The organism is Paracoccus haeundaensis, assembly GCF_006239215.1.
GTDB lineage: Bacteria > Pseudomonadota > Alphaproteobacteria > Rhodobacterales > Rhodobacteraceae > Paracoccus > Paracoccus marcusii.
On record NZ_VDDC01000007.1, the window covers coordinates 1 to 54,954 of the forward strand.

General features: G+C 69.4%; 56 protein-coding genes (1 of these 56 only partly in view). 30 read left to right on the forward strand and 26 right to left on the reverse strand.

The window, feature by feature from the left end:
- A partial coding sequence (locus FHD67_RS02890) for a Glu/Leu/Phe/Val family dehydrogenase (RefSeq protein ID WP_246071200.1) occupies positions 1–1,386 on the reverse strand: 1,386 nt, incomplete at its 3' end.
- Positions 1,387–1,616: 230 nt separating this feature from the next.
- Here FHD67_RS02890 and FHD67_RS20365 point away from each other — a divergent pair.
- The 4 genes from FHD67_RS20365 (at position 1,617) to FHD67_RS02910 (ending at position 3,548) form a co-directional block, all read left to right on the forward strand.
- Positions 1,617–2,255, forward strand: coding sequence for a TetR/AcrR family transcriptional regulator (locus FHD67_RS20365; protein ID WP_176695041.1), 639 nt, complete (start codon positions 1,617–1,619; stop codon positions 2,253–2,255).
- A 138-nt stretch (positions 2,256–2,393) separates the two neighbouring features.
- On the forward strand, positions 2,394–2,888 hold the full coding sequence (locus FHD67_RS02900) for a hypothetical protein (RefSeq protein WP_176695042.1): 495 nt from the start codon (positions 2,394–2,396) through the stop codon (positions 2,886–2,888).
- Between the two features lie 5 nt (positions 2,889–2,893).
- Complete coding sequence (locus FHD67_RS02905) at positions 2,894–3,175, forward strand: I78 family peptidase inhibitor (protein ID WP_045983098.1); 282 nt, start codon at positions 2,894–2,896, stop codon at positions 3,173–3,175.
- A gap of 46 nt (positions 3,176–3,221) precedes the next feature.
- Positions 3,222–3,548 carry a DUF2794 domain-containing protein gene (locus FHD67_RS02910; protein ID WP_045983091.1) on the forward strand — a complete coding sequence of 109 codons (327 nt, stop codon included), beginning with the start codon at positions 3,222–3,224 and terminating at the stop codon, positions 3,546–3,548.
- Here FHD67_RS02910 and hrpB read toward each other — a convergent pair.
- Positions 3,545–5,992: an ATP-dependent helicase HrpB gene (gene hrpB / locus FHD67_RS02915; RefSeq protein WP_139597765.1), complete on the reverse strand. Its 2,448-nt coding sequence runs from the start codon at positions 5,990–5,992 to the stop codon at positions 3,545–3,547. The two genes, FHD67_RS02910 and hrpB, sit on opposite strands and share 4 nt — an antisense overlap.
- A 116-nt stretch (positions 5,993–6,108) precedes the next feature.
- Here hrpB and FHD67_RS02920 point away from each other — a divergent pair, with 116 nt between their 5' ends.
- Positions 6,109–7,479: a YcjX family GTP-binding protein gene (locus tag FHD67_RS02920; protein WP_139597766.1), complete on the forward strand. Its 1,371-nt coding sequence runs from the start codon at positions 6,109–6,111 to the stop codon at positions 7,477–7,479.
- Positions 7,476–8,540 (forward strand): YcjF family protein, encoded by a 1,065-nt coding sequence (locus FHD67_RS02925; protein WP_139597767.1) that lies wholly within the window; start codon positions 7,476–7,478, stop codon positions 8,538–8,540. The genes FHD67_RS02920 and FHD67_RS02925 overlap by 4 nt, the downstream gene beginning before the upstream one ends.
- Here FHD67_RS02925 and FHD67_RS02930 read toward each other — a convergent pair.
- Positions 8,537–8,986: a GNAT family N-acetyltransferase gene (locus tag FHD67_RS02930; RefSeq protein ID WP_046000764.1), complete on the reverse strand. Its 450-nt coding sequence runs from the start codon at positions 8,984–8,986 to the stop codon at positions 8,537–8,539. The two genes, FHD67_RS02925 and FHD67_RS02930, sit on opposite strands and share 4 nt — an antisense overlap.
- On the reverse strand, positions 8,983–10,425 hold the full coding sequence (locus FHD67_RS02935; protein ID WP_046000763.1) for an MORN repeat-containing protein: 1,443 nt from the start codon (positions 10,423–10,425) through the stop codon (positions 8,983–8,985). Before FHD67_RS02935 ends, FHD67_RS02930 begins: the two co-directional genes overlap by 4 nt.
- Positions 10,426–10,549: 124 nt before the next feature.
- On the opposite strand from FHD67_RS02935, the gene FHD67_RS02940 reads away from it, so the two are divergent.
- Positions 10,550–12,208, forward strand: a complete 1,659-nt coding sequence (locus FHD67_RS02940) for an NAD+ synthase (protein WP_139597768.1) — start codon at positions 10,550–10,552, stop codon at positions 12,206–12,208.
- A 3-nt stretch (positions 12,209–12,211) separates the two neighbouring features.
- Here FHD67_RS02940 and FHD67_RS02945 read toward each other — a convergent pair whose 3' ends face one another.
- The gene (locus FHD67_RS02945) at positions 12,212–12,901 is read right to left on the reverse strand and encodes a hypothetical protein (protein ID WP_139597769.1); all 690 of its coding nucleotides are present in this window, start codon (positions 12,899–12,901) and stop codon (positions 12,212–12,214) included.
- 76 nt (positions 12,902–12,977) lie between these two features.
- Complete coding sequence (locus FHD67_RS02950; RefSeq protein WP_246071201.1) at positions 12,978–14,633, reverse strand: MFS transporter; 1,656 nt, start codon at positions 14,631–14,633, stop codon at positions 12,978–12,980.
- Positions 14,634–14,987: 354 nt separating this feature from the next.
- Here FHD67_RS02950 and FHD67_RS02955 point away from each other — a divergent pair, with 354 nt between their 5' ends.
- The 3 genes from FHD67_RS02955 to FHD67_RS02965 all read left to right on the forward strand — a co-directional run bounded on the left by FHD67_RS02955 (position 14,988) and on the right by FHD67_RS02965 (position 17,892).
- Positions 14,988–15,959: a L,D-transpeptidase gene (locus tag FHD67_RS02955; RefSeq protein WP_139597770.1), complete on the forward strand. Its 972-nt coding sequence runs from the start codon at positions 14,988–14,990 to the stop codon at positions 15,957–15,959.
- A gap of 129 nt (positions 15,960–16,088) precedes the next feature.
- Positions 16,089–16,910: a hypothetical protein gene (locus FHD67_RS02960; RefSeq protein ID WP_139597771.1), complete on the forward strand. Its 822-nt coding sequence runs from the start codon at positions 16,089–16,091 to the stop codon at positions 16,908–16,910.
- Between the two features lie 46 nt (positions 16,911–16,956).
- A complete protein-coding gene (locus FHD67_RS02965) occupies positions 16,957–17,892 on the forward strand; it encodes a lytic transglycosylase domain-containing protein (protein ID WP_246071203.1) in 936 nt (311 codons plus the stop codon).
- Here the strand turns inward: FHD67_RS02965 and FHD67_RS02970 are convergent, their stop codons facing one another.
- On the reverse strand, positions 17,893–20,091 hold the full coding sequence (locus FHD67_RS02970) for a primosomal protein N' (RefSeq protein ID WP_139597897.1): 2,199 nt from the start codon (positions 20,089–20,091) through the stop codon (positions 17,893–17,895). It abuts the gene before it with no gap.
- Positions 20,092–20,210: 119 nt separating this feature from the next.
- On the opposite strand from FHD67_RS02970, the gene fsa reads away from it, so the two are divergent.
- The 5 genes from fsa to FHD67_RS02995 are packed head-to-tail and all read left to right on the forward strand — an operon-like array spanning position 20,211 to position 23,973.
- Entirely contained in the window at positions 20,211–20,864 is a 654-nt protein-coding gene (gene fsa / locus FHD67_RS02975) for a fructose-6-phosphate aldolase (RefSeq protein ID WP_046000760.1), read from the forward strand.
- Between the two features lie 24 nt (positions 20,865–20,888).
- Positions 20,889–21,569, forward strand: coding sequence for a DUF484 family protein (locus FHD67_RS02980; RefSeq protein WP_139597772.1), 681 nt, complete (start codon positions 20,889–20,891; stop codon positions 21,567–21,569).
- Positions 21,566–22,477 carry a tyrosine recombinase XerC gene (locus FHD67_RS02985; RefSeq protein ID WP_046000759.1) on the forward strand — a complete coding sequence of 304 codons (912 nt, stop codon included), beginning with the start codon at positions 21,566–21,568 and terminating at the stop codon, positions 22,475–22,477. Before FHD67_RS02980 ends, FHD67_RS02985 begins: the two co-directional genes overlap by 4 nt.
- A gap of 51 nt (positions 22,478–22,528) precedes the next feature.
- Positions 22,529–23,104, forward strand: a complete 576-nt coding sequence (gene msrA / locus FHD67_RS02990) for a peptide-methionine (S)-S-oxide reductase MsrA (protein ID WP_052715262.1) — start codon at positions 22,529–22,531, stop codon at positions 23,102–23,104.
- Positions 23,104–23,973, forward strand: coding sequence for a 50S ribosomal protein L11 methyltransferase (locus FHD67_RS02995; protein ID WP_139597773.1), 870 nt, complete (start codon positions 23,104–23,106; stop codon positions 23,971–23,973). The genes msrA and FHD67_RS02995 overlap by 1 nt, the downstream gene beginning before the upstream one ends.
- Positions 23,974–24,057: 84 nt before the next feature.
- Here FHD67_RS02995 and FHD67_RS03000 read toward each other — a convergent pair whose 3' ends face one another.
- A complete protein-coding gene (locus tag FHD67_RS03000; RefSeq protein WP_042250734.1) occupies positions 24,058–24,252 on the reverse strand; it encodes a DUF1127 domain-containing protein in 195 nt (64 codons plus the stop codon).
- A 191-nt stretch (positions 24,253–24,443) separates the two neighbouring features.
- On the reverse strand, positions 24,444–25,163 hold the full coding sequence (locus FHD67_RS03005) for a 16S rRNA (uracil(1498)-N(3))-methyltransferase (RefSeq protein ID WP_139597774.1): 720 nt from the start codon (positions 25,161–25,163) through the stop codon (positions 24,444–24,446).
- A gap of 15 nt (positions 25,164–25,178) precedes the next feature.
- Here FHD67_RS03005 and ubiA point away from each other — a divergent pair, with 15 nt between their 5' ends.
- The 3 genes from ubiA to FHD67_RS03020 all read left to right on the forward strand — a co-directional run bounded on the left by ubiA (position 25,179) and on the right by FHD67_RS03020 (position 28,667).
- On the forward strand, positions 25,179–26,117 hold the full coding sequence (ubiA, locus tag FHD67_RS03010) for a 4-hydroxybenzoate octaprenyltransferase (RefSeq protein WP_164871390.1): 939 nt from the start codon (positions 25,179–25,181) through the stop codon (positions 26,115–26,117).
- Positions 26,118–26,178: 61 nt separating this feature from the next.
- Entirely contained in the window at positions 26,179–28,341 is a 2,163-nt protein-coding gene (locus FHD67_RS21045) for an OmpA family protein (protein WP_139597776.1), read from the forward strand.
- Positions 28,338–28,667, forward strand: coding sequence for a hypothetical protein (locus FHD67_RS03020; RefSeq protein ID WP_045980936.1), 330 nt, complete (start codon positions 28,338–28,340; stop codon positions 28,665–28,667). The genes FHD67_RS21045 and FHD67_RS03020 overlap by 4 nt, the downstream gene beginning before the upstream one ends.
- 18 nt (positions 28,668–28,685) lie before the next feature.
- On the opposite strand, the gene FHD67_RS03025 is transcribed toward FHD67_RS03020, so the two are convergent.
- The 3 genes from FHD67_RS03025 to smpB form a co-directional block, all read right to left on the reverse strand.
- The gene (locus FHD67_RS03025; protein ID WP_139597777.1) at positions 28,686–29,867 is read right to left on the reverse strand and encodes an amino acid aminotransferase; all 1,182 of its coding nucleotides are present in this window, start codon (positions 29,865–29,867) and stop codon (positions 28,686–28,688) included.
- Positions 29,867–30,718: a 3-mercaptopyruvate sulfurtransferase gene (gene sseA, locus FHD67_RS03030; RefSeq protein ID WP_139597778.1), complete on the reverse strand. Its 852-nt coding sequence runs from the start codon at positions 30,716–30,718 to the stop codon at positions 29,867–29,869. Before sseA ends, FHD67_RS03025 begins: the two co-directional genes overlap by 1 nt.
- Before the next feature lie 61 nt (positions 30,719–30,779).
- Positions 30,780–31,253 (reverse strand): SsrA-binding protein SmpB, encoded by a 474-nt coding sequence (smpB, locus tag FHD67_RS03035; RefSeq protein ID WP_045980939.1) that lies wholly within the window; start codon positions 31,251–31,253, stop codon positions 30,780–30,782.
- Positions 31,254–31,343: 90 nt separating this feature from the next.
- Here smpB and FHD67_RS03040 point away from each other — a divergent pair, with 90 nt between their 5' ends.
- From FHD67_RS03040 to FHD67_RS03060, 5 genes are all read left to right on the forward strand, one after another.
- Positions 31,344–31,781, forward strand: coding sequence for an ion channel (locus tag FHD67_RS03040; RefSeq protein WP_046000753.1), 438 nt, complete (start codon positions 31,344–31,346; stop codon positions 31,779–31,781).
- A 3-nt stretch (positions 31,782–31,784) separates the two neighbouring features.
- Entirely contained in the window at positions 31,785–33,443 is a 1,659-nt protein-coding gene (locus tag FHD67_RS03045) for a thiamine pyrophosphate-binding protein (RefSeq protein ID WP_046000752.1), read from the forward strand.
- Positions 33,440–34,429 (forward strand): P1 family peptidase, encoded by a 990-nt coding sequence (locus FHD67_RS03050; RefSeq protein ID WP_046000751.1) that lies wholly within the window; start codon positions 33,440–33,442, stop codon positions 34,427–34,429. The genes FHD67_RS03045 and FHD67_RS03050 overlap by 4 nt, the downstream gene beginning before the upstream one ends.
- 211 nt (positions 34,430–34,640) lie before the next feature.
- A complete protein-coding gene (locus FHD67_RS03055; RefSeq protein WP_046000879.1) occupies positions 34,641–36,110 on the forward strand; it encodes an NAD-dependent succinate-semialdehyde dehydrogenase in 1,470 nt (489 codons plus the stop codon).
- 99 nt (positions 36,111–36,209) lie between these two features.
- On the forward strand, positions 36,210–36,464 hold the full coding sequence (locus FHD67_RS03060) for a GlsB/YeaQ/YmgE family stress response membrane protein (protein ID WP_198143153.1): 255 nt from the start codon (positions 36,210–36,212) through the stop codon (positions 36,462–36,464).
- Positions 36,465–36,617: 153 nt separating this feature from the next.
- Here FHD67_RS03060 and FHD67_RS03065 read toward each other — a convergent pair whose 3' ends face one another.
- On the reverse strand, positions 36,618–37,379 hold the full coding sequence (locus FHD67_RS03065) for a DUF1013 domain-containing protein (protein ID WP_139597779.1): 762 nt from the start codon (positions 37,377–37,379) through the stop codon (positions 36,618–36,620).
- Positions 37,380–37,566: 187 nt separating this feature from the next.
- Here FHD67_RS03065 and FHD67_RS03070 point away from each other — a divergent pair, with 187 nt between their 5' ends.
- Positions 37,567–38,202, forward strand: coding sequence for a ribonuclease T2 family protein (locus FHD67_RS03070; RefSeq protein ID WP_139597780.1), 636 nt, complete (start codon positions 37,567–37,569; stop codon positions 38,200–38,202).
- Here the strand turns inward: FHD67_RS03070 and FHD67_RS03075 are convergent.
- The gene (locus tag FHD67_RS03075; protein ID WP_045980946.1) at positions 38,199–39,185 is read right to left on the reverse strand and encodes an NAD(P)H-quinone oxidoreductase; all 987 of its coding nucleotides are present in this window, start codon (positions 39,183–39,185) and stop codon (positions 38,199–38,201) included. The two genes, FHD67_RS03070 and FHD67_RS03075, sit on opposite strands and share 4 nt — an antisense overlap.
- Before the next feature lie 10 nt (positions 39,186–39,195).
- Positions 39,196–39,849 (reverse strand): COQ9 family protein, encoded by a 654-nt coding sequence (locus FHD67_RS03080; RefSeq protein WP_139597781.1) that lies wholly within the window; start codon positions 39,847–39,849, stop codon positions 39,196–39,198.
- A 92-nt stretch (positions 39,850–39,941) separates the two neighbouring features.
- On the opposite strand from FHD67_RS03080, the gene rpsU reads away from it, so the two are divergent.
- Positions 39,942–40,148, forward strand: coding sequence for a 30S ribosomal protein S21 (gene rpsU / locus FHD67_RS03085; protein WP_081994671.1), 207 nt, complete (start codon positions 39,942–39,944; stop codon positions 40,146–40,148).
- Between the two features lie 86 nt (positions 40,149–40,234).
- Here the strand turns inward: rpsU and FHD67_RS03090 are convergent, their stop codons facing one another.
- Positions 40,235–40,969, reverse strand: a complete 735-nt coding sequence (locus FHD67_RS03090; RefSeq protein ID WP_139597782.1) for a hypothetical protein — start codon at positions 40,967–40,969, stop codon at positions 40,235–40,237.
- A gap of 69 nt (positions 40,970–41,038) precedes the next feature.
- Positions 41,039–41,500 carry an Lrp/AsnC family transcriptional regulator gene (locus FHD67_RS03095; protein WP_046000877.1) on the reverse strand — a complete coding sequence of 154 codons (462 nt, stop codon included), beginning with the start codon at positions 41,498–41,500 and terminating at the stop codon, positions 41,039–41,041.
- A 134-nt stretch (positions 41,501–41,634) separates the two neighbouring features.
- Between FHD67_RS03095 and ald the strand changes: the two genes are divergently transcribed.
- On the forward strand, positions 41,635–42,753 hold the full coding sequence (gene ald, locus FHD67_RS03100) for an alanine dehydrogenase (RefSeq protein ID WP_139597783.1): 1,119 nt from the start codon (positions 41,635–41,637) through the stop codon (positions 42,751–42,753).
- A gap of 3 nt (positions 42,754–42,756) precedes the next feature.
- Here the strand turns inward: ald and mscL are convergent, their stop codons facing one another.
- The 3 genes from mscL to FHD67_RS03115 form a co-directional block, all read right to left on the reverse strand.
- Positions 42,757–43,200, reverse strand: coding sequence for a large conductance mechanosensitive channel protein MscL (gene mscL / locus FHD67_RS03105; protein WP_045980951.1), 444 nt, complete (start codon positions 43,198–43,200; stop codon positions 42,757–42,759).
- A gap of 115 nt (positions 43,201–43,315) precedes the next feature.
- Positions 43,316–43,939, reverse strand: coding sequence for a DsbA family protein (locus FHD67_RS03110; RefSeq protein ID WP_139597784.1), 624 nt, complete (start codon positions 43,937–43,939; stop codon positions 43,316–43,318).
- A 30-nt stretch (positions 43,940–43,969) separates the two neighbouring features.
- The gene (locus FHD67_RS03115; protein WP_045980953.1) at positions 43,970–44,494 is read right to left on the reverse strand and encodes a DUF721 domain-containing protein; all 525 of its coding nucleotides are present in this window, start codon (positions 44,492–44,494) and stop codon (positions 43,970–43,972) included.
- An 85-nt stretch (positions 44,495–44,579) separates the two neighbouring features.
- On the opposite strand from FHD67_RS03115, the gene mutY reads away from it, so the two are divergent.
- The 3 genes from mutY to FHD67_RS03130 all read left to right on the forward strand — a co-directional run bounded on the left by mutY (position 44,580) and on the right by FHD67_RS03130 (position 47,328).
- The gene (mutY, locus tag FHD67_RS03120; RefSeq protein WP_139597785.1) at positions 44,580–45,605 is read left to right on the forward strand and encodes an A/G-specific adenine glycosylase; all 1,026 of its coding nucleotides are present in this window, start codon (positions 44,580–44,582) and stop codon (positions 45,603–45,605) included.
- Between the two features lie 9 nt (positions 45,606–45,614).
- Entirely contained in the window at positions 45,615–46,745 is a 1,131-nt protein-coding gene (locus tag FHD67_RS03125) for an alkane 1-monooxygenase (protein WP_139597786.1), read from the forward strand.
- Between the two features lie 121 nt (positions 46,746–46,866).
- Positions 46,867–47,328: a BLUF domain-containing protein gene (locus FHD67_RS03130; protein ID WP_052714550.1), complete on the forward strand. Its 462-nt coding sequence runs from the start codon at positions 46,867–46,869 to the stop codon at positions 47,326–47,328.
- A gap of 90 nt (positions 47,329–47,418) precedes the next feature.
- On the opposite strand, the gene FHD67_RS03135 is transcribed toward FHD67_RS03130, so the two are convergent.
- From FHD67_RS03135 to FHD67_RS03155, 5 genes are all read right to left on the reverse strand, one after another.
- Positions 47,419–48,549 (reverse strand): site-specific DNA-methyltransferase, encoded by a 1,131-nt coding sequence (locus FHD67_RS03135; RefSeq protein WP_046000741.1) that lies wholly within the window; start codon positions 48,547–48,549, stop codon positions 47,419–47,421.
- 90 nt (positions 48,550–48,639) lie between these two features.
- Positions 48,640–49,269 (reverse strand): ribonuclease HII, encoded by a 630-nt coding sequence (locus tag FHD67_RS03140; protein ID WP_046000740.1) that lies wholly within the window; start codon positions 49,267–49,269, stop codon positions 48,640–48,642.
- Positions 49,266–49,745: an ureidoglycolate lyase gene (locus FHD67_RS03145; protein WP_046000739.1), complete on the reverse strand. Its 480-nt coding sequence runs from the start codon at positions 49,743–49,745 to the stop codon at positions 49,266–49,268. The genes FHD67_RS03140 and FHD67_RS03145 overlap by 4 nt, the downstream gene beginning before the upstream one ends.
- Before the next feature lie 9 nt (positions 49,746–49,754).
- A complete protein-coding gene (locus FHD67_RS03150) occupies positions 49,755–51,377 on the reverse strand; it encodes a glycosyl transferase family 90 (protein WP_139597787.1) in 1,623 nt (540 codons plus the stop codon).
- A gap of 1 nt (position 51,378) precedes the next feature.
- A complete protein-coding gene (locus FHD67_RS03155) occupies positions 51,379–52,575 on the reverse strand; it encodes an MFS transporter (RefSeq protein WP_046000737.1) in 1,197 nt (398 codons plus the stop codon).
- Between the two features lie 196 nt (positions 52,576–52,771).
- Here FHD67_RS03155 and FHD67_RS03160 point away from each other — a divergent pair, with 196 nt between their 5' ends.
- A complete protein-coding gene (locus tag FHD67_RS03160; protein WP_176695043.1) occupies positions 52,772–53,527 on the forward strand; it encodes a GntR family transcriptional regulator in 756 nt (251 codons plus the stop codon).
- Here FHD67_RS03160 and FHD67_RS03165 read toward each other — a convergent pair.
- A protein-coding gene (locus FHD67_RS03165) for a class I adenylate-forming enzyme family protein (protein WP_046000736.1) crosses the window boundary here: on the reverse strand, positions 53,524–54,954 show its 3' portion. It continues 63 nt past the right edge of the window; 1,431 of the gene's 1,494 nt are visible here — the last part of the coding sequence; the start codon falls outside the window, past its right edge; it ends in the stop codon at positions 53,524–53,526. The two genes, FHD67_RS03160 and FHD67_RS03165, sit on opposite strands and share 4 nt — an antisense overlap.

Consider the following 54,954-nt stretch of genomic DNA (forward strand, 5'->3'; position numbering starts at 1 on the left):
CGCCACCACATAGGCCGCGGTGCGCATGTCCTGGACCTTGGGATTGCTGATCCAGACCTCCTTCATTTTCTTGAAGCTCTCGCGCATCGTGTCGTCCAGGCCGGACCGCACCAGCTCCAGCTCGTCCGCGCCGGTCAGGAACGCCTCCTTGAAGCCCTTGGACAGGGTCCAGTTCAGGCCGGTATCGGCCGACAGACGCTCCAGCTCCTCGACGATCATGCGGGCGCGGGCCTCCTCGTGGCGGCGCTCCAGACGGCCCAGGCTGATCTGCGACAGGTTCTTGACCCATTCGAAATAGGACACGGTCACGCCGCCGGCATTGGCGTACATGTCGGGAATGATCACGATCCCCTTGCGGCGCAGGATCGCGTCCGCGTCGGCGGTCACGGGACCGTTCGCCGCCTCGATGATCAGCTTGCAGCTGATGCGTTCGGCGTTGTCGGCGTGGATCACGCTTTCTACCGCGGCGGGGATCAGGATGTCGCACTCCTGCTCCAGCATGGCCAGGCCGTTCTCGTGATAGTCGCCGCCGGCAAAGCCCTTGATGCCGCCGGTCGCGCGGATATGGCCGCGCAGCGCGTCGATGTTGATGCCCTGCGGGTTGGTGATGGCGCCGTCGCGCTCGATCACGCCGGTGATCAGGCACTTGTCCTCGACCGACAGGAACTGGGCGGCGTGATAGCCCACGTTGCCCAGGCCCTGCACGATCACGCGCTTGCCCGCCAGCACGCCGGTCAGCCCGGCCTGCTTCATCACGTCGTCATGGCGGAAGAACTCGCGCAGCGCGTATTGCACGCCACGGCCCGTCGCCTCGACGCGCCCGTCGATGCCGCCCGCGGTGCGCGGCTTGCCGGTGACGCAGGCCTTGGCGTTGATGTCGTCCGGATGCAGCCGCTTGTAGGCGTCGGCCATCCACGCCATCTCGCGCTCTCCGGTGCCCATGTCAGGCGCGGGCACGTTCTGGGACGGAGAGATCAGGTTGCGGCGCGACAGCTCGTAGGTGAAGCGGCGGGTGATGCGCTCCAGCTCATCCTCGTTCCAGGCGCGCGGGTCGATGCACAGCCCGCCCTTCGATCCGCCGAACGGCACCTCGACCAGCGCGCATTTGTAGGTCATCAGGGCTGCCAGCGCCTCGACCTCGTCCTGGTTCACATCCAGCGAATAGCGGATGCCGCCCTTCACGGGCTCCATGTGTTCGGAATGGACCGACCGATAGCCGGTAAAGGTGTGGATCTGGCCACGCAGCCGCACCCCGAACCGCACCGTATAGGTGGAATTGCAGACCCGGATCTTCTCCTCCAGCCCCGGCGCAAGGCTCATCAGGCCTGCGGCATGGGTGAACATGCGGTCCACTGAATCCCGGAACGAGGTCGTGTTGACGGACATTGCTGCTTCCTCCTGGTGACGGCGCAAGGTCGATATGGCCGCACGCTAGGCCAATCCGCCCGGTGCCGCCACAGCGGATCGTCGCCGACGGCGCCATGTTTGCGATAAAAACCAGCAGCTTTTGCACGACGCGCAGCCCTGCCGGGGTTTTCCTTTTCACACCATTTATTATGCTGATAGGGAAACCGCCTCTCTATCCGCGGTGTTTGGATGGAAACCAAGGAAGAAGAATGAAGACCGATATTACCCATGCACCGGCCCCCGGCATCACGCGGGGCCGCAAATTCGATCAGGTCCGTGACGGGGCTGCCGTCATCTTTCTGCGCGACGGCTATGCGGCCGCCAGCGTCGACGACATCGCCCGGTCCGCCCGGGTGTCCAAGGCGACGCTCTACAGCTATTTCCCCGACAAATCCCTGATGTTCCGCGAGGTGCTGCGCGCCACGATGGACAGCGCCTTCCGCCAGCAGCCCTTCGCGGCCGACCCCGCGTCCCAAGCCCGGACCGAGCTGCCGCGGGTATTGTCGGACCTGGCGACATGGGCGCTGTCGGAACCGCGGCTCAGCCTGCTGCGGGTGATGACCGCCGAATCGACGCGCTTTCCCGACGATGCGCGCGACTATGACGACGCCTTGGCCAACCGCGTCGCGGCCCCCCTGGCGCAGATCATCGACGGCTGGATCGCCGCGGGACAGATCCGCGACCATGACAGCGGTCAATCCGCCCGCCAGCTGGTCGCGTTGATCACCGGGCAGGTCCAGCAGCCAGCCCTGCTGACGGGCACCACGCTGCCCGATGCGCAGGTCGCGCGGATCGCCCGCGACGCGGCGGCGCTGTTCCTGTCGGCCTACGGCCTGCAGGCCGCCTGAGGGCGCGACGCGCCCAGGGGCTGTTGCATTCCTGCGATGATCGAAACGTGATCCATCACCCCGCTTCTCAAGGCCGGAGGCGCGGCCTATGCTGGCGGGAACAAGGTCCGGAAACAGGACCGGCAGGGGTGACAGGCGATGATCAGCAAGGACTGGACGATTCGGGCCGCGATGGCCGCCGGCATGGCGCTGGCGGTGCAGGGCTGCGCGTCGTCGCCGAACCGCATGCCGCCCGCGGGCGGCTATGCGGGGCCTGCCTATGCGGCCCAGCCCGGCTATGCGCCCGCGCCCTATGCCGCCGCGCCCGCGCCCTATGCGGCCCCCGCACCGGCCCCCTATCCGACGGCGCCCTATCCGGCCGCAGCCCCCTTCCCGGCGGCACCCGTGGTGGCGGACCTGCCTGTTGCGACGACCGGCATCACCGGGGTGACCGAACGCAAGCCCGACCTGTGCAAGGCCAGCAGCTACGCCTCCAGCGTGGGTCAGCCCGGCAGCACGATCCCGACGCTCGGCCTGCCCGGCGCCTATCGCGTGGTCGAGTATCGCGGGATCGAACCCCAGGACTATGACCCCGACCGGCTCGTCTTCCGCCTGGATGCGACCGGCACCATCACCAAGATCGATTGCGGATGACCCACATGCACAAGACCACGCTTGCCCTGATCCTTGCCGCGACGGCCCTTGCCGCCTGCGAACCCGCCTATGTCGAGCCGACCCCGCCCCCGGTCGTCGACGAATGCGGCGCCGCCGGCTATCAGGGCCTGATCGGCCAGCCCCGCACGGCCCTGTCGGCGATGAACTTTCCCCTGGGCACCCGCGTGATCGGCCCCGAGGACATGGTCACCGCCGATTTCCGCCCCGACCGGCTGAACATCGAATACGGCGTGAACGGTCGCATCACCAAGGTCAGCTGCTTCTGACCCGTTTGGCGTTGCGCAGGCCGCGGCGGGCTGTCACCATCCCGACATGATGAACGCGATCCCGCCCGATGCCGACCGCGTGGTGTTCGACCGCAGGGAACTGAACCTGATCCTGTCGACCTACGGCCGCTTCGTGGCCGCGGGTGAATGGCGCGATTACGGCATGTCCTTTCTGCGCGACGCGGCGGTGTTCAGCGTCTTTCGCCGCGCCGCCGAACACCCTCTCTACCGGATCGAAAAGCGTCCTCGGCTGCGTGCGGCCCAAGGCGCCTATGCCGTGATCGCGATGGACGGGCGCATCCTGAAACGCGGCCACGACCTGGCCCAGGTGCTGCGTGTGCTGGACGCCAAGCTGATCCGCCCCATCGACTAGGTGCCGCGCGGCTTGGCCCGCACCGTCGGATCGGCCGCGGTCGGGTCCTCGGGCCAGGGATGGCGCGGATAGCGGCCGCGCATGTCCTTTCTGACATCGGCATAGGAGCTGGCCCAGAACCCCGGCAGGTCCATCGTCACCTGCACCGGCTTGCCGCCCGGCGACAGCAGCGTGATCCGCAGCGGCCGCCCGCCCACCGCCGGATGGCGGGTGACGCCGAACAGCTCCTGCAGGCGCAACTCGATCGACGGGTCCGCGCCCCCGTAATCGATCGGCACGCGGCGACCCAGGGGGGTGGTGAACTGCCCCGGCGCCTCCTGGTCCAACCGCTGCTGGCCTGCCCATCCGATCCGCGCCTTCAGCGGCTCGACCAGGTCCAGCCCGCGCAGATCGGCCAGCGTCCGCACCCGGCCCAGCCAAGGCAGCAGCCAGTCGCCATCCGACAGCAGGTCGGCATCCGCCACAGAGCCAAGGTCCGGCACCAGCGCGATCCGCGCCCGCAGACGCGCCGCGGCCGGGGTCCAGGGCAGCCCGTCCAGGCGCAATCCCTCCAACGCGGCCGCGGCCATCGCCTCGGCCGGGGCGTCGGGCCAGGGCCGGTCCGACAGCACCAGCGCGCCCAGCCGCTCCTGCAGGCGGGCGACGACGCGACCCTCGCGGCGCGACCATTCGCACAGGGCCTGCTGGCCGATCCGGTCGCCATGCAGCGCGCGCAGATCAGCCTCGTCCAGTCGCGCGGCCAGCCTGATGCGCGCCTCGCGCTGATCCCCGTCCAGATCCAGCGCCACGATCATCCGTTGCGCCGCCAGGCTGTCCTCCGATGCCAGCACCGCACCCTTACCGCCCGACAGCACGAACCGCGCGTCGTCACCCTTGCGACGCAGCCCGATCCGGTCGGGATAGGCCAGCGAGGCCATGCCGCCCGCCGACAGGGCCGACAGGGGGGGTGCGGGGGGGACATCGTCCCCCCCGCCGTCGCGGGACGCAACCAGCCGCCGCAACCGCTTTGCCTCGGCCCTGATCCTCTCGATGCCCTGCCGGTTCACCTCGAATGCCGCACGTGCCCCCGGATCGCGGATTGCGCGCAGCCGATGCTCCAGATCGGCCCCCGCCCCGCGCAGCGGGTCGCGGTCCGACAGCAGCGCCGCCAGATCGGCGGCAGCCGGCCCCGCCAGCGCCAGCATATGCGCCAGACGCGGATGCAGCGGCAGCCGTGCCAGCACCCGGCCATGCGCCGTGATCCGCCCCTCCGCATCCAGCGCGCCCAGATCGGCAAGCAGCGCCCGCGCCTCGGTCAGTGCGGCGTCCGGCGGCGGCGTCAGGAACGCCAGATCGGCGGCCCCCGCCCCCCAGACGGCCAGTTCCAGCGCCAGCCCGGTCAGGTCGGCCACGGCGATCTCGGGTGGCGCGAAAGCCGGCAGCACCCCCTCCTCGGCCCGTGCCCACATGCGATAGCAGATGCCCGGTGCCACCCGCCCCGCCCGGCCGCGCCGCTGCTCGGCCTCGGCGCGGCTGACGCGCTCGGTCACCAGCCGCGACATGCCGCTGCCCGGATCGAACCGGGCCCGCCGCGCGCGCCCCGCATCCACCACGACCCGCACGCCGGGGATTGTCAGCGACGTCTCGGCAATGGCCGTGGCCAGAACGATCCGCCGCACGGCTCCCGGCGGGGCCAGCGCCGCGCGCTGCGCCGCCGCCGGCAGCGCGCCATACAGGGGCAGCACCTCGCAGCCCGTCCCCGACAGGGCCGCCGTCACGCGGCGGATCTCTCCCTCTCCGGGCAGAAATGCCAGGATCGTGCCGCCCGTCTCGCGCGTCTCGTCCTCGGCCCTTGCGATCAGACGCGCGGCATCGTCCGCCAACCGCCCGCCCGCGGGCAGGGGCCGGTCCAGCCAGCGCGTCTCGACCGGAAAGGCCCGCCCCTCGGACGTCACCACGGGTGCGTCGTCCAGCATCGCCGCCACCGGCCCCGCATCCAGCGTGGCCGACATCACCAGCACCGCCAGATCCTCGCGCAGGGCGCCCCGCGCCTCCCAGACCAGAGCCAGCCCCAGATCGGCGTTCAGGCTGCGCTCGTGGAACTCGTCGAAGATCACGCAGCCCACGCCCTCCAGCGCGGGATCGGTCTGGATCATCCGCGTCAGGATGCCCTCGGTCACCACCTCGATGCGGCTGCCCCGAACCGATTCCCCGCGCATCCGGTATCCGACCCGCCCGCCCACGGCCTCGCCCAGGGACTGCGCCAAGCGCTCGGCCGCGGCGCGCGCGGCCAGGCGGCGCGGCTCCAGCATCAGGATGCGGCCCGCGACCTGATCCATCAGCGCCAGCGGCACCCGCGTCGTCTTGCCCGCGCCGGGCGGGGCCACCAGCACCGCGCGGCCGTGGCTGCGGATCGCCGCGCACAGCGCAGGCAGGGCGTCGTCGATGGGCAGGGCATCCGTCATGCCCGCCTTCTAGCGCCGCCGGGGCACCGGGCACAATCGCGCCGCTACACATCGCGCCTCCGCGGACCTATCTTGCACCCGCGGCGTTGGGTGTCGCGAAACGAACAGGGGCAGACATGGGTATCCGCAGCGACGTGATGGAGGGGCTGGGCCTGTCCGATCCGGTGATCCGCATCGGCGTGACGGGCCTGTCGCGGGCCGGCAAGACGGTGTTCATCACCTCGCTGGTGGCGAACCTTCTGGAACGCGGGCGCATGTCGTCGCTGCGCGCCGCCGCCGACGGGCGGCTCAAGGCGGTGTGGTTGCAGCCCCAGCCCGACGACACCATCCCCCGCTTCGACTTCGAACGCCACCTGGCCGCGCTGACCGGCCCCGATCCGCACTGGCCCGACGGCACGCGTCACGTCAGCCAGCTGCGCCTGTCGCTGCGCCTGCAGGGCGGCGGCATGTTCGGGGGGCTGCGCGGCGCGCGCAACCTGCATGTGGACATCGTCGATTATCCCGGCGAATGGCTGCTGGACCTGCGCCTGATGGAACGCGACTTTGCGCAATGGTCGACCGAGGTGCTGGACCGCATCGCGGGCCGCCCCGGCGCCGACCGGTTCCTGACCGCGCTGCAGGCGCTGCCCCGCGATGAAGGCTTCACCGAACCGCAGGCCCAGCAGCTGGCCGACATCTATACCGCGCATCTGAACGCGGCGCGCGACGCGGGCTGGTCGGACTGCACACCCGGCCGGTTCCTGATCCCCGGAGAGCTGGCGGGATCGCCCGCCCTGACCTTTGCGCCCCTGCCGCCCGACCTGCAGGCCACGCGGCTTGGCCGAGAATTCCGCCGCCGGTTCGATGCCTACAAGTCGCGGGTGATCCGGCCCTTCTTTCGCGACCACTTTGCCCGCATCGACCGCCAGGTGGTGCTGGTCGACATCCTGGGCGCGATCCATCAGGGCCCCCAGGCGGTCGAGGACATGCGCCGCGCCATGGCCGACATCCTGTCGGCCTTCCGCCCCGGCCGCGCAGGCTGGCTGGGCCAGCTTCTGGGCACGCGGCGGGTCGAACGCATCCTGTTCGCCGCGACCAAGGCCGACCACCTGCACCACACCCAGCACAACCGCCTGACCGCGATCCTGTCCGCCATGCTGCGCGAGGCTCGCGACCGCGCCGATTTCCAGGGCGCCCGGACCGAGGCGATGGCCATCGCCGCCCTGCGCGCCACGACCGAGGACATGATCGCCCAGCCCGACGGCGACCTGCCCGCCGTGCGCGGATGCCTGCTGGACGGGCGGCAGGCCGCGTTCTTTCCGGGCGAACTGCCCACCGACCCCGCGGTGCTGCTGCATCCCGCGCGGCAGGGCGCACAGGCATGGCTGGATGCCGATTACGCGATCATGAACTTTGCCCCCGCCCCCCTGACCACGCGTCCGGGCGACGGGCCGCCCCACATCCGGCTGGACCGCGCGGCCGAATTCCTGATCGGAGACCGCCTGTGACAGACGCCCCCAAACGCCCGCGCGGCCCGGTCCTGATGCCTCTGGACGACGATACCGGCACCCGGCCGCGGCCCCCCCGCACGGAAACCCGCGCGGACGACGCCCCAAGCCCCGCCGATGCCCCTGCCATCGACATCAGCGACGCCCCGCTGCCCCAGCCGCGCACCATGCAGATGGTGGCCCGCCTGGTCGGGCGCCCGCCATCGCGGCTGACGCGGCTGTTCATCAATGCCGGGGCGGCGCTGTTCACCTTCCTTCTGGGCGTGATGGCGCTGGATTTCATCGACGGGCTGATGACCCGCTATCCGCTGCTGGGCTGGATTGCCGTCACGCTGTTCGCGGTCTTCACCATCGCGGCCTTGGGGATGGCGTTGCGGGAATGGCGGGCATGGCGGCGGATGGCCAGGATCGACGCGCTGCAGCGGCAGGCCGGCGCCGCCCTGGCCGCCGAAAGCCTGGATCAGGCCAAGGCGGTCGCCGACGGCCTGGTCGCCCTCTATGCCAAGCGCCCCGAGATGGAGTGGCAGCGTCAGCGCCTGGCCGACCGCCGGGCCGAGACCTTTGACGCCCAGGCCCTGCTGACCCTGACCGAGACGGAGTTGCTGGCCGGGCTGGACCAGCAGGCGCGCCGCGAGATCGAGGCCGCCGCCCGGACGGTCGCCGCGACGACCGCGCTGGTCCCGCTGGCCCTGGCCGACGTGGCGGCCGCCCTGGCCGCGAACCTGCGCATGATCCGCCGCATGGCCGAGATCTATGGCGGGCGCGCCGGTGCCGTCGGCGGCTGGCGCCTGGCGCGGACGGTGATGACGCATCTGATCGCCACCGGCGCGGTGGCGGCCGGGGACGACCTAATCCACACGATGGCGGGGGGCGGCATTTTGGCCAAGCTGTCGCGCCGTTTCGGCGAAGGGTTGGTGAACGGCGCGCTGACCGCCCGCGTGGGCATCGCCGCGATGGAGGTGTGCCGCCCGCTGCCGTTCCTGTCCCAGCCCCGGCCCAAGGTCGGAAACCTGGTCAGCCGCGCGCTGACCGGCCTGTTTTCGAACGACGACGCCCGCTAGTCCAGCGCCAGCTTGTATCCGACATGCGACGGGACGAAGCCCAGCCCGTCATAGAACCGGTGCGCATCCTTGCGCGACCGGTCCGTCGTCAGCTGCACCAGCGCGCAGCCCCGTGCCCGGCATTCCGCGATGGCCCAGTCCATCATCGCCCGGCCCAGGCCCGCGCCACGGTGGCTGCGGGCGACGCGCACCGCCTCGATCTGGCCACGCAGTGCGCCGCTGCGCGCCAGCCCCGGGATGAAGGTCAGTTGCAGGGTGCCGACCACCCGGTCCCCGTCCTGCGCCACGGCCAGCAGCTGCGCCGGATCGGCGTCGATCAGGTCGAAGGCCGCACGATACCGCGCGGCATCAGCCGGGTCCTCTCGCCCTGCGCCTAGCGGATCGTCGGCCAGCAGGGCAAGGATCGCGGGCAGGTCGGCCGCGGTGGCGCGGCGGAACGCGGTCACGGGGCCTCGGCCGGCAGGTCGGGCGCGTCTTCGGTGGGGGCCATGTCGGTCGATCCCTGGTCGGCCTCGATCAGGCGGTTGTCCTGCCATTCGCCCGACGCGATCTGGCCGGTGGCATAGCGCATGACGCCCTGCCCCTGGCGCTTGCCCGCGGCAAAGGTGCCCTCGTACCGGTCGCCGTTGCCATAGGTCGCGACGCCGGTGCCGTCGATCTCTCCCGCCTTCCAGCCGCCTTCATAGATGAACCCGTCGGGCGTGGTCAGGCGGCCCTGGCCCTCGCGCAGCCCGTCCACGAAGCTGCCGGTATAGACCGTGCCGTCGGGATAGGTGGCCTGCCCCTCGCCGTGGCGCTGGCCGTCCTTCCAGGCACCGGAATAGACATAGCCGTCGGGATAGGACATGCGCCCCTGCCCGTCGTTGCGCGCGTTGCGAAAGCCCCCCTCATAGACCATGCCGTTGGCATAGCTGGCCTTGCCCTCGCCCTCGATCACGCCCTCGGACCACTGGCCCTCATAGGTCGAGCCGTCGGCATAGGTGATCTTGCCGGTGCCGTCGGGCCGGTCGGCGCGCATCTGGCCCAGATAGACGGACCCGTCGGGATAGGTGATCTGGCCGCGGCCCTCCATGCGGCCTTCGGACCATTCGCCGACATAGACGTAGCCGTCCGCGCCGGTGAACGTGCCCTGGCCGTGGCGGCGGTCATCGGCGAAATCGCCGTCATAGACGTCGCCGTTGGCATAGGTCGCGACACCCTTGCCCTGCCGGCGCCCGCCCTGCATCTGGCCATCGTACCGATCGCCCGTCGGCTGGACCAGCACCCCCGACCCGGACATCTGGCCCGCTGCCCAGACCCCCTCGTAGGTCAGCCCGTCCGACATCACCAGCTTGCCCTGGCCCGCGCGCTGGCCGGCCAGCATCGCGCCCTCATAGGTGGCGCCGTCGGGATAGGTGATCTTGCCCTGCCCCTCCTTGACGCCGGCGTTCCAGTCGCCCTCGTAGCGATAGCCGTTGGCCTGGGTCAGCACGCCGCGCCCCTGATGCAGGCCGCTGACGAACTGACCCTCGTAGACGGACCCGTTGGCATAGCGGGCGACGCCCTGCCCGGTGATCTCTCCCTCGGCCCAGGCGCCTTCGTAGGTGCCGCCGTCGGCATAGGTGATCTTGCCCTGGCCATGCGGCTTGCCGCCCGCGAACTGGCCCTCATAGACGGACCCGTTGGGAAACGCGGCGCGGCCCTGGCCCATGATCTGGCCCTCGACCCAGTCCCCCTCGTAGCGATAGCCGTTGGGCAGGACATAGCTGCCCTGGCCGTGCTGCAGCCCGTTGCGGAAGGTGCCTTCGTAGACGCCGCCATCGTCGTACTGCTTGGTGATGACCTGGGCGGCCGCGGGGCCTGCCCAGATCGCCAATGCCAAGGCCGTTCCGATTGCCGCTTTCATCGCCTGTCGCCCCTTACGGTGTTTTGCCGCAGGTTTACCCCGGAAGGCACCCATGCGCAAAGGCCGACTTTTCCTTGGCCGGGCGATCCTCTATCCAAGGGGCCACACAACCGGGGTGCCCGTGATGACCGACCGTTTCCGCCTGACCATCGGGCAGCTGAACGCCACCGTGGGCGACCTGGACGGCAATGCCGCCCGCGCGCGCGATGCCTGGGAACAGGCGCGCGATGCAGGCGCCGACATGCTGGCCCTGCCAGAGATGTTCATCACCGGATACCAGACCCAGGACCTGGTGCTGAAGCCCGCCTTCACCGCCCAGGCCGAGGACGCGATCATGGCGCTTGGCATGTCGCTGACGGGCGGTCCCGCCATCGGCATCGGCGGGCCGTGGCGCGACGGCGGCCGTCTTTACAACGCATGGTGGGTGTTCCGGGACGGGGCGCTGGTGGCGCGCGTGCTGAAGCACCACCTGCCCTACAAGCAGCTGTTCGACGAATTGCGCCTGTTCGACAGCGGCCCGATCAGCGGCCCCTATCCGGTGGGCGCAGCCCGCATCGGCAGCCCGATCTGCGAGGACAGCTGGTACCCGGACGTGGCCGAAACCCTGGCCGAGACCGGGGCCGAGATCCTGGTCGTGCCGAACGGCAGCCCCTATCACCGCGACAAGCTGGACCTGCGCATGGGCCACATGGTCGGCCGCGTGGTCGAGACGGGCCTGCCCTTGGTCTATGTGAACATGGTCGGCGGACAGGACGACCAGCTTTATGACGGGGCCAGCTTCGTGCTGAACCCCGGCGGCCACAAGGTCGTGCAGCTGCCCGCCTTCCAGGAGGCGGTGGTGCATGTCGACTTTACCCATGGCCCCGATGGCTGGCGCGCCGAACCGGGCGTAATGGAGCCCCAGCCCGACGCGTGGGAACAGGATTACCACGCGATGATGCTGGGCCTGCGCGACTATCTGCGCAAGTCGGGGTTCCGCAAGGTGCTGCTGGGCATGTCGGGGGGCATCGACAGCGCGCTGGTCGCCACCATCGCCTGCGACGCGATCGGGCCGGAAAACGTGCGCTGCGTGATGCTGCCGTCGGAATACACGTCGCAGGCCAGCCTGGAGGACGCGGCCGATTGCGCGACGCGGCTTGGCGCGCGGCTGGACACCGTGCGCATCGACGGGGCGCGCGACGCGGTCGGCGGCGCACTGGCGCATCTGATGGAGGGCACGAGCCCAGACATCACCGAGGAGAACATCCAGTCCCGCCTGCGCGGCGTGATGCTGATGGCGCTGTCCAACAAGTTCAACGAGATGCTGCTGACCACCGGCAACAAGTCCGAGGTCGCGGTGGGCTATGCCACCATCTATGGCGACATGGCGGGCGGCTACAACCCGATCAAGGACCTCTACAAGACGCGGGTGTTCGAAACCTGCCGCTGGCGGAACGCCAACTATCGCGACTGGATGATGGGTGCGCCCGGAGAGGTGATCCCCCAGCGGATCATCACCAAGCCGCCGTCGGCCGAACTGCGCCCCGACCAGCGCGACGACGACAGCCTGCCGCCCTATGAGGTTCTGGACGCGATCCTGGACGGGCTGGTGGAACAGGATCTGTCGCTGGCCGATCTGGTCGCGCGGGGGTTCGATGCGGACACGGTGCGGCAGGTGGAAAAGCTGCTCTATGTCAGCGAATGGAAGCGATATCAGGCCGCACCGGGGCCGCGCATCTCGACCCGCGCCTTCTGGCTGGACCGCCGCTATCCGCTGGTGAACCGCTGGCGCGACCGGCTGTAGGTTTCAGAACTCCAGCCAGGTGCCCAGCCGGACGGCCTGTTCGGACGGGCCGGACAGGGGATTGACCATGCCCAGTTCCACCTTGACCGGGCCCGGCACGTCGAAGACCAGCGACGACATCAGCCGGGCGGAATATTCCTCGTCCTGGGGGTGCTCCAGCCACAGGCTGTTGATGACCATCAGCCCGTCACGCGGACGCAGGCCCAGGGTCACGTCGGTCTTGATCACCCGTTCGGCGGTCAGGAAGCTGGCGGCAAAGGACGGGCGCATGGGCGCGCGCGGGTCCGGCGCGCTGCCGGTCATCTTGGCCAGCACCTGCGCGGTGATCCAGCCCCGGTCGAAACCGCGCCCCCAGGACAGCGCGCCCTGGACCACCGGCAGGGCAAGGTCGTCCCGCCGGATCACCCCCGCGCCCGATTGCATGGCAAAGCGGTTCGGGCCCTGACCGTCGTCCAGCGCGCGTTGCAGCCACAGGACGGCACTGGTCTCCGCCTGATCGGCGCGGCCCAGTTCCATCCCCAGCGTGGTGCGCGGCGTCAGCCCGTATTCGGCATAGGCCGAGGCATAGCTGCTGTCCGCGCGATTGCGTTCCCCCGACAGCGACAGGAAGGTCCGCCCGGCCTCGCGAGGCCAGGGCCCGGCCTGCACCGCGGCGGGCAGCATCAGCGCCAGGAACAGGACAAGTCTGATCATCGGCCGGCCCTTTCGTGCCACGGGTCGCCCCAGATCTGGCACAACCCGCGCGTGCGGGCGAGAGGGAAACGATCCGTCAGGGGATCTCGATCTTGCCCACCAGGGGCACGTCGTCCTGGGGGCCGACAGTGTGACGCTCGATCATGCGGTGGACCAGCGGGTCGGTGTCGCCCTTGTGCAGCGCGCGCAGGGCCACCGCGACCTCGGCATCCGACTTGGTGCGGCGCAGGTTGTGGCGGACATATTCGTCCCAGGTCGCGATGTGATAGCTTTCGCTCCACTGGTCGGGATGCTCCAGGTCGCGCAGCAGCGACCAGTTGCGCGCCCCGTCCCGCCTGCGGATGTTGCGCCGCCGCTGCATCAGGCGCAGGAATTCCGGCACATCGGCCTGGTCGATGCGGTAATCGACCATCACCATGATCGGCCCCGACCGCCCCCGCAGGTCCAGCATCAGCGCGGGCTCGCGGAAGCGGTTTACCGGGTCCAGATCCACCGCCCCGAATTCGGGCGCCCGCAGCCAGAACCCGATGGCAGCCCCCAGCAGCAGCACGCCCCCGGCGGCCGTCAGCGCCGCATCCAGGCCCTGCGTGCCCGCCACCATGCCCCAGATCCAGGCGCCGGCCGCCATGCCGCCGAAGGTCGCCATCTGGTACAGCGCCAATGCGCGGGCCACGACCCAGCGCGGCGTGGACAGCTGCACCGTCACGTTGAACAGCGACAGCGCCAGCACCCAGGACGCCCCCGCAGGCAGCATTGCCGCCGCGTGCAGCCAGACCGACTGGGTCTGGCCCAGGACCAGGGCCGAGACCGCAAAGCCCGCAAAGGCCATGCGCACGACGTTCTCGTTGTTCAGCCGGGCGCGGATGCGAGGGTTCAGCAGCGCCCCGCCGATCGCGCCGACGCCATAGCATCCCAGCAGGCCGCCAAACAGCAGCGATCCCCCCTCGGGGTGGCTCTTGGCGACCAGCGGCAGCAGCGCCAGTACGGCGATGGCGGCAAAGCCGAACAGCGCGCCGCGCGACATCACCCGCAGCAGGTTGGGCGACAGCGCGACATAGCGCAGGCCCGCACCCATCGCGGCCATGAACGGTTCGGGCGTGGTGACGCGCGGCGCCAGCTTGGGCTTCCATTGCGACATCGCCCCCAGCAGCGGCAGATAGCTGATGGCGTTGACCGCAAAGGCAGCCGACGCGCCCAGCGTGGCAACGATCAGGCCGCCCGCCGCGGGCCCCACGCTGCGCATCAGGTTGAAGCCCACGGAGTTCAGGCTGACCGCCGCGGGCAGGTCCTTCCGGTCGACCAGATCGCCCATGCTGGCCTGCCAGGGCGGGTTATAGACCGCCTGCCCCGCCCCCAGCAGGAAGGTGAAGCCCAGCAGCAACCACGGCGTCAGCCCCCCCGTCCAGGCCACCGCGGCCAAGGCCAGCGACACCACCGCCATGAAGATGAGCGCGCCCATCAGCAACGTCTTGCGGTCAAAGATGTCGGCCAGCGCCCCCGCCCCGATCGCCAGCAGCATGATCGGCAGCGTGTTCGAGGCCTGCACCAGCGCGATCAGCGTGGCGCTGTCGGTCAGCTGGGTCATCAGCCAGGCCGCGCCCACGGCCTGCACCAGGCCGCCGAAGTTCGACACCAGCGTCGCGCTCCACAGCAGGCGAAAGTCGCGATAGCGCAGCGGCGCCAGCGCGCCGGTCCGGGCGGGGACGGTGGTGGGGTCTGTCGAAGGGGTCACGGATCGGCCTTTCCTGCGGCGGGCATCGCGGTCAGCCTAGGCGGGCACCCGCGAACCCGCAACGCCGGCGCCCGCCCGATCGCCGCAAAGTTTTCGCCTGCACATGAAACCCGAAGACACGCCAAGTTGTTCATTAGGCGCATAAAGGTGATCCACCTGACGCCGTAGCGCCACAGAGATCGGGCGCAGACGCGGCACGGACCCCGTCGAGGGTGGCTCGGGGTTGACGCGGATCGGCGGGCGGCCTCATGGAAGAACATGCGAATCGCGCCCGCCCTGCGGCGCAACAGAACAGATGCTGCCTCGGAACCGCCTCTGCCGGCGCGACCGACGATGAACAAGGAACAAGCAACGATGCGCCTCGCTTCCCTTTTCGCGGCGCTGGCCCTGGGGCTGGCGGCCTGCGGTCCCTCGCAAGAGACCACGACCCCCACCGCCCAGCAGCCGGTCGAGATCCCCGAGATCTACAAGGCCCGCACCGACCGCGGCCCGGACGGAGAGCCGATTCCCATCGCGGCCGTCCGCGCTGCCTATCTGAACGACCGCAACACCCGCCAGCTGGTGTCCTATAACGGCACCGAGGCCCCCGGCACCATCGTCGTCGACCCCTATGCGCGCGTCCTCTATCACGTGCAGCCCGGCGGCCAGGCGATGCGGTACGGCGTGGCGGTGGGGCGCGCGGGCCTGACCTTCGAAGGTCGCGCCACGATCGCGCGCAAGGCGGCCTGGCCCAGCTGGCGCCCGACCGACAACATGCTGCGGACCGAACCCCAGCTTTACGGCCAGTTCGCGGGCGGCCTGCCCGGCGGCATGCAGAACCCCCTGGGGTCGCGCGCGCTGTACCTGTACCAGGGCAGCGTCGACACCTATTACCGCATCCACGGCACGCTGGACCCCTCGTCCATCGGCAAGGCCACGTCGGCGGGCTGCATCCGGATGTTCAATCAGGACGTTATCGACCTGTTCGAACAGATCCCGACGGGAACCGAGGTGATCGTCCGTTCGCAGGCCGAAAGCGTCGCGATGGAAGGCCCGATGCAGGAAACGCCCGAAGGCTATGTCGTACCCGCCGCCGCGGTGCAGCCGACGGCCGACCCGGCCGTGAGCGCGACCGCGACCGCGCAGGTCGCATCCGCGCCGATGCAGACTGCGACGGTCGCATCCGCACCGGTCGAATCTGCCGTGCCGACGGGGTTCACCGATCCCTACGCCGCAATGACGGCGGTGCCGGCCGCGACCTCGGTCCAGCCGTCGCTGGTCAGCGATCCGTTCGCCACGGATGCGGGCTTCGTCTCGCCGGTCGAAAGCGCCGTGCCCTCCCGGTAACGGGGCGGCCACGCCTGCGAAAAGATCAGGGGGCTCCGGTTGCGACCGGGGCCCTTTCCAATTGCAAATGCGCCGATTCCTGCGCACAGTCCTGCCGAACACATCATCCGTCCGCCAAGGGTCCCGCGAATGCCGAATTATGCCAAGCGCGAACAGGAACTGCTCAACCCCGATCAACTGACGCTGGCTGAACAGAGCCGCCATCCCGCGCTTGGGGCGCTGGACGATGCGGCGTTGCTGACGCTGATCGACGCGCTGCGCGCCGCGCGGGCCGAGGCGACGACCGCCGAGGGCGACCCGGCCCCGGCCGAGATGCTGCGCGCGGCCCTGCGCCGGACCGACATGGAACGCCGCAAGCGCCGCCTTGCCGCGCCCGGCACCCCCTCCGCAGCGCCGGCGGCGGCCAAGGCGGCGGCCAAACCTGCCGGTGCCAAGCCCGCGACCGCCAAGCGCAAGCAGGCGACCGTGCCGCGCACCCCCGCCGACCGCAAGTCCGCCGAGACGCGCAAGACGGACCTGCGGACGGAACCGCACCGCATTCCCAAGCGCGGTGCAAAGGCCGCGCCCGCCCCGGCTGACGCCGTGGCGGAGACCGCGACCACCGCGACTGCAGGCGACGACAAGGCGCAGAAATCCGCCAAGCAGGCGGCCCGCAAGGCCCAGAAGGACGCCACCAAGGCCGTCGAGAAGGAAGCCGCCAAGGCCGCCCGCAAGGCGGAGCGCCAGGCCGCCAAGCAGGCCCAGAAGGCCGAGGCCAAAGCCGCCAAGGCCGCCGAGAAGGAGGCCGCCAAGACCGCGCGCCGCGCCGCCCGCAAGGCCGAACGTCAGGCCGAGACCCCCGAGGCCAAGGCCGCGCGGAAAAGCGCAAAGCCCGCCAAGGACAAGCCCGCAAAGGCGAAGTCGGCCGATGCCAAGCCCGCCAAGAAATCCAAGTCGAAGAAGTCCAAGTGATCGTCCGCCCGCGCACCGGGCGCGGGTGGATGAACGGCCCGTCGCGATGATGACCCTTTTCAGACATCTTGGTGCCGCCGTCGTGGCGCTGTTCTGCGTGGCCGCGCCCCTGTCCGCGCGCCCCGCCATCGACGCCGCCCACGGCCTGCCCCCGCCCCGCACGTCCGAAGACCTGCGCTGCAGCGATGACGGGCGCGACTGCATCGCGCGCGACAGCTATGCCGCGGATGTCTGCAAGCTGATCGAACGCAATGCCGCCGATCACGGGCTGGACCCGGCCTTCCTGGCGCGCCTGCTGTGGAAGGAGAGCCGGTTCGAACCCTCTGCCGTCAGCCCGGCGGGCGCGCTTGGCATCGCGCAATTCATGCCGGGCACGGCCGATCTGTATTGGCTGGACGATCCGTTCAACCCCGCGCAGGCCATTTCCAAGGCCGCGTGGTATCTGGGCCAGTTGCGCGACCGGTTCGGCAATATCGGCCTGGCCGCCGTCGCCTATAACGGCGGAGAGAACCGCGCTGCGCGGTTCATCGCGCAGGCCACGACCCTGCCCTATGAGACGGTCGACTATGTCGAATCGATCACCGGGTTCAGCGCGCATCGCTGGCGCGACAACCCCCCGCCCCAGCAGGAGGTCAAGCTGGCCCTGGCCGACGACCAGGCCTTTCGCCCGGCCTGCGAGCGGATGGCCGGCGACCGGTCGCTGCGCGAGTTCAACACCCAGCCCCCGGCGATGCCCTGGGGCGTGGTCGTGGCCAGCCATCCCAGCCAGGCGGGCGCGGCCCAGCAGGTCGCGCGGCTGAACCGCACCCTGCGGCCGATCCTGACCGACGGGGCGCGGGTGGGCTATGTCCGCAAGCGGCTGAACAGCATGCCGCGCGCCGTCTTCACCGCGCAGGTCGGCTATTCGTCGCGCGACGAGGCCACGCGGTTCTGCAACCGGTTCAAGTCGCTTGGCGGACGCTGCATCGTGCTGAAGAACTGATCACAGAAAGCTTTGCGGGTCGATGTCCACGGACAGGCGCATGTTCGTGGGCAACCTGATCCCCGACAGCCAATCGGCGATCGCCGCCTGCAGCGGCGCCTGACGCGGCGCGCGGATCAGCATGCGCATGCGGTGGCGTCCCCGCACCCGCGCGATGGGCGCAGGCGCCGGGCCCCACAGTTCGGCCCCGACCTCGGCCAAGGGGGTGGCCAGACCGGCCAGATGGCGCGCGAAATCGGCGACCGTGCCCAGGTCCGGATGGGACAGGATGATCCCCGCCAGTCTGCCGAAGGGCGGCATGCCCGCCGCCTGACGGCCCGCGGCCTCGGCATCCCAGAACGTCTCGTCCTGGCCTGACAGGATCGCCCGGATCACCGCGTGATCGGGCTGGTGCGTCTGCAGAAGCGCCACCCCCGGCGCCGCCCCCGACTGCCGCCCGGCCCGCCCCGCCACCTGGCGCATCAGCTGAAAGCTGCGTTCCGCCGCGCGCAGATCGGCCCCCTGCAGGCCCAGATCGGCATCGACCACGCCCACCAGCGTCAGACGCGGAAAGTTATGCCCTTTGGCCACGATCTGCGTGCCGATGATGATGTCGGTATCGCCTTCCGAGATCTGGGCGATCGTCTCCTTCAGCGCGCGGGCGGACTGGAACAGGTCCGACGACAGCACGGTGGCCTTGGCGTCGGGGAACCGCGCCGCGACCTCCTCGGCGATGCGTTCGACGCCGGGGCCGATGGGCGCCAGCTTGCCCTCGACCCCGCAGCTGGGACAGGCGGTGGGGATGGGGCGCGTCTCTCCGCATTGGTGGCAGACCAGGCGGTTCTGGAACCGGTGTTCCACCATCCGCGCATCGCATTGATGGCAGCCGATCTGCTCGCCGCAGGCTCGGCAGACGGTGACCGGCGCAAACCCGCGCCGGTTCAGGAAGATCAGGGATTGCTCACCCTTGGCCAGCCGGTCGGTCACCGCCTGCGCCAGCGTCGGAGAGATCCAGCGCCCCTGCTCCATCGCCTCGGCGCGCAGGTCGATGGCGGCCATCTGCGGCAGCTCGGCCTCGCCATAGCGGGACCGCAGGTCCAGGCGCGCGTATTTCCCGGTCGCGGCGTTCACCCAGCTTTCCAAGGAGGGCGTGGCCGAGGCCAGCACCACCTGCGCGCGGTTGATGGAGGCGCGCAGCACCGCCATGTCGCGGGCGCTGTAATAGACGACGTCCTCCTGCTTGTAGCTGCCATCATGCTCCTCATCGACGACGATCAGGCCCAGATCGGCAAAGGGCAGGAACAGCGCCGAACGCGCGCCGACGACCAGCCCGACCTGACCGCGCCCGGCCATGTGCCACAGCCGGCGGCGTTCGGTGCGGGTGATGCCGCTGTGCCATTCGCCGGGCCGCGCGCCGAACCGCGCCTCGACCCGGTCCAGGAATTCGGCCGACAACGCGATCTCGGGCAACAGGACCAGTGCCTGCCGCCCCTGCGCCAGGCATTCAGCCACGGCCTCAAGATACACCTCGGTCTTGCCCGACCCGGTGACCCCACGCAGCAGCGTGGTGCCGTAACCGCCTGCCCGGATCGCGCCGCGCAGCGTGTCGGACGCCGCCTGCTGATCGGGGGCCAGGGGCTTGCCCGGCCGCGTGGGGTCCAGCGCGGGATAGGGCAGATCGCGCGGTGCCTCGATCTCGGTCAGGGCACCGCTGGCGACCAGGCCCTTGACCACCGACGTGCCGACGCCCGCCAGCTGTGCCAGTTCCGATGCGGCAAAGCTGGCCCCGCCGTGATCGGCCATGACCTGCAGCACGCGGGTCCGCGCCTCGGTCGCACGACCGGGCTGGCCCGTGCCCGGCACGATGATCCGCCGCGCGGCGGGCGGCTGGTCGATGTCGGGCGCGCGCGTGGCCATGCGCAGCATCAGCGGCAGCGGCGTCAGCGTGTATTCCGCCGCCCGCGTCAGAAAATCCAGGAAGCGCGCATCGAAGGGCTGTGCGTCCAGCACGCGGGCGACGGCGCGCAGCTTGGCCAGGTCGAAATCGCCCTTGCCCGGCCCCCAGACCAGCCCAAGCACCCGGCGCGGCCCCAGGGGCACCAGCACCAGCTGTCCCTGGCGCACGCCCTCGTCGGGTGCCAGATAGTCCAGCACGCCGACCGTCTCGGCGGTCAGCACCGCGATGCGGGCGCGGGGGGGAAAGAATTCGGGCGGGGTCATGATGGCGCGATAAAGACGGGGCCGCGCGCCGGTTGCAAGCCCTCGCATGGGTTGTGCCCCTTCCCGCCCGCCCCCATCTGCAGTATCACCCAGACAAACGCACCCTGAGGAGACGCGCCATGAAATTCTTTGTCGACACCGCCGATATCGCCGCGATCAAGGAGCTGAACGACCTGGGCATGGTCGATGGCGTCACCACCAACCCGTCGCTGATCCTGAAATCCGGCCGCGCCATCGCGGAGGTCACGGCCGAGATCTGCGCCATGGTCGAGGGTCCCGTCAGCGCCGAGGTCGTGGCCGAGAAGGCCGACGACATGATCGCCGAAGGCCGCCACCTGGCCAAGATCGCGCCGAACGTCTGCATCAAGGTGCCGCTGACCTGGGACGGCCTCAAGGCCTGCCGCGTGCTCTCGGACGAGGGCCACAAGCTGAACGTCACGCTGTGCTTCAGCCCGGCGCAGGCGATCCTGGCCGCCAAGGCGGGCGCGACCTTCATCAGCCCATTCATCGGTCGCCTGGACGACATCCACCTGGACGGCATGGACCTGATCGCCGACATCCGCGAGATCTATGACAACTACGGCTACGAGACCGAGATCCTGGCGGCATCGATCCGCACGGTGAACCACATCGTGGACGCGGCCAAGATCGGCGCCGACGTGATCACCGCGCCGCCCTCGGTCATCAAGTCGATGGCGAACCACATCCTGACCGACAAGGGTCTGGCACAGTTCAACGCGGACTGGGCCCAGACCGGCCAGAAGATCCTCTGATCCGCGCCCCCCGGAGAGACCCGCATGAGCGACGCGCTGGACCCTGAAACCCGCGACCGGCTGCTGGCTGATCCGGGCGCGATCCTGGCCGACCGGGACCTGATGCGGGCCCTGGTCGCCGCACGCGAGGCCGAGGTCGGCGACAACGTCATCGACATCCGCGGCCGCGCGATGCAGGCGCTGGAGACCCGGCTGGACCGTCTGGAATCCACGCATGAAAGCGTGATCGCCGCCGCCTATGACAACCAGTCCGGCATGGCGGTGATCCACCGTGCCGTCCTGGGCCTCTTGGAGACGGCCGACCTGGCCGACTTCATCGCCGCCCTGCAGACCGACATCGCCCCCTTGCTGCGCATCGAGACGCTGCGCCTGGTGGTCGAGGACGATCCCGCTCTGGACCTGCCGCGCGATGCGGTGGCGGTCCCCCACGGCACCATCGACCGCATCCTGACCGCCGGGCGGCGGGCGCCGCGCGGCGACGACATCGTGCTGCGCGCGGCCCTGGTGGTGACCCGCCCCCTGCATGGCCGCACCATCGCGTCCGAGGCATTGCTGCCCCTGGACCTGGGTCCGGCGCGGCCGCGCACGGTACTGCTGATGGGCAGCAGCGATCCGACGCGGTTCATGCCCGCGCATGGCACCGACCTGCTGCGGTTCTTCGGCCAGGTGTTCCGCATGGCCCTGCTGGCGCGGTTGCCCGGATGATGGCCCCGGCCACGGCCGACGCCCTGCACCGCTGGCTGGAGACCGAGGCCGCGGCCCGCGACCGGTCCGACCATACGGTGACCGCCTATCGCGCCGACCTGGTCGCGTTCCTGCAGTTCATCGCGGCCCACTGGGGCGAACCCGTCCCCCCCGCGGCCCTGGCCCGCCTGCGCCAGGCCGACATGCGCGCATTCGCCGCGTCCGAACGCGGCCGGGGTCTGGGCGCGCGGTCGCTGGCGCGGCGCATGTCCGGGGTGCGGTCGTTCCTGCGCTGGATCTCTGACCGCGAGGGGCTGGACCTGTCCGCCGCCCTGTCGACCCGCAGCCCGAAATACAGCCGCAGCCTGCCGCGCCCGCTGACCCCCCTGCAGGCCCAGGACACGCTGGACCGCGTGGCCGATCACGCAACCCCCTGGGTGGGCGCGCGCGACCTGGCGGTGCTGACCCTGCTGTGGGGGTCGGGGCTGCGCATCTCCGAGGCGCTGGCGCTGGAGGGGGCGGACTGGCCCTTTCCGGAAGGGCTGATTATCCGCGGCAAGGGCGGGCGCGAACGGCAGGTGCCGGTCCTGCCGGTGGCCCGCGACGCGATCGCGACCTATCTGCGCCTGTGCCCCTGGGGGCACCGCACCGACGCGCCGCTGTTTCGCGGCATCCGCGGCGGCCGCCTGACCGCCAGCGCGGTCGAGGCCGCGATGCGCCAGGCCCGCGCGGCCATCGGCCTGCCGGCCAGCGCGACGCCCCATGCCCTACGCCACAGCTTTGCCACGCATCTTCTGTCCGCGGGCGGCGATCTGCGCACGATCCAGGAACTTTTGGGCCATGCCAGCCTGTCGACCACCCAGGTCTATACCGGGGTGGACGACGCGCGGCTGATGGCCGTCTATCGCGCCGCGCACCCGCGCGGTTGAACCCCGGCGCGCCCGCAGGCGTTTGCCCCATCATCCACCAACGAGGCCCCGATGACCGATCACGCCATCTTTCACCGCCCCCTGGGGGCCACCCCACCTGCCGGCTATGACCAGGCGATCTTCGGCATGGGCTGCTATTGGGGGGTGGAGCGGCTGTTCTGGAAGCAGAACGGCGTCTGGCTGACCGAGGTCGGCTTTGCCGGGGGCGACGTCCAGAGCCCCACCTATGACCAGGTCAAGCGCGGCGACACCGGCCATGCCGAGGTCGTGCGCGTGATCTATGACAGCTCGCTGATCAGCTATGATCACCTGCTGCAGCTGTTCTGGGAAAACCACGACCCCACGCAGGGCGACCGCCAGGGCAACGACGTGGGCAACCAGTATCGCAGCCTGATCATGACCTTCACCGACCTGCAGGAATCGGCGGCCGAGGCGTCCAGGATCGACTATGACAACCGTCTGGCCGTGCAGGGCATGGACAAGATCACCACGCAGATCGTCCCCGCCGGCCCCTTCTGGCCCGCGCACGAGGCGCATCAGCAATATCTGGAAAAGAACCCCGACGGTTATTGCGGCCTGAAGGGCACCGGCGTACAGGCCAGCATCCCCAACCCGGATCCGATCTGATGGCCACCTATACCGCGCTGACCCACCTGCCCGGCCGCGAAGCCGCCGAAGACCTGGCGCTTGCCTGCGAGGACCTGACCCCCGAGCCCGTCGGCACCGGCGTCTTCGAGATCGAGGACGGCAGCGAACGGTGGGAGGTGGGCGCCTATTTCACTGAAGCCCCCGACGAGATCGCACTTGCGATCCTGGCCGCCGCCTATGGCGCGCAGCCCTTCGCGGTGTCCGAACTGCCCGATGTCGATTGGGTCGCCCATGTCAAACGCGAACTGACCCCCGTTCGCGCGGGCCGGTTCTTCGTGCATGGCAGCCACGATGTCGACCAGATCCCCGAAGGTGTCGAGGCGCTGTGGATCGAGGCCGCGATGGCCTTCGGCACCGGGCACCACAACACCACCAAGGGCTGCCTCGAGGCGCTGGACCGCCTGGCCACCGACGGGTTCAAGGCGACGCGCATTGCCGATATCGGCTGCGGCACGGCGGTCTTGGCGATGGCCGCGGCACGGCTGTGGCACGTCACGGTCCTGGCCAGCGACATCGACCCCGTCGCCGTCGACACCGCCGCCGCCAACGTGATCGCCAACGGCCTGGACGGTCGCGTGGAATGTGTCGAGGCGGCGGGGTTCGACCACCCGATGCTGGAACGTGCGGCGCCCTATGACCTGGTGCTGGCCAACATCCTCAAGCAGCCACTGATCGATCTGGCGCCCGACATGGCACGCCATGTCGCCAAGGACGGCCGCATCGTGATGTCGGGCATCCTGACCACCCAGGGGGATGAGGTCACCGCCGCGTATCAGGCCGTGGGCTTTGCCCCCGACCGGCGCGACGACATGGGTGACTGGACCACGCTGGTGATGATCCGGGGCTGATCCTGCGCCGCCATTAGGACATGAAAAAAACCCCCGCGAGCATTCCGCTTTCGGGGGTTCGTTCGTCAATGCTGGCAGCAAGCCTTAGAAGCCGCGCGCAACCCGCTCGATGTCGCCGCGGCACAGACCGATATCGTCCAGCTCGCGGTCCGACAGGCGGCCCAGTTCGCGACGCGTCATGCGGGTTTCCCGCCAGGACGCGATCAGCGACGTGATTTGCGCCACGACGTTGCCCACGCCTCCGACAGCCACGCTGCGGTTCGTTTCGATCGTCGACATCAGTTCACCTGTTTTCACTTTGCCCGGTCAGCGGGCACATTTCGGATAGACAGGAGATAGTTTCGGCAGCCCACGAACGGTAGCCGCAAAACCGGCAACCCCGCTATGCGCTTTTCGCAACAGGTGGGCCTGTTTCTGTCGCAAAAAGGTCACGAAGGGACGCAAATCGAACCCCTTCGTCTGCCTGTTGGTTAACGCCAGTCGCCCAAGGCCGATTGCCACAGCGCCAGCGCGGCCACCGCCGCCGTGTCGGCGCGCAGGATTCGCGGCCCCAGGCTGACCGGCGTGACGAAGGGCAGGCGCGCCAGCCGCGCGCGTTCGGTGGCGGAAAACCCGCCCTCGGGGCCGATCAGGATGGCCCAGGGGCCCTGCGGCAGCCCCGCCAGCGTCGCGGCCGGCCCGGCGCGGGATTCGTCCGCCCACAGGATGCGCCGCGCCGGGTCCCACCCGTCCAGCACGCGCGACAGCGGGGCCAGGTCGGCCACCGGGGGCACGAAGGTGCCGCCGCATTGTTCCGCGGCCTCGATCGCGTGCGCCTGCAGGCGATCCTGGCGGATGCGGTCGGAATTGGTGTGGTCGGTCTGCACGGGCATGACGCGCGCCGCGCCCATCTCGGCCGCCTTCTCAACGATGAAGTCGGTGCGGGCCTTCTTGATGGGCGCGAAGATCAGCCACAGGTCCGGCGGGTCCTGCTGGATCGCGGTCTGCGCGACCACCGACAGGCTGCCGCCGCGCTTGCCGGCATCCAGCAGGGTCGCCTGCCATTCGCCGTCGCGACCATTGAAGACCGACACCGCGTCGCCCTGCCGCAGGCGCATGACGCCCGACAGGTAATGCGCCTGCGCGCCGTCCACGGGAACGGGTTGTCCTGCAACCAACGGGTGATCTATGAACAGTCTGATCTTAGGCATGATGGGCGCGACGCTATGCAAAGCCGGACAGAAAGGCCAGACGCCGTCTTTGACGCGCCCCCGGACAACTGGGTGGACCGCTTTGCGCCGGTGCGCACGCGGCCCTGGCTGCGGCTCAGCCGGGCGGACCGGCCCATCGGGACATGGCTGCTGCTGCTGCCCTGCTGGTGGGGGATCGGGCTTGCGATGATGGCGGACGGGCCGCGGCTTTTCGATCTGTGGATCGCGCTGGCCTGCGCCATCGGCGCCTTCGTCATGCGCGGCGCGGGCTGCACCTGGAACGACATCACCGACCGCGACATCGATGCGCAGGTGGCGCGGACCCGGTCGCGGCCCCTGCCCTCGGGGCAGGTCAGCCTGCGCGGCGCCTATCTGTGGCTGGGGGCGCAGGGGTTGGTCGGACTGGTGATCCTGCTGACGCTGGGCCGGGCGGCGGTGTGGATGGGGGTCGCGTCGCTGGCGCTGGTGGCGATCTATCCCTTTGCCAAGCGTTTCACCTGGTGGCCGCAGCTGTTCCTGGGCTTTGCCTTCAACTGGGGGGTCATGCTGGCCTATGCCGCGCATATGGGCCGGGTCGATCCGGCGCCGGTGGTGGCCTGGCTGGGCGCGATCGCCTGGACGATCTTCTATGACACCATCTATGCCCATCAGGATGCCGATGACGACGCGCTGATCGGGGTGAAATCCACCGCCCGGCTGTTCGGCGACCGCAGCCCCGCGATTCTGGCGGGTTTCGCGCTGGTGACGGTGGCGGTTCTGGCCGTGGCCGTCGCGCTGACGGGTCGCAATCTGTTGATGGGCTGGGCCGGTGTGCTGGCCCTGGGGCTGCACCTGACGTGGCAGCTGCGAAATTTCCAGCCGGATCAGGGCGCTGTCTGCCTGCGTCTGTTCCGGTCGAACCGCGATGCGGGGCTGATTCTTGCGCTGTTTCTTGCCATTGCGGGGCTGGCATGATTGCGCCACCGCCCCCCCGTCGCTAGACGTTGCACGCTTGCAACAGCACAAGGTTTTTCCGATGGCCCGACGCCGCCGCCTTTCGACATCCCTGGCCACCATCATCGTGTTGGCCGGCGCGGGCGGATTGTCCTGGATGGGGGCCGAGGCCGCAGCGACCTTCGTCGAGGATCGCGCCGCGCGCGACGTGACGCAGGCCCTGCAGGCCGCGGGCCATGACTGGGCGCAGGTGGCGACCGACGGGCTGCGCGTCCGCCTGACCGGCACCGCCCCGTCCGAGGTCGAGCGGTTCCGTGCGGTGACCCAGGCGGGCACCGCCGTCGACGCCACGCGCATCCTGGACGAGATGACCGTCGCCTCGGTCGAGGCGATGACGCCCCCCGATTTCAAGGTCGAGCTGCTGAAGAGCGAACAGGGCCTGTCGCTGATCGGGCTGGTCCCCGCCGCCACCAACCGCGACGCGATCCTGCGTGGACTGCGCCCGGCGGGCCAGCAGGTGACCGACCTGCTGGAGGCCGCGGACCACCCCGTCCCCGACGGCTGGACCGAGGCACTGCGCTTCGGCCTGCAGGCCGCCCAGATGACCGCGCAGGCCAAGATCTCCATCGCGCCGGGACAGGTGCAGGTGGCGGCGCTGGCCGCCGACCGCGAGGATCAGGGCCGGCTGGAACAGGCGCTGCGCCGGGCCGCACCGCCGCAGGTCGCGCTGGACCTGCAGATCACCGCGCCGCGTCCGGTGATCGCGCCCTTTACGCTGCGGTTCGTGATGGATGATGACGGCGGCCGCTTCGACGCCTGCGCGGCCAGCGACGATGCGGGCCGCGACCGGATCGTGCAGGCGGCCCGCGATGCTGGCATGCAGCGGGTGCCGACCTGCACCCTGGGCCTGGGTGCCCCGTCCGACGACTGGGCCGAGGCTGCAGCCGCCGCCATCGCCGCCGTGGGGCAGCTGGGCCAGGGCCAGGTGACGCTGTCGGATGCGGACGTGGCGCTGGTGGTGCCTGCATCGGTGACGCGCCAGCGGTTCGACCAGGTCGCCGGCCGCCTGGAACAGGCGTTGCCCCCGACCTATCGGCTACAGGCCCAGCATGAACAGGCGGCCGCCCAGGCCGCGCCCATCGAATTCCAGGCCACGTTGCCGCCCTCGGGCAGCCTGTCGATGCGCGGACGCATCGCGGATGCGCAGATGCAGCAGGCCGTGGACAGCTTTGCCCGGTCACGCTTTGACGTGGCGCAAAGCGGTCTGCGGACCGATCCGTCGGTTCCCGGCGGCTGGACCGTCCGCGTGATCGCGGGGCTGGAGGCGATGGGCGCGCTGCACGCGGGCCAGGTTCGCGTGACCCCCGACATGATCGAGCTGACGGGCGTGTCGGGCGATCCACGCGCCAGCGACCGGGCCGCGGCGCTGCTGTCGGAACGGCTTGGCCCGGGCGCGCGCTATCGCCTGGCGATCAGCTATGACCGCCGCATGGACGAGGCCCTGGGCCTGCCCGACGGAGAGGAATGCGTCGCGCGCCTGAACATCATCATGTCCGAGAGCGAGATCGGCTTTGAACCCAGCCGCTCGTCGATCGCGGGCGATCCGGGGCCGACGATGGAGCGGTTCGTCCGCGCCATGGCCGATTGCAGCGATTTTCAGATCGAGGCCGGCGGCCATACCGACTCTCAGGGCTCGGAGGCGTTCAACGCCGAACTGTCGCGGTCGCGCGCGCAGGCCATCGTCTCGGCAATGGCCGATGCCGGCATCAGCGTGGCGAACATGTCGGCCCGCGGCTATGGCGAAAGCCGCCCCGTCGCCACCAACCAGACCGAGGAAGGCCGTGAGATCAACCGCCGGATCGAGTTCCGCCTGCTGTCGCCGCACCCCCTGGATGCCGACACCATCCCCGCCCCGGTCACCATCGCCGGCGTCACCGGCGCCGAGGTCGACCCGGACCCCGCCGAGGATCTGACCCAAGGCCCGCGCCTGCCGCCGATGCAGGGGCCGCAGCTGCCCGACCGGGCGGCGCAGATGCAGGGCCCGCAGCTGCCCCACAGCCGTGCCGCGTCCGGGATGGTACCGATGACCGTGGGCGTCGCGGAACAGTTCCAGACGCTGGACGAACGCGAGGAAAACCTTAGGGTGCCCGTGCTGACGCCCGATGACGACACCCCCCGCCCCGGCCCGCGTCCCGACAGCGTCGCAGAGCAGGCAGGCGCGCAAGACGAAGCGACAGACGAATGAACAGATCCGAATTCATAGCCGTGACCGCCCTGATTCTGTTCGGGGCCTTCGTGCTGGGCTGGATCGCCAGCTGGCTGGTCCATCGCGTCGCCCGCCCTGCCCGTGCCGACATGTCCGAGCTGGACCGCATGGCCCAGCAGCTGCACGAGGTCGAGGAGGAGCGCGACGAGGCCGTGGCCGCCCTGGCCGAACGCGAGGCGGCGCTGACCACCCGCCTGGCGGGCACGCAGGCCGAACTGCGCGATGCGATGGACGGCCTGCGAGACAGCCGCAACGAGGTCGAGGACCTGCGCGACTACATCGAGCAGGCACTGGCGCGTCGCTGACGCGCCAGCCCGCCCGGATCAGATGCCGGCGTCGATGATGGCGCGGGCCAGGACCGGCACGGTGTCACGGTTCAGACCCGCGATGTTCAGGCGCGAATCGCCCACCATGTAGATGGCCGCATCGGTCTTCAGGCGCTGCACCTGTTCGGGCGTCGCGCCAAGGCGCGAGAACATGCCGCGGTGATGGCGGATAAAGTCGAACCGGTCGCTGCCCGACAGATCGCGCAGTTCGGCCGCCAGCTGGTCGCGCAGGCCCAGCATGGTGTTGCGGACCTCCTCCAGTTCCGCCGCCCAATCGGCGCGCAGCGCGTCGTCCATCAGGATGGTGCTGACGATGCGCGCGCCATGATCCGGCGGGAACGAGAAGTTCTGGCGGTTCAGGAAGGCCATCGACCCCTGCGCCAGATCGCGGCCCTTGGTGGTGTCGGCCAGCGCGATCAGGATGCCGGTGCGTTCCCGGTAGATGCCGAAGTTCTTGGAACACGACGCCGCGATCAGCACCTCGGGCAGGCTGCGGGCGACCAGACGCGTGGCCTCGGCATCTGCGTCCAGCCCGTCGCCGAAGCCCTGATAGGCCAGGTCGATCAGCGGGATCGCACCCGATTTCTGCAGGATCGCCACGACCTCGGACCATTGCTCCAGGGTCAGGTTCGCCCCGGTCGGATTGTGGCAGCAGCCGTGCAGCAGGACGACGTCGCCCTTGCCCGCCTGCGCGATGTCCGCCTTCATGCCGTCGAAATCGACGCCGCGGGTTTCCGCGTCGAAATAGCGGTATTCGGTATAGGGCAGGCCCATGAACGCCATGATCGACAGGTGGTTCGGCCAGGTCGGGTTCGACACGAAGACCCGCACGCCCGGATTGGCCAGCCGCGCCAGTTCCAGCGCCTGACGGATGGCACCCGTGCCACCGACGGAGGCGACCGAGGCCAGACGGTCGGCGGGCAGATCGCCCAGCACCATCGTGGCCAGCGCGTTGCGATAGTCGGGTTCGCCCGCCAGTCCGGTATAGGCCTTGGTGGTCTGCGTCTCCCAGATGCGCTGTTCGGCGGCCTTGACGGCGCGCATGACCGGGGTGACGCCCTGCGGGTCCTTGTAGACGCCCACGCCCAGGTCGATCTTGCCCTGTCGGGTGTCGGCCTTGAACTCCTCGATCAGCATCAGGATCTTGTCGGGGCTTTGGGCTTTCAGGTCGGTCAGCATCAGGCGTCTCCGGTTGCGATGTTCAGGTCGGCGAAGCTGCCCCATTCGGTCCAGCTGCCGTCGTAAAGCGAATGGTCGCGATGGCCCGCCCGCTCCAGCGCGAAGGACAGCACCGCCGCCGTCACGCCGCTGCCGCAGGTGGTGATGACCGGCTTGGACAGGTCGATGCCCGCCTCGGCAAAGGCCGCGCGGATCGCGTCGGGGTCGATCATCGTGCCGTCGGCGTTGAACAGGCGACCGAAGGGCAGGTTGCGCGAGCCCGGGATATGGCCCGCGCGCAGGCCCGCGCGGGGTTCGGGCTGATCGCCGCGAAAGCGTTCGGGGCTGCGCGCATCGACGATCTGCGGGTCGCCCAGCTTGCTGGCCGCGGCCACCTGGGTCACGTCGCGCACCAGACCCGCCTGGCGCTGGACGGTGATGTGGCGGTCGCGCATGACGGGGGGCATGTCCTCCAGCGCTCGACCCTCGGCGCGCCATTTCGGCAGGCCGCCGTCCAGCACGGCCACGTCGGTCTTGCCCATCAGGCGGAAGGTCCACCAGACGCGAAAGGCGCTGCGCACGTCGGAATTGTCATAGATGACCACCTGATGCCCGTCGCCCACGCCCATCGCGCGCAGGCGGCTGATGAACATCTCGGGCGGGGGGGCCATGTGCGGCAGGGCGGACCGCTTGTCGCTGATCGCGTCGATGTCAAAGAAGCGCGCGGCAGGGATGTGGCCCGCGTCGTATTCGGCCCGCGCGTCGCGGCCCGTGGCGGGCATGTGCCAGCTGGCGTCGATGATGCGCAGGTCGGGATCGGACAGATGCGCCGCCAGCCAGTCGGTCGAGACCAGTGTCTTCGGATCGTCCATCGCCGTCCCCCTTGGCTTGTGCCGCCCCGATCTACAGGCCGGGGGCCAGGGCTGCAATGGCCTATCCCTGCTTCAGCAGGCGCGCCTTCTGACGATTCCAGTCGCGGGCGGCGCTGGTTTCGCGCTTGTCGTGGTTCTTCTTGCCCTTGGCCACGGCGATCTTCAGCTTCACGATGCCGCGGTGGTTGAAATACATCACCAGCGGAACCAGCGTCATCCCCTCGCGCGCGGTGGCCTGCCACAGGCGGGCCAGCTCGCGCGATTTCACCAGCAGCTTGCGGCGGCGCCGCTCCTCGTGGCCGAAGACGCCGGCCCGCGACAGGGCCGCGATATAGCCGTTGATCAGCCACAGCTCTCCGCCCTCGACCGAGGCATAGCTTTCGGCGATGTTCGACTGGCCCACGCGCAGGGACTTGACCTCGGACCCGGTCAGCATGATCCCCACCTCGAGATCGCTCTCGATGGCATAGTCGTACCGGGCCCGCCGGTTCTCGGCGATCACCTTGTAGTTCTTGCTGTCGTCATCCTTGGCCATGGCAGGTCAGATAGGCGCGGCGGGTGCATCTGTAAAGGCATGCGTTGCGCGATGGCCGTGCCCTGCGCTAGGTCTGTCGCGGGGGGGAACATGCTGGGTCAGATCGCGTTCGGATCGGTGCTGATGGTGATCAGCGTGCTGATGGCCGCCCTGGCCATCTGGGCGCTGGAGACGGCATTCTCCCGCAACGCCCGCTGGCTGGCCCGTGCGCCCCATCGGCCCAAGCTGGCTCTGGTGATCGTCGCGACCAGCCTGGCGGTGCTGGCGATGGTCACGGCGTCGGTCTGGCTGTGGGCGGTGGCGTTCCACCAGATGGGCGTCTTCGCCACCTTCGAGGAGGCGATGTACTTCACCTTGGTCACCTTCACGACACTTGGCTATGGCGACGTGCTGATGCCCCAGGACTGGCGCATCCTGGGCGGGCTGGCGGCGGCCAACGGGCTGTTGCACTTTGGCCTGATGACGGCATTCATGGTCGAGGCGTTGCGCCATGTCCGCGTGCGCCAGATCGAATTCACGGAAGGGTAGCCGATGCGGCATGGCGGTCAGATCTTGGTGCAGGCGCTGCGCGCCAACGGCGTCACGCGGGTGTTCTCGGTTCCGGGCGAAAGCTTCCTGGCGGCCCTGGACGGGCTGGTCGACAGCGGCATCCGCAACATCGTCTGCCGCCACGAAGGCGGCGCGGCCATGATGGCCGAGGCCACCGGCAAGCTGACCGGCAGGCCCGGCGTGGCCTTCGTCACCCGCGGACCGGGGGCCACGAACGCCAGCGCCGGCGTGCATGTCGCCCGTCAGGACAGCACCCCCATGATCCTGTTCGTGGGCCAGATCGCGCGCGGCGACCAGGACCGCGAGGCCTTTCAGGAGGTCGATTACCGCGCCATGTTCGCCCCCTTGGCGAAATGGGTGGCCCAGATCGACGCGACCGACCGCATCGCCGAATACGTGGCCCGCGCCTTTCACGTGGCGATGTCGGGCCGACCCGGTCCCGTGGTCCTGGCCCTGCCAGAGGACATGCTGTCCGGCCAGGCCGACATTCCCGACCTGCCCCCCGCCCCGGCCTCGCTGTCTTATGTCGCGCCGCAATCGGTAGAGGCCGTGGCCGACGCCTTGGCGACGGCACGGCGTCCGCTGGTCGTCGCTGGCGGCAGCCAGTGGTCGCAGGACGCGGCCGAGGACCTGGCCCGCTTTGCCGCGGCGTGGGATCTGCCGGTCGCCGTGCCCTTCCGCCGCCAGGACCGCATGGACAACCGCCTGCCCCATTACGTGGGCGACCTGGGCGTCGGCATGAACCCCGCGCTGGCCGCGGCGCTGCGCGAGGCGGACGTGATCCTGTCGCTTGGCTCGCGCCTGGGGGACACGCTGACCGGGGGCTACAGCGCGATGGACCCGGTGCGTCCCCATGCCCGCGTGATCATGGTCCATCCCGACCCCAACCAGCTGGGCACGCTGTGGCGGGCCGATCCGGGCCTGGTCGCCGATCCACGCCGCGTGGTGGCCGCGCTGGCCGACCTGCCCGCCCCCACGACGCGCTGGTCGGATTGGCGTGCCCGGCTGCGCGCGTCCTATGACGACTGGCAGATCCCGCGCCCCACGCCCGGCGCGCTGCGGCTGGAACAGGTGGTGGGCTGGCTGGCGCAGAACCTGCCGGCCAACGCGATCGTCACCAACGGCGCGGGGAACTATGCCAGCTTCCTGCACCGCTACTACCGCTGGCGCTGCCATGGCACGCAGCTGGCCCCCACGTCGGGGTCGATGGGATACGGCCTGCCCGCGGCCATCGCCGCCAGCCTGACCCATCCCGACCGGACCGTCGTCTGCCTGGCCGGGGATGGCTGCCTGCAGATGACCGTGAACGAGCTGTCGACCGCTGCCCAGTACGGCGCGACGCCCATCGTCATCGTGGCCAACAACGGCCGCTATGGCACGATCCGGATGCATCAGGAGCGCCACTATCCGGGGCGCGTGTCGGGCACCGACCTGTTCAATCCCGACCTGCCCGACCTGGTCCGCGCCTATGGTGGCCATGGCGAGCTGGTCGAGCGGGACGAGGATTTCGCCCCCGCCTTTGAACGCGCCCGCCTGTCGGGCCGCCTGTCCGTGATCGAATTGCGGCTGGACCCCGAGGCGCTGACCCCCGGCGCGACCCTGACCCAGACGCGCGACGCGGCGCTCAGGGCGCGGGCATGATCCCCGGCCCGCGCAACCGGATCACCGACGTGGCCGGGCTGCGCGTGGGCCACGCCCAGGACGACGCCCTGCGATCCGGTGTCACCGTGCTGACCGCCGATGCGCCCTTTGCGGCCAGTGTCCACGTGATGGGCGGCGCGCCCGGGACGCGGGAAACCGACCTGCTGGCGCCCGACAAGCTGGTGGGCGGGGTCGATGCGCTGGTGCTGGCAGGCGGGTCGGCCTTCGGCCTTGCGGCCTGCGACGGGGTGATGGCGGCGCTGCACCGGGCGGGGCGCGGCTTTGCCGTGGGCCCCGCGCGGGTGCCGATCGTGCCGGGCGCGATCGTGTTCGACCTGTTGAACGGCGGCGACAAGGGATGGGACGCCAATCCCTATCCCGCGCTTGGCGCCGCGGCTTGGACCGCGGCGGGGGTGGATTGCGCGATGGGATCGGTGGGCGCGGGCACCGGTGCGCTGACCGGCACGCTGAAGGGCGGGGTCGGGTCTGCATCTGCCGTGCTGCAGGGTGGCGCCACCGTCGGCGCGCTGGTCGTTGTGAACGCGCTTGGGCAGGCGACCGTGGGCGACAGCCGCCATTTCTGGGCAGCCCCGTGGGAGCTGGAGGCCGAGTTCGGCGGCCTGGGCCTGCCCGCGCGCTTTCCCGCCGCCCATGAACCCGCCCCGGCCAAGCGCCTTGGCGAGGCCACGACCATCGCCATCATCGCGACCGATGCCGTACTGGACAAGGCCGGGCTTCAGCGCATGGCGACCGCCGCGCATGACGGCCTGGCCCGCGCCCTGGTGCCCAGCCACACGCCGCTAGACGGCGATCTGGTCTTTGCGGTGTCCACGGGCGCACGGCCCTTGGCGGACCCTGTCGGCGATGCGTTCGTTCTGGGCCATGCGGCGGCCTGCGTGCTGGCGCGTGCCGTGGCGCATGGCGTGCACAGCGCCGCGCCGCGGCCGGGTGACCTGCAACCCAGCTGGCAACGGCGGTTCGGATAGGAAAAGGGCGGCGCGACCAGCGCACCGCCCCCGAGAGATCGCCAAGAGGGACAGCTTAGCGATTGTAGGCCGAACGCCGAACCCCGCCCCCGGTTGCGAAGCCCGCTTCACGTTTCCGTCATCGTCGGCACCGACCGGCCCTGCGGCGGCTTTGACTTTGCCGCGCCGGACATGTTCACATGCCGCAACCGAAATGCACCCCGAGGACGCCATGACCAAGCCGACCGATCTGAAAAGCCTTCTTCGCGACCCCTCGCTGTTGGAAACCCGTGCGTTCGTGGGCGGCGAATGGGTCGACGCCGATGACGGCGCCACGTTCGAGGTCACCAACCCCGCCCGCGGCGACGTCATCGCCCATGTGGCCGATCTGGGCCGGGCCGAGACCGCCCGCGCCATCGACGCCGCCGCGGCGGCGATGAAGGACTGGGCCGCGCGCACGGCCAAGGACCGCGCCCAGGTCATGCGCAAGTGGTTCGACCTGATGATGGCCAACCAGGACGACCTGGGCACCATCCTGACCGCCGAACAGGGCAAGCCCCTGGCCGAGGCCAAGGGCGAGATCGCCTATGGCGCCAGCTTCATCGAATGGTTCGGAGAGGAGGCCAAGCGCGTCTATGGCGAGACCATCCCCGGCCACCAGGCCGACAAGCGCATCAGCGTCATCCGCCAGCCCATCGGGGTCGTCGGCTCGATCACGCCCTGGAACTTTCCGAACGCGATGATCGCGCGCAAGGCGGGACCTGCGCTGGCCGTGGGCTGCGGCTTCGTCGCGCGCCCGGCGACCGAGACGCCGCTCTCGGCCCTGGCCATGGCGGTCCTGGGCGAACGCGCGGGCCTGCCCAAGGGCATCCTGTCGGTGATCCCCTCGACCAGCGCCAGCGACATCGGCAAGGAGTTCTGCGAGAACCACCTGGTGCGCAAGCTGACCTTCACCGGTTCGACCGAGGTGGGCCGGGTGCTGCTGCGCCAAGCCGCCGACCAGGTGATGAAATGCAGCATGGAGCTGGGCGGCAATGCGCCCTTCATCGTCTTCGACGATGCCGATCTGGATGCCGCGGTCGAGGGCGCCATGGCGTCCAAGTTCCGCAACAATGGCCAGACCTGCGTTTGTGCCAACCGCATCTATGTCCAGGCCGGGGTCTATGACGCCTTTGCCGACAAGCTGAAGGCCGCGGTCGAGAAGCTGCACGTGGGCGACGGGCTGACCGAGGGGACCACCACCGGCCCGCTGATCAACCAGAAGGCCGTCGACAAGGTCGAGGAGCATATCCGTGACATCACCCAGGGCGGAGGCCAGGTCCTGACCGGCGGCAAGCGCAAGGACGGCCTGTTCTTCGAGCCGACCATCGTCACCGGCGTCACCCGCGACATGAAGGTCGCGACCGAGGAGACCTTCGGCCCGCTGGCGCCGCTGTTCCGCTTCGACACCGAGGATCAGGCGGTTGCCGCCGCCAACGATACCATCTTCGGCCTGGCCGCCTATTTCTATGCCCGCGACATCGGCCGCGTCACCCGCGTCCAGGAATCGCTGGAATACGGCATCGTCGGCGTGAACACGGGCATCATCTCGACCGAGGTGGCACCCTTCGGTGGCGTCAAGCAGTCCGGCCTGGGCCGCGAGGGCAGCCATCACGGATTGGAGGACTATCTGGAGATGAAGTATATCTGCCTCTCGGTGTGACATTTTCGAAGACGTCTTGGAACCCGGGGCCGGAGGCCACGTTGCGCTCACAGAAGGCGCCGACCGTCAGGGTCGGCCGGGACAATCAAGGAGAATGGCATGGGCTGGCTTGCAGCTATCATCGTCGGGGGCATTGCCGGTTGGCTTGCTGAAAAGTTCATGAAGTCCAACATGGGCCTCCTGATGAACATCATCCTGGGCATCGTGGGCGCGGTGCTGTTCAACTTCATCTTCGGCTCGCTTCTGGGCCTCTATGCGGCCGGTGCAAGCTTCAGCTTCGCCTATCTGCTGGCAGGCTTCGTGGGTGCATGTATCCTGATCGCCATCGCACGTGCGGTGCGCGGCCGCGCCTGACACTCAGGCGTTTGCAGAAAGGGCCGTGTCGGGGAAACCCGGCACGGCCTTTTTCATGCGATCGCTGTTGCGGGCGGGCGGGCAGCTGCGCGTCCATCCCAAGACAAAAGGCCGGGCGATTGCCCAGCCTTTTTTCATCATCTGCGGTGCCAATCAGCGGCGCGACTTGCCGTGATCGTCCTCGTCGTCATCCTCGTCATCCGTGTCGGGCAGGTTGAAGAACGTGTCCTTGTCCAGCTCCCGCTCGGGCTTGTCCTCGTCGCGCGACAGGCTGAAGTTCTCCAGCCCGGCGATCGCGCTGGGCAGGCGCGGCTCCTCGGACATGGCCAGCGAGGTCTCGGTGCTGACCAGCTTGCGACGCTCGTCGTCGGTCATCACGCCGCCTTCGGCGGCCTTCTTCTTGGCGGCCTTCTGAACAGCCGCGTCCAGTTCGGTCTGCCGGCACAGGCCTAGGGCGACCGGGTCGATCGGCTGGATGTTCTGGCTGTTCCAGTGCGTCCGCTCGCGAATCGACGCGATGGTGGGCTTGGTCGTGCCGACCAGCTTGGCGATCTGCGCATCGGCCAGTTCCGGGTGGAACTTGACCAGCCACAGGATCGCCGCGGGACGGTCCTGGCGCTTGGACAGCGGCGTATAGCGCGGCCCGCGGCGCTTTTCCTCGCCGTCGGCAGCGGGGTTGTGCTTCAGGCGCATGCGATAGATCGGGCTCGCCTCGGCGCGCTTGATCTCCTCGGGGTCCAGCTGGTTCGAGGCGACGGGGTCATAGCCCTTGACGCCCGCGGCCACGTCGCCATCGGCGATGCCCTGGACCTCAAGCTCGTGCAGACCGCAGAAATCGCCGATCTGCTTGAAGCTGAGCGTCGTGTTGTCGACCAGCCAGACGGCGGTGGCCTTGGCCATCAGCGGCTTGCTCATGTCAGTCTCCTTCGCGTGTCTCTTGGTCCCGAACATGGGGGCGAGGGCCGGAAAAACGGCTTCGGCTTGCGCCATTCCTCGTTTTCGGGGGGAATTGGCAGGTCGTATACCGATTCCGGAAGCCGGGGAAAAGAGGATTCGCACGTTTGCCGGTGCAAGCCGGCGCGGGCGTCGCTATTGTCGCAGGATGCGCATCCTGTTCCTGACCCTTGCGGTCCTGCTGACCCCCCTGCCCCTTGCCGCCCGCGACGTCGCGGGGCGGTTCGATTATTACGTGCTGGCGCTGTCCTGGCAGCCGACCTGGTGCAGCACGACGGGCGATGACCGCGACGCCCCCGAATGCCGCGACGGCACGGCACGCGACTTTTCGGTCCACGGACTGTGGCCGCAATACGAACGCGGCTGGCCGCAGGACTGCACGACGCCCGAACGCGATCCGTCGCGCCGCGAAAGCGCCGCGATGGCCGACGTGATGGGGTCCGGCGGGCTGGCGTGGTATCAGTGGAAAAAGCACGGCCGCTGCAGCGGGCTGTCTGCCGCGGGCTATTACGACGCGACCCGGCAGGCGGCAGAGGGCATCGTCATCCCGCCGGAGCTGGATGATCTGGCCCGCGACGTCGCGGCCCCGCCCGCGGTGATCGAGGAGGCTTTCCTGGAGGCCAACCCCGACCTGGATGCCGACGGCGTCACCATCGCCTGCCGCGACGGCGCCCTGACCGAGGTGCGGATCTGCCTGACCCGCGACCTGGAACCCCGGACCTGTGCGCCCGACGCGCGCCGCGACTGCGACGCGCCCCGCCTGCTGATCGAGGCCGTGCGCTAGCCCGCGACCTTCAGGACGATCTTGCCGATATGGTCGCTGCTTTCCATCCGCCGATGGGCGTCGGCCGCGTCGGCCAGCGCGAACTCGCTGTCGATGGTGACGGCGACCGACCCGGCGGCGATCATCGGCCACAGCCGCTTGCGGATCTGGTCGGCGATCTCGGCCTTGGCGACGTCGGATTGCGGACGCAGGGTGGACCCGGTGATCGTCAGGCGGTTCACCATGATCTGGGCAAAGTTCAGTTCGACCTTGGGGCCTTCCAGAAAGGCGATCATCACCAGCCGCCCGTCCTGGGCCAGCGTCTTGATGTTGCGGGGGATGTAGCTGCCCCCTACCATGTCCAGGATCAGGTCCGCACCACCCGCCTCGGCCAGCACCTTGGTGAAATCCTGGCTGCGATAGTTGATGGCGGTGGCGCCAAGAGCGGTGATGGCCGCGCATTTGTCGTCGCTGCCCGCGGTGGCGAAGACGCGCGCGCCCAGGGCGTGGGCGATCTGGATGGCCATCATGCCGATGCCGGAGGTTCCGCCATGGACCAAAAAGCGGTCGCCCCCGGTCAGCCCGCCGCGCTGGACGACGTTCGACCAGACGGTGAAGGCGGTTTCGGGGAGGCATGCCCCGTCGCGCAGCGACAGGCCCTTGGGGATGCGCAGCGCGTGATCGGCGTGGCACACCGCGTATTCCGCATATCCGCCGCCGGGCAGCAGCGCGCAGACCTGTTCGCCCTTGCGCCAGCGCGTGACACCCGCGCCAAGGCCCACGATCTCTCCCGAGGCCTCCAGCCCGGGCAGGTCGGACGCGCCCGGCGGCGGGGCATAGCTGCCCGATCGCTGCAATACGTCGGGACGGTTCACGCCGGCATAGGCGATCTTGATCAGGATCTGGTCATGGCAGGGCACCGGCACGGGCCGGGTCGTGGCGCGCAGCTGATCGGCGGCGCCGGGGCCTGCGATCTCGATGGCGGTCATCTGGTCGGGGAACATGGAGTCGTCCTTATCGGGTCTTGCCGGGCAGTGCCCGGTCGCGGGGCGCACGGATCCAGCCCAGGGCGGCATCGGCCAGCCTGGAGGCGCCGGGCAGGCTGCGCAGGCGGGCCTTGACGGTCTCGACCGACATCACGCCGTCGATGCGGCGGTCGATGAAGGCGCGGGTGTCGGCGCGGCCCTCGGACTCGTCGCCCAGCCAGAACAGCACCGTGGCCGAGATCACCGCCGTCAGCGTCGCACGTTTCGAATACCAGTTCACGTCCTGCGACCGATCGCCCAGGGCGGTCCAGATCACGTCCGCGGTCTCCCAGACCAGCCGCGCGGCCAGGGCCGCATTCTGCGGCAACGCCAGCGTCGCGGCCCCGGCACGGACCAGTTCGGGGTCCGACAGCTCCAGCCGCTGCCACAGGGCCTGGGCCACGCGGTCGCGGAACCGCCCCTCCGGCGGGGTGGCGGCCAAGGCCTCGCGCAGCGCCCGGTCGGCGCGGCGGTGATAGGCGGCGGCCAATCCGGCGCCGCCCTGCGGGAAATGCACCCGGATCAGGGCCGCATCCATGCCGATGTCGCGCGCGCCGGCGGCCAGCGCCCGCTCGTTCATCCCCTCGAAGGGGACATGGACCAATGCGGCATCCAGCAGCGCGTCTCGGTCGGTGTTGGTCATGCATACCTCGTCTGGACATTTGCGCCCGCCCCTGTTAGGGGGACGCTTCCTGCAATCTATCAACTCTAACCTAGGAAGGTGGTGACAACCACATGCAGGTCAATGTTCGCGACAACAACGTCGAACAGGCGCTCCGTGCTCTGAAGAAGAAACTTCAGCGCGAAGGTGTCTTCCGCGAAATGAAGCTCAAGCAGCATTTCGAGAAGCCGTCGGTCAAGAAAGCCCGTGAAAAGGCCGAGGCCGTTCGCCGCGCCCGCAAGCTGGCCCGTAAAAAGGCACAGCGCGAAGGCGCGCTGTAAGACGACGCGATCTTGTGTCATTTGAAAACCCCCGCGGCGCCATGCCGCGGGGGTTTTCTTTCGTGCTGGGTCGATCCGGGACGCGATCAGCCGTTGCTGTCCGAACCGCCATCCGAACCGCTGTCTGATCCACCACCGGAACCGCTGTCCGATCCGCCGTCGGAACCACCGTCCGAACCGCCATCCGAATCACCGCCGTCGGATCCACCGTCCGTGCCGCCATCAGACGCGCCGCCGTCGGATGCGCCGCCGTCAGCGCCATCGTCCGAACCGCCATCCGCGGCACCGTCATCACCGGCCCCGCCATCCATGCCGTCATCACCGGTACCATCATCCGTGGCGCCATCTTCGGTCGATCCGTCATCGGTTGCGCCGCCGTCCACGGCGCCTGCCGTGCCGACGGGCGCCGCGCCAGAATCATCGCCTGCCGAGGATGTCTCGGGGTCGTCCCGCGTCTCTACCCCGTTCACCGAGACGAGCCGCCCGTTGGCGGTGCTGTAGACCAGTTCGGTCGGCACGCCGGCGCGCTGTGCGGTCACCGTCAGGATGGGTCCCTCGCGCTGGATGTAGATGTCGGAATAGCCCTGGTCGGACAGGGTGTCGGCGATGGCCTCATAATTCTCCAGGCTTTCCAGCCGCGGATAATCGCTTTCCGAGACGAAGCCGCCGGACGGCGATTCCTCCAGCGCGTCATCGGGGACGATGACGGTCGATTCGGGGGTCTCGATCACGGTGGTCTGTGCGATCGCGGTCGTGGCCATCAGGCTGGCTGCGGCGATCTGGCCGCCGACCAGCAGGGCCTTGAACGGAGTCTTCAGCATCGTGCGTCTCCTGTTGTCTGTCTGGCGGTATAACGCGCATCCGGGCCCGCAGGGTTCCCTGACCGCCGATCAGACGGGAATCGCGGTGGTCCGGAACACCGTGCGCAGGGCAAAGCTGGAATGCATCTGGGCAACCCCCGGCAGGCGCGACAGGTGCTGACGGTGGATGCGGGCGAAGTCGTCCGTATCCTCGACCACGATCTTCAGCAGATAGTCGGCCGTGCCCGCCATCAGGTGGCATTCCAGCACATCCGGGATGGTGCGCACGCCGCGTTCGAAGGCGTCCAGGACCTCGTCCGCCTGACCCGACAGGGTGATCTCGACGAAGACCGTCGTCTGGCGGCGCAGGGCGCGCGCATCCAGAAGCGCGACATAGCCCGAGATGACGCCGGCCTCCTCCAGCCGCTGCACGCGCCTGTGGCAGGCGGACGGGGACAGATGCACCCGTAGCGCCAGCTCGGCATTGCTGATTCGTCCCTCGGTCTGAAGCAGGGACAGGATTCGTCGGTCTATTGCGTCAAGATCGGCCATGCCGGCAGAATCTTCGAAGACCGGTCCCGATGCCAGCGGTTTCTTCGTCGATCATCCGCCTGTCGGGGGAATGTTCGCAGCACCTTGCGGGCCGGACGGGGCATCATCGGACCACAGATCTGGGAGGAGAGACCATGAAGATCGGATGCCCCACCGAAATCAAGCCGCAGGAATTCCGCGTCGGCCTGACCCCCGCCGCCGCCGCCGAGGCCGTGCTGCGCGGCCATGACGTGCTGGTCCAGTCCGGCGCGGGCCTGGGCGCGGGGTTCGCGGACCAGGATTACGTCGATGCCGGCGCCACGATCGCCCCCGACGCGGCAACGGTGTTCGCCGATGCCGAACTGATCATCAAGGTCAAGGAGCCGCAGGCCGCCGAACGCAAGATGCTGGCCCGCGGCCAGATCCTGTTCACCTATCTGCACCTGGCGCCCGATCCGGACCAGACCCGCGACCTGCTGGACAGCGGCGTGACCGCCATCGCCTATGAGACGGTCACCGACGCACGCGGCGGCCTGCCCCTGCTGGCCCCGATGTCCGAAGTCGCCGGTCGCCTCGCCCCGCAGGTCGGTGCATGGGCGCTGCAAAAGGCCAATGGCGGCCGCGGCATGCTGATGGGCGGCGTGCCCGGCGTGCGGCCTGCGAATGTCGTGGTGATCGGCGGCGGCGTGGTGGGCACCGCGGCGGCGCGCGTGGCGGTCGGCATGGGGGCCAACGTGACGGTCATGGACCGGTCGGTGCCGCGCCTGTCCTATCTGGACGACATCTTCATGGGCCGCCTGACCACCCAGTTCGCCAGCGCCGCGGCCACGGCCGAGGCGATCCGCACGGCCGACATGGTGATCGGCGCGGTCCTGATCCCCGGCGCCGCCGCGCCCAAGCTGATCAGCCGCGACCAGCTGTCGACCATGCCGCAGGGCGCGGTTCTGGTCGACGTGGCGATCGATCAGGGCGGTTGCTTCGAGACGTCGCGCGCCACCACGCACCAGGACCCCATCTATGACGTCGACGGGATCGTGCATTACTGCGTGGCGAACATGCCGGGCGCGGTGGCCCGCACCAGCACGCAGGCGCTTGGCAACGTGACCATGCCGCATCTGCTGGCCCTGGCCGACAAAGGCTGGCGCCGCGCGCTGACCGATGACGCGCATCTGCGCGCCGGGCTGTCGGTCCACGAGGGCCAGCTGACCTCGCCCCCGGTGGGCGAGGCCCTGGGCCTGGATGCCGTCACCCCGGCATCGGTGCTGGGGCTGTAGGCGTCAGGCGGGGCTGGCGCGGTCGGCCAGCAGGTCGCGGATCTGCGCCAGCAGTTCCTCCTGGGTGGGGCCGGCCGGGGGGGTCTCCTTGGCCTCCTCTTTGCGCATCGCGGCGCGCTGCAGGCGGTTCACGCCCTTGACCAGCAGGAACACCGCCCAGGCCACGATCAGGAAGTTCAGCACCGCCATCGCGAAGGCGCCATAGGCAAAGATGGCCGCCCCGGAATCGCGGGCGGCGGCCAGGCTGGCCCCGTCGGCCACGTTGCCGGACAGGACGACGTACTTGTCGGTGAAATCGATCCCGCCGGTCATCAACCCCAGGATCGGGTTGATCAGGTCGACGACCAGCGAATTGACGATGCCCGTGAAGGCCGCGCCGATGATGATGCCCACGGCAAGGTCGATGACGTTGCCGCGGGCGATGAAAGTCTTGAATTCCTGAATCATGACACACTGTCCCCGTGCTGCGCGTCAATTCCGCGCCCGCCGATCCTGCGACCATGCCGGACGAAAATCAATCGCGTGCGTGCAGGGCCCGCGCGGGGCCCTGCGGGGGGATGCGTCACTGGGCCGGGGCGGCCTCGGCCAGCTTGGTGTCGATGATTTCCTTCATGCTGTCCCAGGGCTGGTTCGACACCTTCTCTCCGCCGATGATGAAGGTCGGGGTGGCCTCGACCTCGTCGGCGGTGGCGTTCGTCTGGAACGTGGCGATCAGCTGTTCGACCTTGGCGGTATCCTCCCAGCAGGCGGTCATCTGTTCCTCGGTCATCCCGGCCTTCAGGCCGATGCGGCGCAGGTTCGTCGCGATCTCGTCGCCCGAACCGCCGGCCAGCCACTGTTCCTGTTCGTCGAACAGCATCCCGGACACGGGGAAGAACTTGTCGTCGCCGCCGCAGCGCGCCAGGATCCCGGCCCACAGGCCCGGCTGGTCGAAATAGACGTCGCGCTGAACGAAGCGGACCTTGCCGGTGTCGATGTATTCCGACTTGAGCTGCGGATAGACGTTGGCGTGGAAATTCGCGCAATGCCCGCAGGTGAAGCTGGCGTATTCGACGATCGTCAGGGGCGCGTCCTCGGCGCCCTGGGCGATGTCGGGCAGGGTTTCGGGGGTCGCGGCGGCGTCCTGCGCAAAGGCGGGGGCGGCCAGGGTCATCGCGACGGCGGTTGCGGCAAATCGCAGAAACATGGAAAGTCCTTTCAGGTCGTGCATGTCATGTCAGGTCCGGCGGCTGGCGACGTTCATCGCCAGTTGCGCCATGGCCTGGGCAAGGGTCGGATCGGAAAACTGCTGCCCCACCCCCCGGGCCTGCGCCACGATCGCGGGATCGGGCGCGCGGTCCGGGCGGGGCGCATGGGAAAAGGCCGCCTGCCCTTCGGCAAAGCCGGTTGCGGCGGTCTGCGTCAGGGTGATGCGGCTGACGGCGTTGTAGCCGTAGCAGGCGTTGACGCGGTCGCGCAGCCGGGGCAGCTGCATCTCGACCATGGGCGCCATGGGGCCGGTGGTCAGCAGCGTCAGCGTGGCGCCAAAGCCCGTGCGGGCGTGGCTGATGCGGACCGGACGGGTGACGGGGGCCAGCTGCGGGCCCGCGATCTCGGCCCAGTTGGTCAGCAGGCGGGTGACCGCGAATCCCCGCCCCTCGGCCGCCTTCTGGACGCGGTCGGCCAGCAGGGTGGCCGCCGCCTGAAAGCCGCGGCTGCGACGACGGATCCGGGTCTTTGGGGCGTCGGACGGGTGGGCCATGGGCGCCTTTGCTGCTATCACCCGGCCATTCTTAGCCAGCCATCCCCCCGGATGAAAGCGCGCCCTTTTGCAAAGGCCCACATAATTGCGTGAAAGCAAGGTGATCGCCCCCAACCTGCTGGACTGGTACGACCGCCATGCCCGCAGCCTGCCCTGGCGGGTGCCCCCCGGCGGCGGCCCTGCCGACCCCTATCGCGTCTGGCTGTCCGAGGTGATGCTGCAGCAGACCACCGTCGCGGCGGTCAAAGCGTATTTCCTGCGGTTCACCGCGCTGTGGCCGACGGTCCAGGACCTTGCGGCGGCCGATGACGCGCAGGTGATGGCCGAATGGGCGGGGTTGGGATACTACGCCCGCGCCCGAAACCTGCTGGCCTGCGCCCGTGCGGTGGCGGCGCGGGGCGGCTTTCCCGACACGCGCGACGGGTTGTCCGCGCTGCCGGGGATCGGGGCCTATACATCGGCCGCGATCGCCTCGATCGCCTTCGACCGGGTGGAAACCGTGGTGGACGGCAATGTCGAACGCGTGGTGTCGCGGCTGTTCGCGGTCCAGACACCCCTGCCCCGCGCGAAACCGGAACTGGTGGCGCTGGCCGACAGGCTGACACCGCAGTCCCGCCCGGGTGATTACGCGCAGGCGATGATGGACCTGGGCGCGACCATCTGCACGCCCCGCAGCCCCGCCTGCGTCATCTGCCCCGTCCAGGCCCAGTGCGACGCCCGCGCCCAGGGGATCGCGGCAGAACTGCCCCGCAAGACCCCCAAGGCCGCCAAGCCCACGCGTCAGGGCGTGGTCTGGCTGGCGCGCCAGGGTGATGCGCTTGTGCTAGAACACCGCCCGCCCAAGGGGCTGCTGGGCGGCACGCTGGCCTTTCCGTCGGCCCAATGGGATGGGCGCGACATGCCCCCGCCTGGCCCCGCCGACTGGCGCGACCTGGGCGCCGTGCGTCATGTCTTCACGCATTTCACGCTGGATCTGACCGTGCTGCTGGGCGATCTGACCGGCAATCCCACGCGCGGGGAACTGGTCCCCCTGCGGCAGATCGACCGCGACGCCCTGCCGGGGCTGATGCGCAAGGCCTGGGATATGGCGCAGCCGCATCTTCAGGGGTAGCATCGCGGCATGAGCCATGCCCCCCTGCCCGCCGCGGCGCCCTTCTGGCTGTCCATCGCCCTGATCCCCCTGGTCGCGCTGGCGGCCTGGGGCGGTGGGATGTGGTGGCTGATCGTGCCGGTCTATGCCTGGTATCTGACCACGGTTCTGGACCGCGTGCTGGGCCTGAACGAGGCCAATCCCGACCCGGACACCGCCACCGACCAGCTGTTCTGGCACCGCGCCGTGACGCTGATCTGGTTTCCGCTGCAGGCGGCCACGATCCTGGCCTGCCTGTGGGTTGCGGGGCGCACGGACCACCTGTCGGGGTGGGAATCGCTTGGGCTGTTCTTTGCCATCGGCGTCATGTCGGGCAGCGTCGGCATCGTCTATGCCCATGAACTGCTGCACCAGAAGACGCCGGCCGAACGCTGGCTGGGGGACCTGCTGCTGGCGTCGGTCCTTTATTCGCATTTCCGCACCGAACACCTGCTGGTGCATCACAGCTGGGTGTCGACCCCGCGCGACGCCGTCTCGGCCCGCTACAACGAAGGCTTTCACCGCTTCTTCGCCCGCGTCCTGATCGACGGCCCCCGCAGCGCGTGGCGGGCCGAGACGCGGTTCCTGGCCCGCGCGGGCCGCAGCCCTTGGGACCGCCGCAACCCCTTCTGGCGTTACGGCGTGCTGCAGGGGGCGATGCTGGGGCTGGCCATGGCCGTGGGCGGCTGGACCGGGCTGGGGCTGTTCCTGTTCCAGGCGCTGATCGCCGTCTGGCAGCTGGAGCTGACGAATTACGTCGAACATTACGGGCTGTCGCGCAAGCATCTGGGGGACGGCCGCTATGAACCCGTCCGCCCGCGCCACAGCTGGAACGCCAGCCACACCGCGACCAACTGGCTGCTGATCAACCTGCAGCGCCACTCCGACCATCACACAAAGCCCGACCGCCGCTTTCCGCTGCTGCAGACCTATGGCGCGGACGAGGCGCCGCAGCTGCCGATGGGCTATCCGGCGATGACGCTGCTGGCGATGGTCCCGCCGCTGTGGCGGCGGCGCATGAACCCCCGCGTGCGCGCCTGGCGGCGCCAGTTCTATCCAGAGATCACCGACTGGACCGACTATAACCGCGGCACCCTGCCCCTGCCCCGCAACGCGCTGTAGCGCGCCTGCCGCAGGGGTCGGCAAATATCGCTAAAAGGCTGCGCAGCTTGTTCCGGGCGCAACCTTGCATTGTGTGCACAAAATGGAAAAATGTCCCAAGGCGTAACAGGGACCGACCGGAATGAACGACGATTCGATGCTGATGCACAGCGATGCGCAGCCCTATCACTTCGCCGCGGGCGACAGTCTGGGCTATCTTCTGTACCGCAGCGTGGCCCGTCCCGGCATGCAACGCGACGACCTGGAACGCATCCTGCATCATGCGCGCGACCGCAACCGGGCGGCGGGGCTGACCGGATGCCTGCACCACGAGGACGGTCTGTTCTTCCAATGGGTCGAGGGGCCGCGCTTTCGCCTGTTCCGGCTGATCGACGTGCTGCGCGAGGATGACCGCCACCTGAACTTCACGGTGCTGGACCAGGGCCCGCTGCAACAGCGCCTGTTCAGCGATTGGGAGATGCGATTTTCCGACCGCGAGGCCGCATCGCTGCTGGAATGGCTGGCCGAACGGCGCGACCGTGCCGGGTCCGACCAGGACGACGCCGAAAGCATCGCGGCCTTCATGCGATCGATGAACGGCTGACGGATGAAAATTCCCCGCCATGCGAACATGGCGGGGCAAGGTGGTTCCGGCCGCGCGCATGGCGCGGGGGGAACGGGCGAAGGGTGAAGCTCAGTTGGGCCGGGGGGCGTCGCCCTCCATCTCGGCACGTATCTGCTGGCGCAGGATGTCCAGCGGGATCATCTTGCCCTCGCGCCGGAAATGCCAATAGGTCCAGCCGTTGCAGCTGGGCGCGCCTTCCAGCGCGGCGCCGACCTGGTGGATCGATCCCTTGACGTCGTTCCCGATCAGTGACCCATCGGCACGGACCTTGGCCTTGTGGCGGTTGCCGATCGAGAACAACTCCTCTCCGGGGCGCAGCATGCCGCGTTCGATGACCTGCCCGAAGGGGATACGCACCTCGGCGCGCTTGGCGCGGGTGGTGGCGATGGCGTCGGCGTCCAGCCGGCGGACGCGCGACAGGCGGCGGCCCGCGACCTCGCGATAGGCCTCCTCGCGCTCGATCCCGATATAGTCGCGGCCCAGCATCTTGGCGACCGCACCGGTGGTGCCGGTGCCGAAGAACGGGTCCAGCACCACGTCGCCGGGGTTGGTCGTGCCCAGGATCACCCGGTGAAGCAGCGATTCCGGCTTTTGCGTCGGATGGGCCTTGTCGCCGGCCGCGTCCTTCAGCCGCTCGCCGCCGTTGCAGATCGGCAGCACCCAATCGCTGCGCATCTGGACGCCCTCGTTCAGCGACTTCAGCGCCTCGTAGTTGAACGTGTATTTCGAGCTTTCCGACTTTGCCGCCCAGATCAGCGTCTCATGCGCGTTGGTCAGGCGCTTGCCGCGAAAGTTCGGCATCGGGTTCGACTTGCGCCAGATCACGTCGTTCATGATCCAGAACTGCTGGTTCTGCAGTTCGGCGCCGACGCGGAAGATGTTGTGATAGCTGCCGATCACCCAGATCGCGCCGTTCGGCTTCAGCAGGCGGCGGGCGGCGGCCAGCCAGTCGCGGGTGAAGGCGTCATAGGCGGCAAAGCTGGAAAACTGGTCCCAGTGATCGTCCACCGCATCGACCAGGCTGTTGTCGGGGCGATGCAGGTCGCCCTTCAACTGCAAGTTATAGGGCGGATCGGCAAAGATCAGGTCCACGCTGCCCGCGGGCAGGCTGTTCATGATCTCGATGCAATCCCCGCCCAGAATCTGGTTCAGCGGTAATGGCCGCGCGGAATCCGCGCGCTGGTCCTTGGTTTTCGTCATGCTCTGCCTTCGGGAAATGCCGACTTTTGCCGGTCTGGTATGTCCCCAAAGATGATTCAGATGCGAATCGCCGTCAATTTCTTTTTCGAATCAGTCACTTACCAAAGGGGCTTTACACAAGATGTTGTGGACCGGCCTGAACGACCGCCTATGATGTGGGGTTATCCCCAGATCTAGCAGGGCGCGTTTGTGGCCCGGCGTGGGGTATCCGGCATTCACGTCCCAGCCATATCCGGGGTGCTGTTGCGCCAAATCCACCATGATGCGGTCGCGCAACACCTTGGCCACGATCGAGGCCGCGGCGATCGACAGGCAGCGCGCATCGCCCTTGACCACCGCCTGCGCAGGCAGGGTCAGATCGCGGGGCAGCATGTTGCCATCGATCAGAACGTGGCAGGGCGGCTGGCGCAGCCCGGCCAGGGCGCGGCACATCGCGACATGGCTGGCGCGCAGGATGTTCAGGGCGTCGATCTCGACCGGATCGACATGGGCCACGGACCAGTCGCAATGCGCCATGATCCAAGCGGCCAGCGCGTCGCGCTGCGCGGCGGTCAGCTTCTTGCTGTCGTTCAGGCCGTCAGGGATGTTCTGCGGGTCCAGCACCACAGCCGCCGCGGTGACGGGGCCGGCCAGCGGCCCACGCCCGGCCTCGTCCACGCCCGCCACGCGACGCGCGCCCCCGGCCATGGCCAGGGTCTCGACGCTGTAATCGGGGGTCATGCGGTGATCCGCACCGCGGGGATGGTCACTTCCTCAAGGTTCGTGCCAGGCCCCTCGCGGTCCACGACAAGGAAATCGGCCGGCTGGTCCAAGGGCGTCAGCACGCCGTGCCAGGTTCCCGCATGCAGGTTCACGCCGGTATGCGCCGGGACCAGAAACGCCCGCAGGGCGCCGGGTCGGCCGTCGTCATCGGGCGCGACCACCGACAGCCAGGGCTGGTCGCCAAGCGGCATGAACGCCTGCGACCCAAGCGGGTGCCGTTCCAGCAGCGTGCAGTCATAGGGCAGGCTGACGGCCTGGCTGCGAAAAAGGGAAATGATCGCCTCTCCGCCGCCGCGTTCGACGGTGGCCAGGGCATGGTGGCGTTCGCAGCGGCCCGCATTGATCATGCGGTCGGGCATTGCGCGCGGGGTCAGCACCTCGCCGAAGGGGGCGAAGGCGGCGGCGGTCAGGGGTTCGATGCGGATCGTGCTCATGGCGGTGTTCTAGCGCGCCGCAGCCAGCCCGTCGAGGATCAGACGCATCAGGTCCGCCCGTGCGGCGGGGTCGCGCAGATGCGCGGCCTCGGCGCGCGCGGCACGCGACATGGCGCGACAGGCGTCGGGATGGGCGCGGGCCCAGGCCAGCTTGTCCTCCAGATCGGTCAGGTGGCGCGCGACGGGGATGAAATGCTCCCAAGGCCGGAAGCGCCCCGAATAGAACACCTGCCAGCCGTCATCCTCGGCCAGCAGCACGCCCTTCTGATCCAGCCCCGAGATGAAGTTCGACCCGTGGTCATACCCCGACAGGCACAGCTGATAGCGATAGGCACGAAAGTCGCGCGGCCCCATGCGCGGGCGGCAATAGGGCGCGATCAGCGGATCGTCGGCGTGCTGGCGGAAACTGTGCGCCATGACGATTCCCACATCGAAATCGGGATGATCGTGGAACCGGCGGACAAAGGCCATTCGGTTCGTGCGGCACAGGCCCTGCCATGCGGCCTCGCGATCCGCGGGGGTGGCGGCTTGGTCCAACCGCTGCAGCCAGACATGGCTGGCGGGACCGGGCTTCACCCCATCGCGCATTTCCGACCCCGAGATCATGCCGCGCCACACCAGCCGGTCCTGCTTGTCGTCCCAGGGGATGTCGTCGTCGGGCGCGGCGGGATCGAACCCCGGCAGGCCGATCGCGTGCTGGTCCGGCAGGGGCCACAGGACCGCGTTCACCGCCCCCGCCCGGCGGTTGTGGCACAGGACCGGACGATCCAGGGGCGCGCCCTGGGAGCTGCCGAACCAGCGACTGTCCTCCATGTCGATCCAAACCGGATCGCGGCGGTCCAGCGCCAGGATGTCGTTGATCACCCCCTCGGCCCGGATCAGCTTGAAGGGACGCCCCTCGCGCGCCAGGGCCAGGGGGCGGTGGCCGGGGAGCGTCAGAAGGGTGAACTGCCGCGGCGCACCCGCCGCGTCGGTCACCGCGCCGCTGCCCGACAGGGTGCCGTCCCATCGGCAGGCAAATCCCGACAGCCCCTGCGCGCCGCCTGCCCCATCGGGGTTCAGGCCCGCAAGACAGAAGCGCGCGACATCCTGCGCCCAGCCCGGCGGTGCCTTTGGCGTCGGCGGCAAGTCCACGACGGGGTCCGGGACGGGCCAGCGGTCGGGCCAGTGGTCGGGCAGCCCCCGGTCCAGCGCCAGCAACGGCCGCAACCGTGCGGCCAGGTCCGCGGGGGTGCTGTCGGTCAGGTCCAGCAGGATCAGCCGCGTGTCGTCCGCGAACAGGGCGCGCGTCGCGTCCAGATGCACCTGCATCCCTTCGGGCCAGCGATGGCGGGGCGGGATGGTCAGCAGGAACAGCGCGTCGGGCAGACGGTCGCGCAGAAAGGCGACGCAGCGCCAGGCCTGCAATGTCGGGCGCCAATGGGGCCGGTCGCGGTACAGCCCCGTGATCAACCGCGCGTTGGGCCAGCCGCGCAGGGGCTGCGTCCCCTGCCCCATCGCATAGACGATGTCCGCAGCCAGGCGCCCGCCGTCATGGCAGACCGCGCGATGGCCGTTGGCCTGAAACATCCGCGCCAGCGCCGCATCGATGGGGCCGTCGGGGCCGACATGGATGACGACCGGGTGGCCCATCTCAGCCCAGGCTGCGGCGCGGCAGCAGGATCGTCAGAAGCCCCAGCACCGGCAGGACCGAGCACAGCAGGAAAACCGACCGGATCCCCTGCGCATCCGCCAGCACGCCCAGAGCCGCGGCCGAGATCCCGCCCATGCCGAACGAGAAGCCGAAGAACAGCCCCGCGATCATGCCGGTGCGGCCCGGCACCAGCTCTTGCGCGAAGACCACGATGGCCGGAAAGGCCGATGCCAGCACCAGCCCGATCAGCACGGCCAGCACGCCCGTCGGCACCAGCCCCACATGCGGCAGCGCCAGCGTCAGCGGCAGCGCGCCCAGGATCGACACCCAGATGACCGTCAGCGGCCCGACCCTGTCGCCGATGATCCCGCCCAGCATGACGCCCGCCGCCATGCCCGCCAGGAACAGGAACAGCATGATCTGCGCGCCCTGGGTCGACAGGCCGAACTTGTCGATCGTGAAGAAGGTGAAATAGCTGCTCATCGAGGCGCTGTAGATGTTCTTGGTGAAGACCAGCACCGCCAGCACCGCGATGGCACGGATCACCGTCGCGCGCGGCAGGCGCAGGGTGCGGTCGGGGGTGGCGGTGCTGGCGCGGCGCCGATCCTCGGCCCAGCTGCCGACCTGCCACAGGATCGCGGCGCCCAGGGCGGCGGCGACCGCGAACCAGGCCACGGCCGGACGGCCCAACGGCACCACGATGAACGCGGCCAGCAGCGGCCCCAGCGCCTGCCCGCCATTGCCGCCCAGCTGGAACAGCGACTGCGCGGTGCCGAACCGCCCCCCCGACGCGATCCGCGCTACGCGCGAGCTTTCGGGATGGAACACGGCCGATCCGATGCCGATCAGCATCGCCCCCGACAAAAGCCAGGCATAGCCCTCGGCCATGCCCAGCATCAGCACGCCGCACAGCGTCGAGGCCATGCCGAAGGGCAGCGACCGCGGCTGCGGGTGGCGGTCGGTGGCCATCCCGATCAGCGGCTGCAGCAGCGACGCGGTGACCTGGAAGGCCAGCGTCATCACGCCGATCTGGGCATAGGACAGGTCGAATTCGACCTGCAGCAGCGGATAGATGGCCGCCAGCATCGACTGCATCACGTCGTTGATCATATGGCACAGGCTGATCGCCATCAGCACGCCCCAGGATGTCAGCGTCGCGGGTCCGGGTGTCACCGAGGGATGGGTGGTCGAGCGCATCGAAAATCCGCCATCATGCTTGCACGATCTGCATTTATCAGACATCCTGCGAAAGGAAAGCGTCGCGCGCCCGTCCGCCCGGGGTTTTTCCCCGGCCCGCGGCCAGCCGGGATGTCGCATGGCGAATTGGACAGCTTCCATTCTTGTGCGTATCATTTATCAAATCGGGACAGGTATATGTCACGAGTTCTTCAAAATGGCCAAGTTGTCCCAAGGTTCGTCCGTTACGATCCGCTCTTCCGGCGTCGACGCCGAACGGCGGCGACTCAACACATGGCAGGCGATCCGCGCGGATGTGCTGGGCCGGATCAGATCAGGCGAATGGCCGCCGGGCAGCCTGATCCCCACCGAACAGATGCTCTCGATCGAGATGGGCTGCGCGCGCGCCACGGTGAACCGTGCGCTGCGTGAGCTGGCCGACAGCGGCATCATTCAGCGCCGCCGCAAGGTGGGCACCCGCGTGACCGCCACCACGTCCCGCCGCACGACCCTGTCGCTGCCGGTCCTGCGCGACGAAATCGAATCGCTTGGCGCACGCTATGCCTATCAGATGACCGAATGCCTGCCCTGCAACCCCAGCCCCGCCGCCATGCAGGCGCTGCAGGTCGATGCCGACGACATGATGCTGCTGGTCAAGTCGCGCTATCTGGCCGACGACCGCCCGCATTGCTGCGAGGCGATCTGGCTGAACCCCCACGCGCTGGCCCTGCCCGATTTCCACCTGTTCGCGCATGAGCCGCCGCAGGAATGGCTGGCCCGCAGCCTGCCCGTCACACAAAGCCGCTTTTCGATCCTGGCCGAAGGGGCCAGCGGATCCTGCGCGGTGAACCTGACCATCGATCCGGGCACGCCGGTGATGACGATCGAGCGGGTCAACACGCTGGATTCGCTGCCTGTGTCGTTTGCCCGCCAGTTCTATCCGCCGATGCACCGCCTGGTGCTGGACGACTAAAGACCCAACAGGTCCGCGAAATGCGCGACAAGGCGGTGCTTGAGCACCTTGCCCGTCGCCGCCGCGGGCAGCGCGCCCGTCAGGATGATCCGCGTGGGCCGCTTGTAGGCCGACAGCCGCGCCGCCGCATGGGCCGCCAGCGCATCGGCCGTGACCGCATCCGGCGAAATCAGCTGACAGAAGGCCAAGATATCCTCGTCCCCGCCCTCGCGCGCGCGGCCGATCACGGCGGTCTGCAGGACGGCCGGATGATCGTTCAGCGCGGCCTCGACCTCGGGCGGATAGACGTTGAAGCCGCCGCGGATGATCAGCTCCTTGCAACGGCCCACGATGTGCAGCCGCCCCTGCGCGTCGATCCGGCCCAGATCGCCGGTGCGCATCCAGCCGTCCCGCAGCACCTGCGCCGTACCCTCCGCATTGCGAAAATATCCGCGCATGATGTGCGGACCCCGCGTCAGCACCTCTCCGGTGCCGGGTTCGCGGCCGATGGTCTCGTCCAGCGCGATCTGGACCCCCGGCAGCGGGTGGCCCGCCGAGGGGTCCGGGTCGCCGATGGCGTTGTTCGTGACGGTGACGCCTGCCGTCGTCTCGGTCATGCCATAGCCGTTCTGCAGCGCGATGCCGTAGAACGCCTCGGCCCGCCGCTTCCAGTCGGGGTCCAGGGGCGCCGCGCCGCTGCTGACATAGCGCAGGGGGCGGGCCAGACGCTCCAGCCCCTGGGCCCGCGCCTCGGCCATGATGGCCGCGTGCATCTGCGGAACGGCGGGCAGGACGGTCACGTCCGATTGCAGCGCGGCCAGCGTCTGCGCGGCGGAAAAGCGCGGCTCCAGCCGGATATGCGCGCCCGTGGCCAGCCCCGCGGCAAGCATCGAGGTCAGCCCGAAGACATGCGTCAGCGGCAGCACGCCCCAGATGACGTCATCCGCCTGCATCCCCCGCAGCCGGGCCGAGCTTTCGCCGCCAAAGATCAGGTTGCCATGGGTCAGCATCACCCCCTTGGGCGTGCCCGTCGTGCCGGTGGTGTAGAGGATCACCGCCGTCATCGCATCCTGCTGCTCGACCTGCTCCGGCACGGCGTCGAACGGCCCCGCCACATGCAGTGCCGCCCCGGCCAGCGTGACGGCGCGCGCATCGCCCGCATGGACACGCGCGGGTTCGCTGACATCGGACAGGAACAGGGTCAGGCGCGGTTCGGTATGGGCCGTGATCTTGGCCAGCTCCGGCGCGGTCATGCGCGCGTTCACGGGCACCAGCACCGCGTCCATGCGGCTGGCGGCCAGCAGCAGGACCGGCACCGGGGCCGCGTTCTCGGCCACCACCAGCAGCCGGTCGCCAGGGCGCAGGCCCATCGCCGCCAGATCCGCCTGCGTCCGCCGGACCAGATCGTCCAGCGCGGCATAGGTCAGGGTGCGTTCTGTCCCGTCGGT

Coding starts and splice junctions, on each gene's coding strand:
- FHD67_RS20365 (WP_176695041.1), top strand. CDS start 1,617: ATGAAGACCGATATTACCCATGCACCGGCCCCCGGCATCACGCGGGGC.
- FHD67_RS02900 (WP_176695042.1), top strand. CDS start 2,394: ATGATCAGCAAGGACTGGACGATTCGGGCCGCGATGGCCGCCGGCATG.
- FHD67_RS02905 (WP_045983098.1), top strand. CDS start 2,894: ATGCACAAGACCACGCTTGCCCTGATCCTTGCCGCGACGGCCCTTGCC.
- FHD67_RS02910 (WP_045983091.1), top strand. CDS start 3,222: ATGATGAACGCGATCCCGCCCGATGCCGACCGCGTGGTGTTCGACCGC.
- hrpB (WP_139597765.1), bottom strand. CDS start 5,992: ATGACGGATGCCCTGCCCATCGACGACGCCCTGCCTGCGCTGTGCGCG.
- FHD67_RS02920 (WP_139597766.1), top strand. CDS start 6,109: ATGGGTATCCGCAGCGACGTGATGGAGGGGCTGGGCCTGTCCGATCCG.
- FHD67_RS02935 (WP_046000763.1), bottom strand. CDS start 10,425: ATGAAAGCGGCAATCGGAACGGCCTTGGCATTGGCGATCTGGGCAGGC.
- FHD67_RS02940 (WP_139597768.1), top strand. CDS start 10,550: ATGACCGACCGTTTCCGCCTGACCATCGGGCAGCTGAACGCCACCGTG.
- FHD67_RS02945 (WP_139597769.1), bottom strand. CDS start 12,901: ATGATCAGACTTGTCCTGTTCCTGGCGCTGATGCTGCCCGCCGCGGTG.
- FHD67_RS02955 (WP_139597770.1), top strand. CDS start 14,988: ATGCGCCTCGCTTCCCTTTTCGCGGCGCTGGCCCTGGGGCTGGCGGCC.
- FHD67_RS02960 (WP_139597771.1), top strand. CDS start 16,089: ATGCCGAATTATGCCAAGCGCGAACAGGAACTGCTCAACCCCGATCAA.
- FHD67_RS02965 (WP_246071203.1), top strand. CDS start 16,957: ATGATGACCCTTTTCAGACATCTTGGTGCCGCCGTCGTGGCGCTGTTC.
- FHD67_RS02970 (WP_139597897.1), bottom strand. CDS start 20,091: ATGACCCCGCCCGAATTCTTTCCCCCCCGCGCCCGCATCGCGGTGCTG.
- fsa (WP_046000760.1), top strand. CDS start 20,211: ATGAAATTCTTTGTCGACACCGCCGATATCGCCGCGATCAAGGAGCTG.
- FHD67_RS02980 (WP_139597772.1), top strand. CDS start 20,889: ATGAGCGACGCGCTGGACCCTGAAACCCGCGACCGGCTGCTGGCTGAT.
- FHD67_RS02985 (WP_046000759.1), top strand. CDS start 21,566: ATGATGGCCCCGGCCACGGCCGACGCCCTGCACCGCTGGCTGGAGACC.
- msrA (WP_052715262.1), top strand. CDS start 22,529: ATGACCGATCACGCCATCTTTCACCGCCCCCTGGGGGCCACCCCACCT.
- FHD67_RS02995 (WP_139597773.1), top strand. CDS start 23,104: ATGGCCACCTATACCGCGCTGACCCACCTGCCCGGCCGCGAAGCCGCC.
- FHD67_RS03000 (WP_042250734.1), bottom strand. CDS start 24,252: ATGTCGACGATCGAAACGAACCGCAGCGTGGCTGTCGGAGGCGTGGGC.
- FHD67_RS03005 (WP_139597774.1), bottom strand. CDS start 25,163: ATGCCTAAGATCAGACTGTTCATAGATCACCCGTTGGTTGCAGGACAA.
- ubiA (WP_164871390.1), top strand. CDS start 25,179: ATGCAAAGCCGGACAGAAAGGCCAGACGCCGTCTTTGACGCGCCCCCG.
- FHD67_RS21045 (WP_139597776.1), top strand. CDS start 26,179: ATGGCCCGACGCCGCCGCCTTTCGACATCCCTGGCCACCATCATCGTG.
- FHD67_RS03020 (WP_045980936.1), top strand. CDS start 28,338: ATGAACAGATCCGAATTCATAGCCGTGACCGCCCTGATTCTGTTCGGG.
- FHD67_RS03025 (WP_139597777.1), bottom strand. CDS start 29,867: ATGCTGACCGACCTGAAAGCCCAAAGCCCCGACAAGATCCTGATGCTG.
- sseA (WP_139597778.1), bottom strand. CDS start 30,718: ATGGACGATCCGAAGACACTGGTCTCGACCGACTGGCTGGCGGCGCAT.
- smpB (WP_045980939.1), bottom strand. CDS start 31,253: ATGGCCAAGGATGACGACAGCAAGAACTACAAGGTGATCGCCGAGAAC.
- FHD67_RS03040 (WP_046000753.1), top strand. CDS start 31,344: ATGCTGGGTCAGATCGCGTTCGGATCGGTGCTGATGGTGATCAGCGTG.
- FHD67_RS03045 (WP_046000752.1), top strand. CDS start 31,785: ATGCGGCATGGCGGTCAGATCTTGGTGCAGGCGCTGCGCGCCAACGGC.
- FHD67_RS03050 (WP_046000751.1), top strand. CDS start 33,440: ATGATCCCCGGCCCGCGCAACCGGATCACCGACGTGGCCGGGCTGCGC.
- FHD67_RS03055 (WP_046000879.1), top strand. CDS start 34,641: ATGACCAAGCCGACCGATCTGAAAAGCCTTCTTCGCGACCCCTCGCTG.
- FHD67_RS03060 (WP_198143153.1), top strand. CDS start 36,210: ATGGGCTGGCTTGCAGCTATCATCGTCGGGGGCATTGCCGGTTGGCTT.
- FHD67_RS03065 (WP_139597779.1), bottom strand. CDS start 37,379: ATGAGCAAGCCGCTGATGGCCAAGGCCACCGCCGTCTGGCTGGTCGAC.
- FHD67_RS03070 (WP_139597780.1), top strand. CDS start 37,567: ATGCGCATCCTGTTCCTGACCCTTGCGGTCCTGCTGACCCCCCTGCCC.
- FHD67_RS03075 (WP_045980946.1), bottom strand. CDS start 39,185: ATGTTCCCCGACCAGATGACCGCCATCGAGATCGCAGGCCCCGGCGCC.
- FHD67_RS03080 (WP_139597781.1), bottom strand. CDS start 39,849: ATGACCAACACCGACCGAGACGCGCTGCTGGATGCCGCATTGGTCCAT.
- rpsU (WP_081994671.1), top strand. CDS start 39,942: ATGCAGGTCAATGTTCGCGACAACAACGTCGAACAGGCGCTCCGTGCT.
- FHD67_RS03090 (WP_139597782.1), bottom strand. CDS start 40,969: ATGCTGAAGACTCCGTTCAAGGCCCTGCTGGTCGGCGGCCAGATCGCC.
- FHD67_RS03095 (WP_046000877.1), bottom strand. CDS start 41,500: ATGGCCGATCTTGACGCAATAGACCGACGAATCCTGTCCCTGCTTCAG.
- ald (WP_139597783.1), top strand. CDS start 41,635: ATGAAGATCGGATGCCCCACCGAAATCAAGCCGCAGGAATTCCGCGTC.
- mscL (WP_045980951.1), bottom strand. CDS start 43,200: ATGATTCAGGAATTCAAGACTTTCATCGCCCGCGGCAACGTCATCGAC.
- FHD67_RS03110 (WP_139597784.1), bottom strand. CDS start 43,939: ATGTTTCTGCGATTTGCCGCAACCGCCGTCGCGATGACCCTGGCCGCC.
- FHD67_RS03115 (WP_045980953.1), bottom strand. CDS start 44,494: ATGGCCCACCCGTCCGACGCCCCAAAGACCCGGATCCGTCGTCGCAGC.
- FHD67_RS03125 (WP_139597786.1), top strand. CDS start 45,615: ATGAGCCATGCCCCCCTGCCCGCCGCGGCGCCCTTCTGGCTGTCCATC.
- FHD67_RS03130 (WP_052714550.1), top strand. CDS start 46,867: ATGAACGACGATTCGATGCTGATGCACAGCGATGCGCAGCCCTATCAC.
- FHD67_RS03135 (WP_046000741.1), bottom strand. CDS start 48,549: ATGACGAAAACCAAGGACCAGCGCGCGGATTCCGCGCGGCCATTACCG.
- FHD67_RS03140 (WP_046000740.1), bottom strand. CDS start 49,269: ATGACCCCCGATTACAGCGTCGAGACCCTGGCCATGGCCGGGGGCGCG.
- FHD67_RS03145 (WP_046000739.1), bottom strand. CDS start 49,745: ATGAGCACGATCCGCATCGAACCCCTGACCGCCGCCGCCTTCGCCCCC.
- FHD67_RS03150 (WP_139597787.1), bottom strand. CDS start 51,377: ATGGGCCACCCGGTCGTCATCCATGTCGGCCCCGACGGCCCCATCGAT.
- FHD67_RS03155 (WP_046000737.1), bottom strand. CDS start 52,575: ATGCGCTCGACCACCCATCCCTCGGTGACACCCGGACCCGCGACGCTG.
- FHD67_RS03160 (WP_176695043.1), top strand. CDS start 52,772: ATGGCCAAGTTGTCCCAAGGTTCGTCCGTTACGATCCGCTCTTCCGGC.